Annotated in this window: 51 protein-coding genes, 1 tRNA gene and 1 pseudogene (1 of these 53 only partly in view); 21 read left to right on the forward strand and 32 right to left on the reverse strand. The window is 59.1% G+C overall.

Going from position 1 to position 56259, the window contains the following annotated elements:
* Positions 1–258 precede the first annotated feature (258 nt).
* Together ACIOVF_RS26175 and ACIOVF_RS26180 are read left to right on the forward strand one after the other, a co-directional pair.
* Positions 259–1542 (forward strand): diguanylate cyclase, encoded by a 1284-nt coding sequence (locus ACIOVF_RS26175; protein ID WP_045199217.1) that lies wholly within the window; start codon positions 259–261, stop codon positions 1540–1542.
* Between the two features lie 121 nt (positions 1543–1663).
* Entirely contained in the window at positions 1664–3442 is a 1779-nt protein-coding gene (locus ACIOVF_RS26180) for an acyl-CoA dehydrogenase C-terminal domain-containing protein (RefSeq protein ID WP_045199219.1), read from the forward strand.
* Positions 3443–3671: 229 nt separating this feature from the next.
* Here ACIOVF_RS26180 and ACIOVF_RS26185 read toward each other — a convergent pair whose 3' ends face one another.
* On the reverse strand, positions 3672–4595 hold the full coding sequence (locus ACIOVF_RS26185) for a LysR family transcriptional regulator (protein ID WP_045199221.1): 924 nt from the start codon (positions 4593–4595) through the stop codon (positions 3672–3674).
* Positions 4596–4697: 102 nt separating this feature from the next.
* On the opposite strand from ACIOVF_RS26185, the gene ACIOVF_RS26190 reads away from it, so the two are divergent.
* The 3 genes from ACIOVF_RS26190 (at position 4698) to ACIOVF_RS26200 (ending at position 6996) form a co-directional block, all read left to right on the forward strand.
* On the forward strand, positions 4698–5396 hold the full coding sequence (locus ACIOVF_RS26190) for an MOSC domain-containing protein (protein ID WP_045199223.1): 699 nt from the start codon (positions 4698–4700) through the stop codon (positions 5394–5396).
* Positions 5393–6673, forward strand: coding sequence for an aspartate aminotransferase family protein (locus ACIOVF_RS26195; protein WP_045199225.1), 1281 nt, complete (start codon positions 5393–5395; stop codon positions 6671–6673). The genes ACIOVF_RS26190 and ACIOVF_RS26195 overlap by 4 nt, the downstream gene beginning before the upstream one ends.
* 164 nt (positions 6674–6837) lie before the next feature.
* Positions 6838–6996 carry a YqaE/Pmp3 family membrane protein gene (locus tag ACIOVF_RS26200; RefSeq protein ID WP_003177654.1) on the forward strand — a complete coding sequence of 53 codons (159 nt, stop codon included), beginning with the start codon at positions 6838–6840 and terminating at the stop codon, positions 6994–6996.
* Positions 6997–7032: 36 nt separating this feature from the next.
* Here the strand turns inward: ACIOVF_RS26200 and ACIOVF_RS26205 are convergent, their stop codons facing one another.
* The 13 genes and pseudogenes from ACIOVF_RS26205 to panB all read right to left on the reverse strand — a co-directional run bounded on the left by ACIOVF_RS26205 (position 7033) and on the right by panB (position 19187).
* Positions 7033–8871 carry a S9 family peptidase gene (locus tag ACIOVF_RS26205; protein WP_401293660.1) on the reverse strand — a complete coding sequence of 613 codons (1839 nt, stop codon included), beginning with the start codon at positions 8869–8871 and terminating at the stop codon, positions 7033–7035.
* Positions 8837–9997, reverse strand: coding sequence for a pyrroloquinoline quinone biosynthesis protein PqqE (pqqE, locus tag ACIOVF_RS26210; protein ID WP_045199232.1), 1161 nt, complete (start codon positions 9995–9997; stop codon positions 8837–8839). The genes ACIOVF_RS26205 and pqqE overlap by 35 nt, the downstream gene beginning before the upstream one ends.
* A complete protein-coding gene (gene pqqD, locus ACIOVF_RS26215) occupies positions 9969–10244 on the reverse strand; it encodes a pyrroloquinoline quinone biosynthesis peptide chaperone PqqD (protein WP_045199234.1) in 276 nt (91 codons plus the stop codon). Before pqqD ends, pqqE begins: the two co-directional genes overlap by 29 nt.
* On the reverse strand, positions 10241–10996 hold the full coding sequence (pqqC, locus tag ACIOVF_RS26220) for a pyrroloquinoline-quinone synthase PqqC (protein ID WP_045199236.1): 756 nt from the start codon (positions 10994–10996) through the stop codon (positions 10241–10243). Before pqqC ends, pqqD begins: the two co-directional genes overlap by 4 nt.
* Positions 10997–11004: 8 nt before the next feature.
* The gene (gene pqqB, locus ACIOVF_RS26225) at positions 11005–11916 is read right to left on the reverse strand and encodes a pyrroloquinoline quinone biosynthesis protein PqqB (RefSeq protein WP_045199237.1); all 912 of its coding nucleotides are present in this window, start codon (positions 11914–11916) and stop codon (positions 11005–11007) included.
* Between the two features lie 67 nt (positions 11917–11983).
* A complete protein-coding gene (pqqA, locus tag ACIOVF_RS26230; RefSeq protein WP_008365141.1) occupies positions 11984–12055 on the reverse strand; it encodes a pyrroloquinoline quinone precursor peptide PqqA in 72 nt (23 codons plus the stop codon).
* 167 nt (positions 12056–12222) lie between these two features.
* Positions 12223–14559 carry a pyrroloquinoline quinone biosynthesis protein PqqF gene (pqqF, locus tag ACIOVF_RS26235; protein WP_401293665.1) on the reverse strand — a complete coding sequence of 779 codons (2337 nt, stop codon included), beginning with the start codon at positions 14557–14559 and terminating at the stop codon, positions 12223–12225.
* Between the two features lie 38 nt (positions 14560–14597).
* On the reverse strand, positions 14598–15395 hold the full coding sequence (locus ACIOVF_RS26240; RefSeq protein WP_401293668.1) for a carbon-nitrogen hydrolase family protein: 798 nt from the start codon (positions 15393–15395) through the stop codon (positions 14598–14600).
* A gap of 13 nt (positions 15396–15408) precedes the next feature.
* Entirely contained in the window at positions 15409–17091 is a 1683-nt protein-coding gene (locus ACIOVF_RS26245; RefSeq protein ID WP_045199243.1) for an NAD(P)/FAD-dependent oxidoreductase, read from the reverse strand.
* Positions 17092–17251: 160 nt separating this feature from the next.
* Complete coding sequence (locus ACIOVF_RS26250; RefSeq protein ID WP_045199246.1) at positions 17252–17566, reverse strand: DNA-binding transcriptional regulator; 315 nt, start codon at positions 17564–17566, stop codon at positions 17252–17254.
* A gap of 67 nt (positions 17567–17633) precedes the next feature.
* A pseudogene (locus ACIOVF_RS26255) lies at positions 17634–17747 on the reverse strand (toxin); the annotation flags it as partial.
* Between the two features lie 67 nt (positions 17748–17814).
* Entirely contained in the window at positions 17815–18276 is a 462-nt protein-coding gene (locus ACIOVF_RS26260) for an Lrp/AsnC family transcriptional regulator (protein WP_038998420.1), read from the reverse strand.
* A gap of 92 nt (positions 18277–18368) precedes the next feature.
* On the reverse strand, positions 18369–19187 hold the full coding sequence (gene panB / locus ACIOVF_RS26265) for a 3-methyl-2-oxobutanoate hydroxymethyltransferase (protein ID WP_401293672.1): 819 nt from the start codon (positions 19185–19187) through the stop codon (positions 18369–18371).
* 93 nt (positions 19188–19280) lie between these two features.
* Between panB and ACIOVF_RS26270 the strand changes: the two genes are divergently transcribed.
* Positions 19281–20069 (forward strand): helix-turn-helix domain-containing protein, encoded by a 789-nt coding sequence (locus ACIOVF_RS26270; RefSeq protein WP_045199254.1) that lies wholly within the window; start codon positions 19281–19283, stop codon positions 20067–20069.
* 549 nt (positions 20070–20618) lie between these two features.
* On the opposite strand, the gene ACIOVF_RS26275 is transcribed toward ACIOVF_RS26270, so the two are convergent.
* From ACIOVF_RS26275 to ACIOVF_RS26285, 3 genes are read right to left on the reverse strand one after another with little or no spacing between them, the layout of a single operon-like run.
* The gene (locus ACIOVF_RS26275; protein ID WP_401293675.1) at positions 20619–21491 is read right to left on the reverse strand and encodes a hypothetical protein; all 873 of its coding nucleotides are present in this window, start codon (positions 21489–21491) and stop codon (positions 20619–20621) included.
* An 11-nt stretch (positions 21492–21502) separates the two neighbouring features.
* A complete protein-coding gene (locus tag ACIOVF_RS26280; RefSeq protein ID WP_401293678.1) occupies positions 21503–22576 on the reverse strand; it encodes a DUF3696 domain-containing protein in 1074 nt (357 codons plus the stop codon).
* Positions 22569–23744 carry a DUF262 domain-containing protein gene (locus ACIOVF_RS26285; protein ID WP_401293681.1) on the reverse strand — a complete coding sequence of 392 codons (1176 nt, stop codon included), beginning with the start codon at positions 23742–23744 and terminating at the stop codon, positions 22569–22571. Before ACIOVF_RS26285 ends, ACIOVF_RS26280 begins: the two co-directional genes overlap by 8 nt.
* 699 nt (positions 23745–24443) lie before the next feature.
* Between ACIOVF_RS26285 and ACIOVF_RS26290 the strand changes: the two genes are divergently transcribed.
* The 3 genes from ACIOVF_RS26290 to ACIOVF_RS26300 are packed head-to-tail and all read left to right on the forward strand — an operon-like array spanning position 24444 to position 27639.
* On the forward strand, positions 24444–26240 hold the full coding sequence (locus ACIOVF_RS26290; protein ID WP_401293791.1) for a class I SAM-dependent DNA methyltransferase: 1797 nt from the start codon (positions 24444–24446) through the stop codon (positions 26238–26240).
* Complete coding sequence (locus ACIOVF_RS26295) at positions 26240–27316, forward strand: BsuBI/PstI family type II restriction endonuclease (RefSeq protein ID WP_401293684.1); 1077 nt, start codon at positions 26240–26242, stop codon at positions 27314–27316. Before ACIOVF_RS26290 ends, ACIOVF_RS26295 begins: the two co-directional genes overlap by 1 nt.
* 56 nt (positions 27317–27372) lie before the next feature.
* Positions 27373–27639: a hypothetical protein gene (locus ACIOVF_RS26300; RefSeq protein WP_401293687.1), complete on the forward strand. Its 267-nt coding sequence runs from the start codon at positions 27373–27375 to the stop codon at positions 27637–27639.
* Between the two features lie 433 nt (positions 27640–28072).
* On the opposite strand, the gene ACIOVF_RS26305 is transcribed toward ACIOVF_RS26300, so the two are convergent.
* The 4 genes from ACIOVF_RS26305 to ACIOVF_RS26320 all read right to left on the reverse strand — a co-directional run bounded on the left by ACIOVF_RS26305 (position 28073) and on the right by ACIOVF_RS26320 (position 31223).
* Positions 28073–28243: a plasmid mobilization protein gene (locus ACIOVF_RS26305; protein WP_401293690.1), complete on the reverse strand. Its 171-nt coding sequence runs from the start codon at positions 28241–28243 to the stop codon at positions 28073–28075.
* A gap of 303 nt (positions 28244–28546) precedes the next feature.
* Positions 28547–28789 (reverse strand): TraK family protein, encoded by a 243-nt coding sequence (locus ACIOVF_RS26310; RefSeq protein ID WP_401293693.1) that lies wholly within the window; start codon positions 28787–28789, stop codon positions 28547–28549.
* A 916-nt stretch (positions 28790–29705) separates the two neighbouring features.
* Positions 29706–29924 carry a DNA-binding protein gene (locus tag ACIOVF_RS26315; protein ID WP_401293696.1) on the reverse strand — a complete coding sequence of 73 codons (219 nt, stop codon included), beginning with the start codon at positions 29922–29924 and terminating at the stop codon, positions 29706–29708.
* A 207-nt stretch (positions 29925–30131) separates the two neighbouring features.
* Positions 30132–31223 carry a site-specific integrase gene (locus ACIOVF_RS26320; RefSeq protein WP_401293699.1) on the reverse strand — a complete coding sequence of 364 codons (1092 nt, stop codon included), beginning with the start codon at positions 31221–31223 and terminating at the stop codon, positions 30132–30134.
* 323 nt (positions 31224–31546) lie between these two features.
* On the opposite strand from ACIOVF_RS26320, the gene ACIOVF_RS26325 reads away from it, so the two are divergent.
* The 7 genes from ACIOVF_RS26325 (at position 31547) to ACIOVF_RS26355 (ending at position 38355) form a co-directional block, all read left to right on the forward strand.
* The gene (locus tag ACIOVF_RS26325) at positions 31547–32968 is read left to right on the forward strand and encodes an integrase (protein ID WP_401293701.1); all 1422 of its coding nucleotides are present in this window, start codon (positions 31547–31549) and stop codon (positions 32966–32968) included.
* A 484-nt stretch (positions 32969–33452) separates the two neighbouring features.
* Positions 33453–33668, forward strand: a complete 216-nt coding sequence (locus ACIOVF_RS26330; protein ID WP_401293704.1) for a helix-turn-helix transcriptional regulator — start codon at positions 33453–33455, stop codon at positions 33666–33668.
* A gap of 468 nt (positions 33669–34136) precedes the next feature.
* Entirely contained in the window at positions 34137–34415 is a 279-nt protein-coding gene (locus ACIOVF_RS26335) for a hypothetical protein (RefSeq protein WP_401293707.1), read from the forward strand.
* Positions 34412–34636, forward strand: a complete 225-nt coding sequence (locus tag ACIOVF_RS26340; protein ID WP_401293710.1) for a hypothetical protein — start codon at positions 34412–34414, stop codon at positions 34634–34636. The genes ACIOVF_RS26335 and ACIOVF_RS26340 overlap by 4 nt, the downstream gene beginning before the upstream one ends.
* A gap of 99 nt (positions 34637–34735) precedes the next feature.
* Entirely contained in the window at positions 34736–35356 is a 621-nt protein-coding gene (locus tag ACIOVF_RS26345) for a hypothetical protein (RefSeq protein WP_401293713.1), read from the forward strand.
* Positions 35357–35572: 216 nt separating this feature from the next.
* Complete coding sequence (locus tag ACIOVF_RS26350) at positions 35573–36586, forward strand: toprim domain-containing protein (protein WP_401293716.1); 1014 nt, start codon at positions 35573–35575, stop codon at positions 36584–36586.
* Positions 36583–38355 (forward strand): DUF927 domain-containing protein, encoded by a 1773-nt coding sequence (locus tag ACIOVF_RS26355; protein ID WP_401293719.1) that lies wholly within the window; start codon positions 36583–36585, stop codon positions 38353–38355. The genes ACIOVF_RS26350 and ACIOVF_RS26355 overlap by 4 nt, the downstream gene beginning before the upstream one ends.
* A 430-nt stretch (positions 38356–38785) precedes the next feature.
* Here ACIOVF_RS26355 and ACIOVF_RS26360 read toward each other — a convergent pair whose 3' ends face one another.
* Both ACIOVF_RS26360 and ACIOVF_RS26365 read right to left on the reverse strand, forming a co-directional pair.
* Positions 38786–38998 carry a hypothetical protein gene (locus tag ACIOVF_RS26360; protein ID WP_401293722.1) on the reverse strand — a complete coding sequence of 71 codons (213 nt, stop codon included), beginning with the start codon at positions 38996–38998 and terminating at the stop codon, positions 38786–38788.
* A complete protein-coding gene (locus ACIOVF_RS26365; protein WP_353228873.1) occupies positions 38995–39252 on the reverse strand; it encodes an ogr/Delta-like zinc finger family protein in 258 nt (85 codons plus the stop codon). The genes ACIOVF_RS26360 and ACIOVF_RS26365 overlap by 4 nt, the downstream gene beginning before the upstream one ends.
* 127 nt (positions 39253–39379) lie before the next feature.
* Between ACIOVF_RS26365 and ACIOVF_RS26370 the strand changes: the two genes are divergently transcribed.
* Positions 39380–39958 (forward strand): GPO family capsid scaffolding protein, encoded by a 579-nt coding sequence (locus ACIOVF_RS26370; RefSeq protein ID WP_401293726.1) that lies wholly within the window; start codon positions 39380–39382, stop codon positions 39956–39958.
* Positions 39959–40010: 52 nt separating this feature from the next.
* The gene (locus ACIOVF_RS26375; RefSeq protein WP_401293729.1) at positions 40011–40736 is read left to right on the forward strand and encodes a hypothetical protein; all 726 of its coding nucleotides are present in this window, start codon (positions 40011–40013) and stop codon (positions 40734–40736) included.
* A gap of 1177 nt (positions 40737–41913) precedes the next feature.
* Here ACIOVF_RS26375 and mobV read toward each other — a convergent pair.
* The 6 genes from mobV to rpsU form a co-directional block, all read right to left on the reverse strand.
* Complete coding sequence (gene mobV, locus ACIOVF_RS26380; RefSeq protein WP_401293732.1) at positions 41914–42897, reverse strand: MobV family relaxase; 984 nt, start codon at positions 42895–42897, stop codon at positions 41914–41916.
* Between the two features lie 352 nt (positions 42898–43249).
* Positions 43250–43326 (reverse strand) — tRNA-Ile (locus ACIOVF_RS26385).
* Positions 43327–43339: 13 nt separating this feature from the next.
* Positions 43340–47083 (reverse strand): EAL domain-containing protein, encoded by a 3744-nt coding sequence (locus ACIOVF_RS26390; protein WP_401293734.1) that lies wholly within the window; start codon positions 47081–47083, stop codon positions 43340–43342.
* Between the two features lie 128 nt (positions 47084–47211).
* A complete protein-coding gene (rpoD, locus tag ACIOVF_RS26395; protein WP_045199259.1) occupies positions 47212–49062 on the reverse strand; it encodes an RNA polymerase sigma factor RpoD in 1851 nt (616 codons plus the stop codon).
* 67 nt (positions 49063–49129) lie between these two features.
* Entirely contained in the window at positions 49130–51100 is a 1971-nt protein-coding gene (gene dnaG, locus ACIOVF_RS26400) for a DNA primase (RefSeq protein ID WP_093378936.1), read from the reverse strand.
* A 304-nt stretch (positions 51101–51404) separates the two neighbouring features.
* Entirely contained in the window at positions 51405–51620 is a 216-nt protein-coding gene (rpsU, locus tag ACIOVF_RS26405; protein WP_002551877.1) for a 30S ribosomal protein S21, read from the reverse strand.
* Positions 51621–51821: 201 nt separating this feature from the next.
* Between rpsU and tsaD the strand changes: the two genes are divergently transcribed.
* Positions 51822–52847: a tRNA (adenosine(37)-N6)-threonylcarbamoyltransferase complex transferase subunit TsaD gene (gene tsaD, locus ACIOVF_RS26410; RefSeq protein WP_038998431.1), complete on the forward strand. Its 1026-nt coding sequence runs from the start codon at positions 51822–51824 to the stop codon at positions 52845–52847.
* 26 nt (positions 52848–52873) lie between these two features.
* Here the strand turns inward: tsaD and plsY are convergent, their stop codons facing one another.
* A complete protein-coding gene (gene plsY / locus ACIOVF_RS26415) occupies positions 52874–53443 on the reverse strand; it encodes a glycerol-3-phosphate 1-O-acyltransferase PlsY (RefSeq protein WP_045199269.1) in 570 nt (189 codons plus the stop codon).
* A 74-nt stretch (positions 53444–53517) separates the two neighbouring features.
* Here plsY and folB point away from each other — a divergent pair, with 74 nt between their 5' ends.
* Positions 53518–53871, forward strand: a complete 354-nt coding sequence (gene folB / locus ACIOVF_RS26420; protein WP_045199271.1) for a dihydroneopterin aldolase — start codon at positions 53518–53520, stop codon at positions 53869–53871.
* On the forward strand, positions 53862–54371 hold the full coding sequence (gene folK / locus ACIOVF_RS26425) for a 2-amino-4-hydroxy-6-hydroxymethyldihydropteridine diphosphokinase (RefSeq protein ID WP_045199273.1): 510 nt from the start codon (positions 53862–53864) through the stop codon (positions 54369–54371). The genes folB and folK overlap by 10 nt, the downstream gene beginning before the upstream one ends.
* An 87-nt stretch (positions 54372–54458) precedes the next feature.
* Here folK and ACIOVF_RS26430 read toward each other — a convergent pair whose 3' ends face one another.
* Positions 54459–55688 carry a multifunctional CCA addition/repair protein gene (locus tag ACIOVF_RS26430; protein ID WP_401293741.1) on the reverse strand — a complete coding sequence of 410 codons (1230 nt, stop codon included), beginning with the start codon at positions 55686–55688 and terminating at the stop codon, positions 54459–54461.
* 55 nt (positions 55689–55743) lie between these two features.
* Positions 55744–56259: the 3' portion of a SpoVR family protein gene (locus ACIOVF_RS26435; protein WP_045199277.1), read on the reverse strand. Its footprint extends 1047 nt past the window's final position; 516 of the gene's 1563 nt are visible here — the last part of the coding sequence; its start codon lies beyond the right edge, outside the window — the gene reads right to left on this strand; it ends in the stop codon at positions 55744–55746.

A 56259-nucleotide genomic window follows, 5' to 3' on the forward strand; every position in this document is an offset into this window, starting at 1 on the left:
AGCTCTTATTTTTTAAATGGGTTTATGAAAAACCGCCCCCCATCCCGGGCTGTTTTTTTTTTTTGCTTTTTGCTTCCGGGGGGTGGGGGGTGGCCCCGCTATCGTTTTCTCACACCAAAATGGCAGGGGGGGCAACCCCCGCTCCCACCCAGCCCACCCCATCCAGCCATCCCCACCAAGCGCATTCATCTATTCATGTGCGCTGCCGATACATTAAGGCACAATGCCATTATTGATCTGCCGGGTCGGAGATTACCCTTGTTTCGTTTATCCGCTGTACGCCTGAGCCACTTCCTGCCATCGGTCTGTTTGCTGGTGTCGGGGCTCGCGGCCGCTTATGTGAGAGACCTCAGCGTCTTTTTCACCTCACTGTTCAATGTCCTGCCTACTCTGGTCCTGTTGCTCGGCGGCGCCTATTGCGCCGTGTACCGTCGTCAGCGCGAACTGTTTCTGATGCTCACGGTGTACATCGCCTACTTTCTCCTCGACACCCAGACCGACTTCTACCGCGACAACGGTCGCGTGCGCGAAGACGCAGCGGTGGTGTTCCACCTGGTTTGCCTGCTGTTGCCGCTGATGTTTGCTCTGTATGGCGCCTGGCAGGAGCGTACCCATCTGTTTCAGGACATGGTCGCGCGCTTCGCCGTACTGCTGGCCGTGGGCAGCGTCGCCCTGGGCCTGGAGCAGAGTTTCCCGCAGGCGCTGCTGAGCTGGCTGGCGGAGATCCGCTGGCCATCGCTGCATGGCCAGTGGATGAGCCTGATCCAGCTGGCCTACCCGGTGTTCTTCTGCGCCTTCATCCTGCTGGTGGTGCAGTACCTGCGCCAGCCACGGCCGTTGCATGCCGCGCAGTTGATCGGCCTGATCGGTATCTTCTGGATGCTGCCCAAGACTTTCATCCTGCCGTTCACCCTGAACATCATGTGCAGCCAGGTGATGCTGATGATTGCCGCAGCGGTGTCCCACGAGGCTTATCAGATGGCCTTCCGCGATGAGCTGACCGGCTTGCCCGGCCGCCGCGCGCTCAACGAACGCATGCAGCGCCTGGGGCGCAACTATGTGCTGGCGATGACCGACGTCGACCACTTCAAGAAATTCAACGACACCCATGGCCACGACGTCGGTGACCAGGTGTTGCGCCTGGTGGCCAGCAAGCTGTCCAAAGTTACCGGCGGTGGTCGGGCCTATCGCTATGGCGGTGAGGAATTTGCCGTGGTGTTCGCCGGCAAGAGCATCGAGGAGTGCATGCCGCACCTTGAGGCCGTGCGCGAGGTGATCGCCAACTACAACATCCAATTGCGCAATCAGGACAGCCGCCCCCAGGACGACCAGCAAGGGCGCCAGCGCCGCGGTGCGTCGGCGGCCTCAAGCGTTTCGGTGACCATCAGTATCGGCGTCAGCGAGCGTCTGGCCGATCATCGCTCACCCGACGAAGTGCTCAAGTCCGCCGACCAGGCCTTGTACAGCGCCAAAGGTGCCGGGCGTAACTGTGTCGTCGCCTACGGTGTACAGGCCAAGCGTGGTGCCGTACGCATGGCGTGACCGAAATAGACTATACAGTCGCCAGATGACCCTATGTGTCACAAAAGTTGTTCGGTTACACTGCTTGCATAACAGTGATGCGGCCTACGGGCCGTCCCCGACTCTAGTGTGAGAGGTAGCCATGGCTGACTATAAAGCGCCCCTGCGCGATATGCGCTTCGTCCTCAATGAAGTCTTCGAGGTGTCCAGGCTCTGGGCGCAGTTGCCGGGCCTGGCCGAAGTGGTCGACGAAGAAACCGCGCTGGCGGTGCTCGAAGAAGCCGGCAAGGTCACCAGCAAGAGCATCGCGCCGCTGAGCCGCAGCGCCGATGAAGAAGGCTGCCACTGGGACAACGGTGCGGTGAGCACCCCGGCCGGTTTCATCGAGGCCTACCAGACCTACGCCGAAGGCGGCTGGGTGGGCGTCGGTGGCGACCCGGCCTACGGCGGCATGGGCATGCCCAAGGTGATCTCGGCCCAGGTCGAGGAGATGGTCAACTCGTCCAGCCTGGCGTTCGGCCTGTACCCGATGTTGACTGCCGGTGCCTGCCTGTCGATCAACGCCCACGCCAGTGAAGAGCTCAAGGAAAAGTACCTGCCGAACATGTACGCCGGTATCTGGGCCGGCTCCATGTGCCTGACCGAGCCGCACGCCGGCACCGACCTGGGCATCATCCGCACCAAGGCCGAGCCTCAGGCGGACGGCAGCTACAAGGTCAGCGGCACGAAGATCTTCATCACCGGTGGCGAGCACGACCTCACCGAGAACATCATCCACCTGGTGCTGGCCAAGCTGCCGGACGCCCCTGCCGGGCCGAAGGGCATTTCCCTGTTCCTGGTACCGAAGGTCCTGGTCAATGCCGATGGCAGCCTGGGCGCGCGCAACCCGGCCACTTGCGGCTCGATCGAGCACAAGATGGGCATCCAGGCCTCGGCCACCTGCGTGATGAACTTCGATGAAGCGGTCGGTTACCTGGTCGGCGAGCCGAACAAGGGCCTGGCGGCGATGTTCACCATGATGAACTACGAGCGCCTGGGCGTTGGTATCCAGGGCCTGGCCTCGGCCGAGCGCTCCTACCAGAACGCCATCGAATATGCCCGCGACCGCCTGCAGAGCCGCTCGCCAACCGGCCCGCAAGCCAAGGACAAGGTCGCCGACCCGATCATCGTCCACCCTGATGTGCGGCGCATGCTGCTGACCATGAAGGCCCTCAACGAAGGGGGGCGTGCGTTCTCCACCTATGTGGCGATGCAGCTCGATACCGCCAAGTTCAGCGAAGACGCCCAGACCCGCAAGCGCGGTGAAGACCTGGTGGCCTTGCTGACGCCGGTGGCCAAGGCATTTCTCACCGACCTCGGCCTGGAGTCGGCGGTGCATGGCCAGCAAGTGTTCGGTGGCCACGGTTACATTCGTGAGTGGGGCCAGGAGCAACTGGTGCGCGATGTGCGCATCACCCAGATCTACGAAGGCACCAACGGCATCCAGGCCCTCGACCTGATGGGGCGCAAGGTGGTTGGTAGCGGCGGCGCGCTGTACAAGTTGTTCGCCGACGAGATCCGCCACTTCACCGCCAGTGCTGGCAGCGAGCTGGGCGAATTCGTCAAACCGCTGAATGCCGCCCTCGACAACCTCGACGACCTGACCGCCTGGGTGCTCGACCGGGCCAAGAGCAACCCGAATGAAATCGGCGCGGCGTCTGTTGAATACCTGCAGGCGTTTGGCTATACCGCTTATGCCTACATGTGGGCATTGATGGCCCGTACCGCCCTGGCCAAACAGGGTGAGGACGACTTCTACGCCAGCAAGCTGGGCACCGCACGCTTCTATTTCGCCCGTTTGCTGCCGCGGATTCACTCGCTGAGCGCTTCGGTCAAAGCCGGTAGCGAGTCGCTGTACCTGCTGGATGCGGCGCAGTTTTAAGCGTAATGGTTGTTTGTAAGCATTCTCTTACATGACGTGGTGACTTTTCGCCTCTATCGGAAGATTGGATCCACAGTTAATCTTCTCACATGGACGTAGCGCAGGAAGCGCAAAGTACAGAACACGGACACGAAGGATTCCTGCCAGGATGGCGGGGCGAAAAGGATGTCAGGGAAACAGTCTGCAAAGCCCCGCTTCGGCGGGGTTTTCTTTTGCCTGCGATTTGACCTCAGCCCAGTACATCCAGCGGCGACACGCCGATCTGGCGCGGGTCGGCTTCTTCTTCCAGCAGGTTGCGCAGCAACTCCACCGAGGCTTGCTGGCGCTGCGCATCGCGAAACACCAGGCCGATCTTCAGCGGCACCCGTGGTTCGCTCAATGGCTTCCACAGCAAGTCCTGGTCATCTTCGACCACTTCCTTGGCGCGCCCGGGCAGTACCGTTGCCAGCGAGGTGTGCGCGAGGCTGTCGAGAATCCCGCCCATGTTGTTCATTTCCGCCTGCACTTGCGGGCGCCGGCCGAGGTTGGCCAGTTGCGACTGCCAGATCTGCCGCACCTGAAATTCTTCGCCGAGCAGCAGCATCGGCAATTCGGCGGCCTGCTTGAGCGATACCTTCTTGAATTCGCGCAAGGGGTGGGTGTTGGGGATGACCAGTTGCAGCTCGTCTTCGTACAGTAACAGCCCATGCAGGCCGGGCTGGCGCGGCGGCAGGTAGCTGATGCCGATGTCCAGGCTGCCATTGAGCAGGCGCCGCTCGATCTCCAGCCCCGAGAGCTCATAGATCTGCACCACCAGATGCGGCTGCGCCTTGCGCACCCGGTCTAGCAGTTGCGGCACCAGGCTTGGCCGCACGGTTTGCAGCACGCCGATGGCCAAGGTGCGCAACGACTGGCCCTTGAAATTGCGCAGGGCCTCACGGGCCCGCTGCAGGCCATCGAGCAAGGGCAGGGCGTGGTTGTACAGGGTGTGCGCGGCCAGGGTCGGCAGCAGGCGCTTGTTGCCGCGCTCGAACAGGCTGACATCGAGGTTCTGTTCAAGCTGGCGGATCTGCTGTGACAGCGCCGGTTGCGACAGCGACAAGCGCTCGGCGGCCCGGCCGACGTGGCCCTCTTCATACACCGCGACGAAATAACGCAGTTGGCGAAAATCCATAAGTAATACTTATCAAAAATGCTCGAAAAACCAAATGGCCGTTAGCCGCCAAGAAGCCTAGTCTATCCCGTATTCACAAGGTTTACAGGGCCAGAAGGCGCGATGAATACCGTGTATGTGGATGGCGTTTACATAGGCAAGGCAAAAAACCTCGGGCATGGCTTGTTGACTGATATCGATAAGCAGGAGGTTGCAAGACGCTTGTGGTTATGGCCGCAAGGGTTGGGTAACGACGAACACGGCGACCCACGCTTTCATACCGGCCCCGAACGGGCCTTGCACCACTACCCGGCCGAGCATTACGCCTGGTGGCGGCAACGTTATCCACAGATCGACTGGCGCGCCCCGGGTTTTGGCGAAAACCTCTCGACCCACGGCCTGGATGAACATCAGGTCTGCCTGGGCGACATGTTCCGCTGGGGCGGGGCGCTGCTGCAGATCAGCCAGCCGCGTTCACCGTGCTATCGCCTGAGCCATCGCTGGGGTTTGCCGAACCTGCCGCAACAGGCCCAGGACAGTGGCCGCTGTGGCTGGTTCTACCGGGTGCTCAGGCCTGGTTTCGTCAGCGCCGACGAGCCTTTTGAACTGATTCAACGCAGTTATCCGGGCCTGACCGTGGCCTGGGCGCTACGCACTTTTTACCGTGAACCTCTGGAGCATGCAGGTTTGAAAAAGCTGGTGGATTGTCCGGCCCTCTCGTCTCGCTGGCGCGATATCGCCATCAAACGCATGCGCACCGGTCAGGTCGAAGACTGGACCGCGCGTTTGCTTGGCCTGCCGCTTGAGGGGCTGCGCGCATGAACCTGTTCAACCTGCGCCGCCCGGCTCCGGTCGTGGCCGAGCGCAAGATCGCTCCTGCCGTTAATCAACCTGTAGACGCCCAGTCGCGTGAATACCTGATGCCAGCGGTAGCGCGTGCTCCCCAGGTGTTCGTCCGCGGCCAGGGCTCGTGGTTGTGGGACAGCGAAGGCCATGCGTATCTGGACTTCACCCAGGGCTGTGCAGTCAACAGCCTCGGCCACAGCCCCAGCGTGCTGGTCAAAGCCTTGGGCAGCCAGGCCCAGGCGCTGATCAATCCGGGTGCCGGTTTTCATAACCGCGGCCTGTTGAATCTGGTCAACCAACTGTGCGAAAGCACTGGTAGCGATCAGGCCTATCTGCTCAACAGCGGCGCCGAAGCCTGTGAAGGGGCGATCAAGCTGGCGCGCAAATGGGGCCAGCTGCATCGCAACGGCGCCTTCCACATCATCACCGCCAGCCAGAGCTGCCATGGCCGCAGCCTGGGCGCGTTGTCGGCTTCCGACCCGTCGCCGTGCAATCGCTGCGAGCCGGGGTTGCCGGGCTTCAGCAAGGTGCCGTTCAACGACCTTGAAGCGCTGCACGCGGCGGTCGACTCGCGCACCGTGGCGATCATGCTCGAACCGATCCAGGGCGAAGCCGGGGTGATTCCGGCGACCCAGGCGTACCTGCAGGGCGTCGAGCGGCTGTGCCGCGAGCTGGGCATCCTGCTGATTCTCGATGAAGTGCAGACCGGCGTCGGCCGCTGCGGGGCGATGCTCGCCGAACAGCTGTACGGCGTGCGTGCCGATATTCTCACCCTCGGCAAGGGCCTGGGTGGCGGCGTGCCCTTGGCGGCCCTGCTGGCCCGTGGCAGCGCCTGCTGCGCCGCGCCCGGCGAGCTGGAAGGCAGTCACCATGGCAATGCACTGATGACTGCGGCAGGCCTGGCGGTATTGCAGACCGTGCTGGAGGTGGGCTTCTTCGAGCATGTGCAAGATTCCGGGCGGCACCTGCGCGATGGCCTGAGCCGGTTGGCCGGCCGCTATGGCCAGGTCGAGGTGCGTGGCCAGGGGCTGCTCTGGGCGCTGCAACTGAGCGAAGACAATGCGGGTGAGCTGGTCCAGGCTGCCTTGCACGAAGGCCTGCTGCTCAATGCCCCGCAAGCCGACGTGTTGCGCTTTTCGCCGGCACTGACGGTGAGCAAGGGCAACATCGACGAAATGCTGTTGCGCCTGGCCCGGGCCTTTGCCCGCGTGCATGCCGCGCAGCAGAACCAGCGACGCGAGGCCACGGCCTGATCAATACATCGCGTTAACGAATTTTCCGAACCGTCTCGCGTTCCTGCGCATCGCCCCGGGCCTGTTGTTTTTGGCTTGGGGCGTTTTTTTGTCTGCTGCCAACGAGTGGAACCCTGGTGCCGCGCTAGAGTCAGTTCTAGTACATCTTTGAAGGGAGCTGCCCAATGGATTTTATTCGCATCATCATCGCCATTCTCCTGCCGCCGCTGGGTGTGTTCCTGCAGGTCGGCTTCGGCGGCGCCTTCTGGCTGAACATCCTGCTGACGTTGCTGGGGTACATTCCGGGCATCGTGCATGCGGTGTATATCATCGCCAAGCGGTGAGGCCAATCGCGGGTCAAGTCGGGTCGCGATAGCGATCTAACTGCCCTCCAGCACCCGCCGATAGAACTTCCATTCCTCTTCCAGCGCATGCGCCAGGTTGCTCGCGGTACGAAAACCGTGACGCTCCGATGGGTAGAAATGCCCTTCGGCGCGAATGCCGTTGGCTTTCAATGCATCCAGCATCGAACGGGTCTGTTCCGGCACCACCACGGCATCCAGCTCACCCTGGAAGAAGATCACCGGCACCTTGATGTTGGCGGCGTGCAGCAACGGCGTGCGCTGCTGGTAACGTTCGGCGTCGACTACCGGGTCGCCGATCAGCCAGTCCAGGTAATCGCCTTCGAATTTGTGCGTGGCACGGGCCAGCGCCTGCGGGTCGCTGACGCCGTAGAGGCTGGCACCGGCGCGGAATACATCATGGAACGCCAGGGCACAGAGGGTGGTGTAGCCGCCAGCGCTGCCGCCACGGATGAACGCGCGCTGCGGGTCGATCAGCTTGCGTTCGGCCAGGTGCCTGACCACGGCGCAGGCATCTTCGACGTCAATCTCGCCCCAGCGCAGGTGCAGGGCCTGGCGATAGTCGCGGCCATAGCTGCTGCTGCCTCGGTAATTGAGGTCGGCCACGGCAAAACCGCGCTGGGCCCAGTACTGGATGCGCGGGTCGAGCACCGGGTAGCAGGCCGAGGTCGGCCCGCCATGGATGAACACCAGCAGTGGCGGCTGCGCCTCACCGTTCATGGCCGGGTAGAAGAAACCATGAGCGAAACCATCGCCACTGGGGTAGCGCAGGGCCTGCGGGCGGCTGATGCGTTCGGCCGGCAGCGGCAAGGCACCGCCTGCCAACACCTGCACCTGATGATTCTGGCGGTTGATGGCGATAACCGCAGGTGGGCTGATGGCCGATGCGGCAATGGCATAGATGTGCTGCTCGTCGAGGTCGAGACAGCGGAAGCGGTTGTAGTTCGCGCTGTAGTCTTCTACCGAACCATCGGAATGACAGATGCCTAAGCGGCTGAAGCCGTTGTCGAACCAGCTGGCCAGGTAGCGTTGCTGATCCAGCGCCAGCCAGGTGCTGGCGCCCAGTTGCCAAGGCGCACCGGCATGGTCGGCAGCGGCGGCCGGCAATGCGCTCCAGCCTACGGTGGTTTCGCCCCAGGGCTGCCAATAACCGTTGCGGTCGGACAGGCAATACAAGCGGCCGCCGGCATCAAAATGCGGTTGCTGCAGGGACTGTTGCGGGCCTTGTTCACCGGCGATACAGCGCGGTGTGCTCCAGCGGCCATCGGCCTGGCGCTGGCAACAGAGCAAGCGGGTTGCGGTCCATGGTTGCTCGGGGCGGCTCCATTCTATCCAGGCCAGGCGCGAGCCATTGGCGCTGAGGGTGGGCGCGGCGTAGAAGTCGGCGCCTTCGGCCAGTACTTCACGGCTGCCCTTGGCAATGGCCACCAGGCGATGCTCGACCGCTCCGGGTCCATGGCTTTCTTCCACTGCCAGCACCTGGCCATTGGCCCAGCGCAGATCGCCGTAACGTTTGACGCCCTCAGTCAGAGGTTGCGGCGATCCGCCGTCGAGGTTCTGGGAGTAGAGCTGTTGGTCGGCCTCGTTGACAAACACCAGGCCATCGTCGCTCAGGCAGAAGCTGCCGCCACCGTACTCATACACCCGGCTGCGCACGCTGAAGCCATTGGGCGTCAGGCAGCGGGCCTGGCCATCGCGCCAGTGCCAGATCCGGCAGGCGCCGTCGCTGGGGCGAAACTCATTCCAGAACAGGCCCTGGGTGGCAACCCGAAGCTCGGCAAAATCGGTACCGGCGGCGACCGCCTGTTCGGCGCTGAAACGCTCAGCCGCGGACAATGACACGGGAGTTTCGCTCATTACGGAAGGTCAGCTCATCGATGGTCTGGTGGGCATGCTCGGCGTCTTCACGCGCCTTGAGGATGATGCCGTGTTCAGCCGACTTGGCGCAAACCGGGTCGGCATTGCTGGCATCGCCGGTCAGCATGAAGGCCTGGCAGCGGCAGCCACCGAAGTCTTTCTCTTTTTCGTCGCAGGAGCGGCACGGTTCGGGCATCCAGTCATAACCACGGAAGCGGTTGAAGCCGAACGAGTCGTACCAGATGTGCTGCATGCTGTGCTCGCGCACATTGGGAAACTGCACCGGTAACTGCCGGGCGCCATGGCAGGGCAGGGCGGTGCCGTCCGGGGTGACGGTGAGGAACACGCTGCCCCAGCCGTTCATGCAGGCCTTGGGGCGCTCTTCGTAATAGTCCGGGGTGACGAAGATCAGCTTGCACGGGTTACCGGCGGCCTGCAGTTTGGCCCGGTACTCGTTGGTGATGCGCTCGGCGCGTTCTAGCTGGGCGCGGGTTGGCAGCAGGCCGACGCGGTTCAGGTGCGCCCAGCCATAGAACTGACAAGTGGCCAGTTCAACGAAGTCGGCTTCCAGGGCCACGCACAGCTCGATGATGCGGTCGATCTTGTCGATATTGTGCCGATGGGTGACGAAGTTCAGCACCATCGGGTAGCCATGGGCTTTTACCGCGCGGGCCATTTCCAGCTTTTGCGCGAAGGCCTTCTTCGAGCCGGCCAGCAGGTTGTTCACCTGCTCGTCGCTGGCCTGGAAGCTGATCTGGATATGGTCCAGCCCGGCCTCTTTGAAGGCGGCGATCTTCTGCTCGGTGAGGCCGATGCCGGAGGTGATAAGGTTGGTGTAGTAACCCAGGCGCCGGCCCTCGCCGATCAGTTCGGCAAGGTCCTGGCGCACCAGCGGCTCACCGCCGGAAAAACCCAGTTGCGCGGCGCCCATTTCCCGCGCTTCGGCCATCACCTTGAACCACTGCGCGGTGCTCAGCTCCTGGCCCTGGGCGGCGAAGTCCAGGGGGTTGGAGCAGTACGGGCACTGCAGCGGGCAACGGTAGGTCAGCTCGGCGAGCAGCCACAGCGGCAGGCCGACGTCAGGTTTTGCCGGCAATTCAGGCAAGGCTGATCCAGTGTTCGGCACGGGCCACCTCCATGAACTGCTCGATGTCGTCACCAAGTTCAGGTACGCCAGGGAACTGCTTGTCCAGCTCGGCGATGATCGCGGCGACGTCACGCTGGCCGTCGATCAGCCCGCCGATCAGCGCAGCGCTGTCGTTGAGCTTGATCATTCCTTCCGGGTACAACAGCACATGGCCCTTTTGCGCCGGCTCGTACTGGAAGCGATAGCCCGGGCGCCAGGCCGGAACTTGCGCGCGATTAAAACTCATAGGGCGATTCCTTTGTGCCAGACCCTTTCGCTGGTGACACTGTGATAGGGCGGGCGGTTCAGTTCGTAAGCCATGCTCATGGCATCGAGCATGCTCCAGAGGATGTCCAGCTTGAACTGCAGGATCTCCAGCATGCGCTGCTGGCCTTCAACTGTAGTGTAGTGCTGCAGGGTAATCGCCAGCCCATGCTCGACGTCACGCCGGGCCTGGCCCAGGCGGGTGCGGAAGTACTCGTAGCCGGCCGGGTCGATCCACGGGTAGTGCTGCGGCCAGCTGTCGAGCCGCGACTGATGGATCTGCGGGGCGAACAGCTCGGTCAGCGAGCTGCTGGCGGCCTCTTGCCAGCTGGCGCGGCGGGCGAAGTTGACGTAGGCATCCACGGCAAAACGCACGCCAGGCAGCACCAGTTCCTGGGAGCGCAGCTGCTGCGGATCGAGGCCGACCGCCTGGCCCAGGCGCAGCCAGGCTTCGATGCCGCCGTCTTCGCCAGGGGCGCCGTCATGGTCGAGCAGGCGCTGAATCCACTCGCGGCGGATTTCGCGGTCCGGGCAGTTGGCCAGGATCGCGGCGTCTTTCATCGGGATGTTGACCTGGTAATAGAAACGGTTGGCCACCCAGCCCTGGATCTGCTCGCGGCTCGCGCGGCCTTCATACATCGCCACATGGTAGGGGTGATGAATGTGGTAATAGGCACCCTTGGCGCGCAGGGCCTGTTCGAATTCGGCGGGGGACAGCGGTTTGGCGTCGCTCATGTCGGCTCCTAGAGGGTGATGCTCATGCCGTCGAAGGCCACTTCGACGCCGCGGCGTACGCATTCGGCGCGTTCGGCCGAGTCCTCATCAAGAATCGGGTTGGTGTTGTTGATGTGGATAAGCACCTTGCGCTGGCGCGGGAAGCCTTCCAGCACCTCGAGCATGCCGCCCGGGCCGTTTTGCGCCAGGTGGCCCATCTCGCGGCCGGTGCGGGTACCGACACCGCGGCGCTGCATTTCATCATCCTCCCAGAGGGTGCCGTCGACCAGCAGGCAGTCGGCGTCGCTCATCATCTGCAACAATTTGCCGTCGACCTGGCCCAGGCCCGGGGCGTAGAACAGCTTGCCGCCGGTGCGCAGGTCTTCGACCATCAGCCCGAGGTTGTCACCCGGGTGTGGGTCGAAGCGGTGCGGAGAGTAGGGCGGTGCGGCGCTACGCAGCGGGAAGGGGGTGAAGCGCAGGTTCGGACAGGCATCGATGACGAAGCTGCCTTCGAGCTCGATGCGCTGCCACTGCAGGCCACCGTTCCAGTGGCTGAGCATGGTGAACAGCGGGAAACCAGTGCTCAGGTCCTGATGGACCATGTCGGTGCACCAGACCTGGTGCGGGCAGCCTTCGCGCAGGCTGAGCAGGCCGGTGGTGTGGTCGATCTGGCTGTCGAGCAGGACGATGGCATTGATGCCGGTGTCGCGCAGGGCGCGGGCCGGCTGCATCGGGGCAAAGCTTTGCAGCTGTGCGCGGATGTCCGGCGAGGCGTTGCACAGCACCCAGTGGATGCCGTCGTCAGACAGGGCAATCGATGACTGGGTGCGCGCCGTGGCGCGCAGGCTGCCGTCGCGAAAGCCTTTGCAGTTGGCGCAGTTGCAGTTCCACTGGGGAAAACCGCCACCGGCGGCGGAACCTAGAATCTGGATGTACATGGCCACTCCTGCCGCGTCCTGAAATAAAAACGCCCCGGCGGGCCGAGGCGTTGTACCGCAAGCAGGTTCAGCGGCTTGCGAAATACATGGTCACTTCAAAGCCGATACGCAGGTCAGTGTAAGCAGGTTTGGTCCACATGGGATTACTCCTTCCGGATAGGTCTGGGGGTTGTCAGCTACTTATTTAGTCCACCCTCCAGGTGAGGGGTTCCATAGCCAAGATTGCGCTATCTTACTAAAAAAATACGGACCGAATGGTTAAATCTAAGATAAACGCCGTTACCGGGACGGTAAGAATCGCCTGCATCAGTGCCAGTTTTCGCTGGGCGCCGGGCCGTTGGCCAGGCACAGCCAGCCGTGTTCGGCCTGGCTTACCTGGCGGGCCAGGTGCTGCAGTTGCGACGTTTCGACCGCCAGGATCGCCGCTTGCAGATCGCTCAACTGCGGCTGGCGATGGCCGGCCAGATGCGCCTGCCAGGCCCATTCGGCCACCTCGTTGTTGGTCATCGCCGCTTCGTCGAACTGGGCGGCGAGGGCCTGTTTATCTGCAGGGTTGCCGCTCAGTGTGGCGGGCAGGTTATCGAGCAATGCCTGGATGTGCCCGATGATCTCGGTATGGCTGGCCGATGGCGACTGCACGCCAAGCAACAGGCCGTTGCAGCCCTCGATCTGTCGGAAGGCGCTGAATACCGCGTAGCCCAGGTTCAGTTCGACCCGCAGGCGCTGATAGAAAGGCCCTTGTAGCTGCTGGGCAAACAGCCGGCCTGCGGCTTGGTCCTCGATCGGGCAGAACAGCAGCAAGGCCTGTTCACTGGCCGCTGGCGGTAGCGTTTGCCAGCGCCGCACAGGTTCGATTGTGGTCGGCAGATGCCTGCCATCGCACCCTGGCATTGCGCTTAGGGCCTGGTTCAGCGCCGATTGCTGGCTGGCACTGAAGCCGGTCGAAAGTCCAGTCCAGGTTGAATGCTCCCACAACGCATCCAGATCGCTCTGGCTGATTATGCAGGCTGGCAAGGGCTCGTCGACGCGGCGGCCTAGTAGTTGCTCCGGCAACTGCCTGAGCAGAGCGCGGATCGGCATGGTATCGGGCTGCTCGGCAGCGCCAGTTGTCCAGCTCTGGCTGGTCGGCTGCCGCAGGATGGCCAATGTCTGTTCAATCACTGCGCCCACCACGGTGCCATTGCCGGCGCAGCGCAACTGCCAGTATTTGTCGCAGGCGCTCAATTGCACTTGCACCCCAGCCTGCGCAGCCTGTTCACTCAGGGCCTGCAGCGCCCGATCAAGTACCTGCCACAGGCGCCCACGCAAGGCTGAGGTGAGCTGCCAGCGCAGGTAGACCACACCATGCTCGCGCGACGGCGGTAGCAGGGGAGAGGCAGTCAGGCCTTCGGGCGCGGTGGTTACTGAGAGGGTCTGCTCCTTCACGTTCAGCAACGGATTTACAGTGGGTAACTGCCAGGCATGGCTAGGCGGTTTTACCTGGCCGGCGAGCATTGTTTCGAGCAATTGCTCAAGCGCAGCCAAGCCTTGCGCGTCCAGCGCTTCGAAGCGTTGCCCGGTGCTGTCCCGGCGTGCCAGCTCCAGCGCGCTGGCGGCAAGTTCGCGACAATGCTGCAAGCGGGCGTATTCGTGGTTGATGCTGCTCAGGTCCGCCGTGCGGAAAAACGCCAGCCAGTCAGTCAACAGCGCCTGGACCTGCGTGGCATCAGCCGTGTCGTTGAGCTTGAAGCCCGCATGCAGCAGCGTCTGGCCGGCAAAGCTGTACAGCGAGGAAAACGCGAAGTGCGCCAGCCAGCCCCGCGCGCGCAAGGTCGCCGGCAAGCCGCCGGGCCGGGTGTCGCTCAGCCAGGTAGCGAGAAAATCGACTGCCTGCTCAAAACCTGTGGGGAGTTGCTCGCACGGGTACAGCACATCCAGTTGCCGTTCGTTGTGCATCAACAGCGCAGCCCGGCTATAGAAGCTCGGTGGTAGCGATTGCTGCACTTTTGCCCCGCGACTGAACACCTGGCCGAAGCGATTCGCCAACGCCTGCAGTTCGTCGAGGCTTTGTGGCCCGCTCAGGCTCAAGGTGATTTGCCCGGCCTGGTAGAAGCGCTGGTGAAAGCCGCGCAACGCCGCCTGGAACGCCGGATTTTGAACCTGCAGGCTGTAGCGGTTGCCAGCTTGGAACGCGCTCAGCGGATGTTCGCTGCCCGCAGCCTGAAGCAAGGCAAACTGGTGCTGCGCTTGTGGATTGCGCGACCAGGCAATGAACTCGGCATGGATCACTTCCCGTTCGCGCACTTGCCGCTCAAGGTCGAACTGCGGCTGTGCGAGCATCTGGCACAGTCGCTCAAGCCCCCCGGCAAAAGCCGCGGGCGGTACTTCGAAAAAGAACTCGGTGCTGCGTTCACGGGTGCTGGCGTTGACCTGCCCGCCGTGGTGCTGCACATAGCGCATCAGGCCGTCGTCCAGGGCGAAGCGTTGATTGCCGAGGAAGAACAGATGCTCGAGAAAGTGTGCCAGCCCCGGCCACGCCGGTGGCGCGTCATGGCTGCCGGCCGCTACCCGCACAGCCGCCGCACAGCGTTTTAGCTGTGGTGCATGGCGCAGGGTGACCTGCAGGCCATTGGCGAGGGTCAGGTTGTGCAGGGCGCTGGGCATGACGACTCCGGGTACAGGCGAACCGTCATGCTAGCGGATTATTGCCGCGCCGTGCTGTAGAGCTCGGGGCGCAGGTCGTGCAGGTAAGGGTTGTTGGCCCGCCCTTGCTGCACTCGCTGCAGGTCGAGGTCGGCGCTCAGCAGCGCGCTGTCACGACCGGCCATGGCCAGGATGCTGCCATCCGGGCCAACGATGCTGCTCTGCCCGCAGTAGTGGATTTCGCTTTCGCTGCCGCAGTAGTTGGCGTACGCCAGGTAGCACTGGTTCTCGTAGGCGCGGGCGCGCACGGTGACCTGGGCAATGAAGTCGAAGGGCACCATGTTCGCCGTCGGCACCAGGATCAGCTCGGCACCGGCCAGGGCCAGGCGCCGGGCGTTTTCCGGGAACTCGATGTCGTAGCAGATCAAAAAGCCCAGGCGCCAGCCGTTGAGCTCGACCACCGGAAAGTGATCGGGCCCCGGGCTGAACATCGCCCGGTCGAGGCCACCGAACAGGTGGGTCTTGCGGTAGTTGCACAGGCTGCTGCCGTGGGCGTCGATCAACTGCACGCTGTTGAAGATCTGCCCGTCCTCGGCCAGTTCCGGGTAGCCGTAGGCAATGGCGATGCGGTTGCTCTGGGCGATCTCCACCACGGCCATGGCCGAGGGGCCGTCTTCGGCTTCGGCCAGGCGCGCAACGGCTTCGCTGCCGATGTTGTAGCCGCTCAGGAACATCTCCGGGCATACCAGCAGTTCGGCGCCGCGGGCAGCGGCCAGTTGCGCCTGCTGGTGCAGGCGCTCGAGGTTGCCGGACAGGTCCAGCGGTTGCGGTTCGCCTTGGAACAGGGCGATGCGCATGGCGATTCTCCCGTCAGTCGGCCAGGGCGATCGGGCCGATTTCATTGAATACGTCGCCCGGGCCTGGGTTGTCCGGGTGGGTCTGGCCACCGAAGTGATTGATGATACCCCACACCGCATTGAGCGACGTTTGCACCGCGCCTTCGACCCAGGCCGGGGTCCACGACACATCGTCACCGGCAATGAAGATGCCGCGCTGCTCGGCCGGCATGTCCTGCTGCATGAAGTGCGCGTACATGCGCTGGTTGTAGCGGTAATGGCCGGGCAGGGCGCCCTTGAAGGCGCCGAGGAAGTGCGGGTCGGCTTCCCACGACACGGTGATCGGGTCGCCGATGATGTGCCCGGCGATATCGACTTTCGGGTAGATCTTCTTCAGCGCATCGAGGGCCAGCTTGACGCGCTTTTCCACTGGGTGCGGGAGCATTTTCAGCGCATCGCTCATCCACGAGTACGACAGGCAGATCACCCCCGGCTTGTCGTCGCCGTTGTCGAACAGGTAGGTGCCGCGGGTCAGGCGGTCGGTCAGGGTCATGCTCATCAGGTCGCGGCCAGTATCTGGATCCTTGTCCTTCCAGAACGGCCGGTCGACCATGACGAAGGTCTTCGACGACTGCATGTAGCGGGTGCGGTCCAGGGCCATCCACATCTTCTGCGAGAACAGCGATTCTTCGCACTCGATCTGGGTGGTCAGCAGCCAGCTCTGGCAGGTGGTCAGCACCGCGGCGTAGTGGCGGGTGTCGCCCCAGGTGTCGGTTACCGCCAGGCGCCCGTCGCTGTCGCGGGCAATGCTTTTCACCCCGGCACGTGGCGCGCCGCGGTGTAGCGAGCTGAGGCTGGTGCCGGCCGGCCAGTGCGCGCAACGCTCCGGCACATGGCGCCAGATGCCCAGCGGCACTTGCTCGACGCCGCCAACTACCAGGTGCTGGTGATCGTCGCAGTTGGTCATCACCACGCGGAAGATTTCCAGCATCGAATTGGGGAAGTCCGAGTCCCAGCCACCGGTGCCGAAACCGACCTGGCCGAACACCTCGCGGTGCAGGAAGCTGAGCTTGGCGAAGGCTTTTGAGGTGGCGACGAAGTCGTAGAAGGTGCGGTCGTCCCACAGCGGTACCAGGGTGTTCCACAGCTCCTTGAGGCGCGGCACATCGCGGTCGCGGATGGCTTGCTGGATGTCGCCGAAGCGGGCGCCGTCTTCCAGGGCATCGGCCCAGGCGTCGGCAACCTCCTGGAACAACTTGGGCAAATCGGAGAGTTTTTCCGCGTAGTGGGTCTGGCCTTCGAGGTCGATTACCGTGCTGCCCGACGCAGGGGTCAGCGGGTTGGGAAAGGGCTTGGTTTCAAGGCCGAGCTTGTCGACATAGTGGTAGAACGCCGTCGACGACACCGGAAAGCGCATGCCACCCAACTCGGCGATGATCCCGTCGCTGCCTTCGAAGGCTTGCGAGCGCAGGCGCCCACCCATTTTCGAAGCTTCGTAGACCACAGGCTTGAGGCCCAGCTTCATCAGCTCGTAGGCCGCCACCAGCCCGGCGATACCGGCACCGACAATCGCCACTTCCTCTCCATGGCGCGCCGCCGGGATGCTACCCAAGCCGGCCGGGTGCTCGATCCAGTCGTCAAAGGCAAAAGGAAAATCCGGGCCGAAAATGGTGATGGGTTTCTTGCCGTCGGCGGGGTGACGATTGTTCTTGTTCATAAGTGACCTTGCCAGGCGCTGCGCGGGGTGCGGAGCTTGAGTATAGAAAAAACACTGGCGGTCATTTTAGGGGGTGGGGGTTACGTAATTAAGATGCAGAGTGTCGTCGTTATGATTTGATGTAAGTCATTTTGACGATACTGATTGGCTAAATGACGAGTCAGGCCAGCGCAGCCAGGTGCTCCACGGTTTCAGGGAATTTTTCTACCAGGCGAATCAGCGTCATTGCCTGGGCATTGGGGCGAGCCCGACCCTGTTCCCAGTTTTCCAGGGTGCGGGCATTGGTGCGCAGGTACATGGCAAATACCGCGCGAGACATGTTCAGGTGTTCGCGAATAGCCACAAGCTCCTCCGCCGAGACGTCCATCAACTCGGCGAGCTGTACTTTGTGCGAGCGCAGGGTCAGTTTGCCCTGGCGCTCCTGGGCAAGGGCATCGAAGCCTTCGTTCAGTTCGGAAAAAATATCACGTTTCATTTTATCTCCTCGCTTCGATTTCCAGATCGAGCATCTGTTTGAGCGAATGGCGTTGCGCAGGGATCAGGTCATCCAGGTAGTCACTGCGATAGCGCGCAAAGGCCGGTAATTCGACGAAAAGTGCTTCCATGCTTTGTACGTTACCTGCGTATAGTTTGTGTTTATCAAGCCTTGCCGTCAAGCGACGGGCCTGTAACCAGCCTATACGTGCAGCCGCGATGCATCCGGGGGGATGATTGCCTGGTGTGTCAAACCGGCTGTCCGCGATCCACCTTGCTGCTGAGGATGATCGAGGTGGTGGTTTTTTCCACGCCTTCAACGCTGCCGATCTGGTCGAGCAACTGGTCCAGTTGCTCGGGCGAGTCGCTGCGCAGCCAGGCGACGTAATCGAATTCGCCACTGACCGCGCACAACTGCTGCACCTGGCCCATGGCGCTCAGGCGCCGCACCACGTCCTTGCCCGAACGCGGTTGTACCTTGATCCCGACATAGGCCTGCAGGCCACCATCGATCAGGCGCTGTCCCAGGCGCACGCCGTAGCCGCTGATGACCTTGGTCTTTTCCAGGCGGGCCAGGCGCGAAGTTACCGTGGTGCGCGCGATACCCAGTTGCCGGGCGAGCGTGGCGACGCTTTCACGGGCGTTGATCTGCAGCAGCGAGATCAGTTGGCGATCGATTTCGTCGAGGGCGACGGGGCGGCTGTCGGACATGGGCACTCTCTGGCAAGAGCCGCTTTGCGCGGCTCATGGAATAAGCGCGATAGCCTATCCATTGCCCTCACCCTGGGGCAAGGCGTCTGTGCTCAGCGCGCCTTGAAGCAGTGCTCGGCCTGGGGGAAGCTGCCGTCGCGTACTTCCCGGGCATAGGCGGCCAATGCCTGGGCAATCTGCGGCTGAAGGTCGGCAAAGCGTTTGACGAAGCGCGGTTGGTATTCACCGAACAAACCCAGCAGGTCCTCGGTGACCAGCACCTGGCCATCGCAGGCAGGCGAAGCGCCGATGCCGATGGTGGGGATTGTCAGCTCTTCGCTCACACGGCGTGCCAGGGGTTCGGCGATGCCTTCGAGCACCACCGAAAAGGCACCGGCGGCCTGCATGGCCAGGGCGTCCTGGCGCACTTTGGTGGCGCCCTGGTCGTCGCGGCCCTGGGCCTTGAAACCTCCCAGGCAGTTGACCTGTTGCGGCATCAGGCCGACATGGGCCATGACCGGAATCCCACGGCGGGTGAGGAATTCCACGGTCTCGGCCAGCTCTTCACCGCCCTCAAGCTTGACGCCCTGGGCACCTGTCTCGCGCAGCAGCCGGGCGGCGCTGAGGAAGGCCTGTTCGGGTGAGGCCTGATAGCTGCCAAAGGGCAGGTCGATGACCACGCAAGCGCGCTGGGAGCCGCGCATCACTGCCTGGCCATGGGCAATCATCATCTCCAGGCTGACTCCCAAAGTGCTGGGCAGGCCATACAGCACCATGCCCACCGAGTCGCCGACGATAATCACGTCGGCTTCGGCATCTACCCAACGCGCCATCGGCATGCTGTAGGCGGTCAGCACCACCAGGTTGCCAGCGCCCTTGCGTTGCTGGATGGCGGGCACGCTCAAACGGTTTTCACGCACATGGCTGCTCATCGGTCTCTCCTTGGGTTGTTCAACGAAGCCGGGCGCAGGCTACCATCGGCCTTCGTCGGCTCACTTGAGCAAAGGAGACAGGCATTGCCGCCAATGAGACAAAGCAGTGAAGTACCGCCGTTGCCGGACTTCCAGCAACTGCCGGGGCCGGTTTACCGGCGCATGTTTGCTATTCCGGCCGGCCATCGCGTGCAAATGCACAGACACCCCTGGGTGCAGTTCACCTACGCCAGCGCCGGGATCATGCAAGTGGTCACCGAGCAGCACAGCTACCTACTGCCGCCGCAATGTGCGTTGTGGATACCGGCGGGGGTCGAGCACACCGCCTACAGCGACCAGACCATCGAGTTTCGCGGGCTGTACCTGGATGACTCGCTGCTCAATGGCTACCAGCGTCCTTGCGGTGTGGTGCAAGTCACGCCGCTGGTACGCGAGCTGATCGCCAAGGCCAACAGCTTTGCACCGCAATACCCTGCCCAAGGCGCCCAGGCGCGGCTGTTGCAGGTGCTGGTCGATGAGTTGCGCGAACTGCCCGAAGCGCCGTTCGGCCTGCCGCTGCCCAGTGATCCGCGCCTGCGCCGAATCAGCGAAGCCTTGCAGGCCAACCCGGCCGACAACCGCAGCATTGAAGACTGGGCGCAGCAGGTGGGGGCTTCGCGGCGCACCCTGGTGCGGTTGTTCCAGGCCCAGACGCAGTTGTCGTTCAGGGAATGGCGCCAACGCTTGCGCCTGTTGGCGGCCTTGCCGTTGCTGGCGCAAGGCATGAGCGTCACGGCGCTGGCCAATGAGCTGGGCTACGACTCGGTGTCGGCGTTCATCGCCTTGTTCCAGCGTCACTACGGCAAGACCCCGGGCTTGTGGGCGGCAGAATTGCGCAGCTGACAGCGGGCACAAAAAAACCGCGCCATGCGCGGTTTTTTGTTTGGTGGGCCCAGCAGGACTCGAACCTGCGACCAAGGGATTATGAGTTGCTGGACTAACCGTTATGGCTAACAAAAGCACCCAAAGCTAAGCGAAGCCTAGCACAGCTAGACGCCCTGTATAACGTGGTATTGGGCGTAGTTTGGAGTAGCTAGGTCAAGCTAGCCACTGTACCGTGATTGTACTGATTCCTAGGATAGGTGGACTTCCCAGTATCAACGGAAGTCACGATGCCACACCACATCGCTCCCCTTGGGCATTACTGATAAAGCTAGGCGCCAAAGCATCATCGATGGATTCAAAATCTGAGCTGCTGCGGAAGCTGAAAACTCAGTAGGTCGGAGGCTGCACTTCAGCACCGAGGTCTGTTCCAGAATTGGACAATTCAGTCCATGTTCTGAAAGATCAAGAGTAGAAGCGCATAGCTAGGAGTTTGTGTAGGGGCAGCGCGTAGCACTTCCCCATCGAAGAAACTAGTGCTTTCCAAAGTTTCTATGGGAAAACATGATGTTACGTTGGTAAGTGCTCTGCAATTATTCCAACGATTACTTTGGATTTGCTCACCTTCAATATGTTTTCATGATGTGTGCTTGGCCGAGCATGAAAGTGAATTCTGCCTTTATTGTAAGTTATCTTTGAATGCCACTCGCACACTAGAGGTGTGCCATTGATATCAATTTTTCTTCTGCTCATAGCTTGAGCATTGGCATGGGTATTAGGGCTTTCAGGGGAAATATCTATTCCTTTACTTGCTGCTAACTGGATAATGTGAGCCGGCAGGTCATTGCTAAAATCGATTGTGGCATGATCATTCAGGTAAGATAGGTGGTCGATAATTGTTTCGGTATGGTCTCGATACGAAAGGCCCATTCGTTTCAAGCTGTCAATGTCCGCATGAAAATGAACGTTGGGAAACATAATCGAGCTCAGCCTCTCAAGCTGCTCTGTAAGCAGGTTCATTTTTATGAATAGTCTACGCGTGGCGGAAGTCAAACTTGTCAAGTTGTTGACTAGGCACATAGTTTCTTCCTGCCACCATTCCATGGCTCGATGATCTACAGTAGATACGCATCCCCCGATATTGGCTCTTGCCAATTCTATATTGCCTGTTTCCAGTGGTCGTCCATCTTGCAGGCTAGAAGCCTTCTGAGCAGCGATGTCAAACATCAAGATGGCGTCACGATAATCACCATCAGCATAATGGGCATAAAGGAGGTTGGCGAATGTTTCTCCGTTGTGGTTGAATGAGTGGTAATCATGAATGCAATGAAGGCTGAGTTCTTCGTTAGACGTAATTTCATCCAGCGCTTCAGCGATAGCCTTGAATGCTTGTATATTGCCTGGTAAGTTTTCTAGGCTGCTTGCGATAGCTTGTTCATCCATGAAAAAATCCATCAAGCCTTCCCCGATACTAATGCTCTAAGGTTTTTTGCGTGTTGGTCAAAGAAACCATCCGGCCAACGATCAAGTTTTCCGTCGGGTCTGAGAGTTACCTGCTCGGCGATAGTTGATTGGGATGAATTCTTTGTAAAGAAATAAATCTTTATTTGGTGTGATAAGATGTTCTGCTTTGTTTTGGCCGCTAGTCTAATCCCATCGAGAACGTGATCGCTATGAGTTTCGATAATAACTTGGACGCCGGAAAATGCGGCCATGGCGGCCAGTACGCCTAAACCTGTTTGGCCTCGAGGATGCAAATGGGCTTCAGGATTTTCTAAAATTAGACATGCTCCAGAATCTGATATGCGCCGGAACCAGTGCGATACCCGTGGATCAGAGTCGTCCACCAGGCTCGCAGGCATAGTAAGAAGACCGAGAACTAAAGGAAGCGCATAACTAATGCCGTAACCAGAGTTTGTAGGGCGGAAACCGTCCACTGATAGGTGGGACATATCAAATTTTTCTTGAACGCCATAGTCTAATCGTATCCCTGGAGCGATATCGCTCATCCACCAATTAAGTTGAGCCTTAAGAGTATTCCCTTGCGCATCCGGATGCCTAAGGGCGTCTGGAATGATACATCCTTCCATGAGCGCTGCGAAGTGTGCAGAGTACTCACCGTTCTGTCCTATAGAGAGTGAAGATATATCGTCTCCAATAGTGGGTAATCCGACTCTTGGACCAAACCTATCTGCTGAGATGAACTGTGTTAGCGGGGCCAATTCCTTGCCGATGTGGTCGAAGGAATTTTTTGAAATAGATAGCGAAATTTCTCTGCCGTCTTCGGTAAGCGCCCCAACTTGTATTTCTTCAGTAGTGCCAGCTTGTCGAGAGCGAAGTTCGGCGTAACCACCAAGGCCAGTGATGTACGGGCCGCCGGCGGTGTGTTCTGAAAGGCACATTCTCAATGCTTGGATGGCGGTGCTCTTGCCTGTATTGTTCAATCCTGTAAAAACAGTTAAGTTTCCAAGCTCCAGTTGCTGGAATTCAAAGGATTTAAAGTTTTTTATGGCTAGGTGGCTAAGCATCTTGGTATCCCCTTAGAAGATTTATAATTTTTGTGTATCTGTCCCTGACTCCGGACGGTTCACTCCCGTATTTGCCAATGGCTTCTGAGAAGTCGTCGTCCTTCAATGTTTCATCATATTCTTTGAGGAATGTTGTTTTGAATTGTAGTATGTTTTCATAGGTGCTTGTTTTTAATCGTGCAAGCAGAACCATCCATACTTCAAATAAAGATTTATTGATAGGGGTTTTTCTCGAGGTTCCTGTGGATCTCCTGAATGCATGTTCGCCAAAAAGCTCATGACTTCTAGTTAGTGCTTTTCTGAATGCTTCAGTTAGGTTTGATCTATTATAAGGTGTTCTGACCTCTATTGTGCATTCCTTGTTAATGTGTCTCATTGTGTCGGCGAGAAATTCATCCATGTCGCCAGTGAATTCAGATTTATTCCTCAAGTAGAACGATACAAAACGAAGTACTAGTTCTCTTCCGGCCATTCGGTCGTCTTTGACAGTTTTGCCTAATACCTTTTTGTATATGGGGTCTTGGACAAGATCTCTCAATAGATCGGAGGCCTCGCCTTGGTACAGTGCGTGCCGAATTTCTTGATTAGAAAGGCGCATGCCTCCAGTGTTGATTCGTTTGAATATATTGCGTTTTACTTTTTCTGGTGTGTCTGGATTGATGATTGTGAATGAAAGCTCAGCTTCCATTATGTTATTAATTACTCGTGCTGCTTTAATTTTATTTTCAATTGTGTAGAAGTCTTTTCCGTCGAACGAGGCGCTCCAAAATTCTAGGCCTTTTAGCTTGAAGCCTTTGCCGTCATCATCCTCGCCAAGAATGAAGTCTTTTATAGTGTTTAAACGTTGGAGGCCATCAACAACCTCCCAGCGACCATCTTTATCCTCCGATACATAGAACATCGGAAGTGGAATGCGCAACATCATTGACTCTATGAGCAGGCTTTTACGCTTGATGTCCCACACGAAATTCCTTTGGAAGTCGGGTGCTAGCTGGATGGTTCGGTTACGAATTCGTCTAAGTACTGTGTCTAAGGCAATAATTTTAGACGAAAGAGATATTGAGGCGGGGTCAAAGGGCTCACCGGTCTGGAACTGTTCCTCTTCCGGCTCACTCTCAACTCCTGAACCTACTCCTTCCTCTGCAAGATCTTCTTGAATCACAGCCATTGGTGAATCCTATAATGTTTAATATTGTCCGGCGTTGTACAGTTTACGCTGCCCTTCAGGGTGTTCACACGCATGACCCTCTATTCTAACCAATAACAGGTCTGTCACTACATCGCCTGTATGTATTTGAGCATGCGCCGGGTGGGTAGTTGAAGCCTCCCAGGGCGCCCTCAAGACTCATGGAGCTCGATACGGGCTGTCCCAGGCAGGGGTAGCTTCGGGGGTAGAGATTCCATTCGTAACGCCTTTCGCCTCATATCGCCAAGTTTTTTGAACACTTAGCCGTGGACAGGTGCCGAGCCGCCTGAGCAAGGGGCTAATTTGCAGGGGAAGCGCATATGCTGAAACCCTGACGCAGATCGTTGAGAGGTAGTGGCATGAACCACCACCAGCATCCCCCGATGATACCGAATCGCAACTGTCCCTAAAGGGGATGTGTAAAGAGACTCGATTCAATTTTCCCGTACTGTATATTTGTACAGTTATGATTGAGAGTCATGCTGGCAGGCTCGTTACAAGACTGCCGCCACAAGCTCAAGCAGCTCTCCTGGCTAGGACCTGATCACGTCTGAGCTCCTGAGTGACGTGCGGGTGATTGTCAGGTATCACTTAATTACGCAATATTACGCGGCGCCGATCAGTGGACGATCAGATTCCTGTAGAATCACGGCCCGCAAAAAAGGGGGACATATGGCTCGCATGGCACAGGCAACAGAGGCGCAGAAGGTAACCCAAGAGACAGGGGATGCCTCAATCCAGGCCTTAGGCTCTGCTAGAGCCATGGCCCGAGCTTTGGCCAGTACCTTTCCAGCTGACCGCCAATTGACCCTAGCGCGTGCGTTTGGGGTTCGCCTGGTTGAAGCGTGGTGGTGTGGTCTCACCACCAATGACATTGTCCCTCAAGAGCTGCGGTTGCCGCTGCAGGCGCTCCCCACGGAAATGCTCCCCGATGCCGCAATAGCTCTCGCAGACACTATTGGTCGTGCAGCTGCGGCCTTTGATGCTGAGACAGCTGCTTACCAAATTGGTCTTACTTACACCAGCATGCTCCCGGTCGAGCATCGCGGTGAGTTCGGCATTTTCTATACCCCCCCAGCGTTGACAGCGAGACTGATCGACCAAGTAACAGCTGCGAATGTGGATTGGGCGAAATGTCGTGTGCTCGATCCAGCTTGCGGTGGTGGTGCATTCTTGGCTCCTATTGCTCAGCGAATCATGGCCGAGCAAAAAAATTGCAGTCCTAAGCTGTTGATACAGAGCATCGGCAATCGTTTACGTGGTTACGAAATCGATCCATTTGGGGCCTGGCTCAGTCAGGTTACTTTGGATGCAGTGGTTCTGCCCGTGACTAGGTTGGCCGGACGCAAGCTGCCCGTGATGGTGACGGTCTGTGACTCGCTGCGCCGTAGTCCGCCGAAAGATCGCTTTGATTTGGTGATCGGTAATCCGCCATATGGGCGAGCCAAGCTAGATGCTGAGACCCGCGAGCGCTACAAACGCTCGCTTTATGGGCATGCAAACCTCTACGGGCTATTTACTGACTTGGCACTTCGTCACACAAAGCTTGGCGGTGTCATTGCATACGTTACCCCGACGTCATTCCTGGCAGGCGTGTACTTCAAGAACTTACGCGCTTTGCTGGGACGTTCAGCGCCTCCGCTTAGCATTGACTTCGTCACTGCCCGTAAAGGTGTTTTCGACGATGTGCTGCAAGAAACTGCTTTGGCGACCTATCGACGCGGAGGGGCAAGCTCACTGATTGCGGTTGCCGAAATCGCTCCCTCACCATGTGGTTTGAGGGCGGAACAAACAGGCGAAATCGCCCTTCCAGCCGATCCATCGTTGCCTTGGCTGTTACCGCGTACAACCGAGCAAAGTGCTCTGGTCGATCGTTTGACGCATATGCCTCACCGTTTGGTTGATTGGGGGTATGGGGTTAGCACAGGCCCGCTGGTGTGGAACCGCTTCAAGACCCAGCTTGCGCATCGTCCGAGCAGCAAGCGGCTTCCATTGATCTGGGCAGAAGCGATTACAGCTGATGGACGATTCGTGTTTCGCGCGGATAAGAAAAATCATGCTCCGTACTTCGAGCTGAAACCCGGCGACGATTGGCTTGTAACCACTAAGCCCTGCGTTTTGCTCCAAAGAACCACCGCGAAAGAGCAGAGCCGTCGTCTGATTGCTACCGCGCTCCCTGCTGACTTTCTAGCGACGCATGGTGGTGTAGTGATCGAGAACCATATCAATATGATTCGTCCGATTACCGAAACGCCTCAAGTCTGCGCCGAAGTGTTGGGCGCATTCATAAACAGTGCTGCCGCAGATCGCGCGTTTCGCTGTGTCAGCGGATCAGTAGCTGTATCGGCCTATGAATTAGAGTCACTACCTTTGCCTGCGCCTGAGGATCTTGAGGAAGTTGCTCAGTTGGTTGTCGCGGGTGCCCCTCGTGAAGCTATCGAGGCGGCATGTGATCGTTTATTTGAAGGGAATTTGTAGTGCTGCCACCTTATGTATCAAGGGAACTGGTCGCTGAGAGGCTGCTGCTGATTTTCCCTGAGGGAACCCCGAATCGGGTCTACTGTACCCGTGAGCTGGCTGCCAGCACGGTTTTTGCAATGTTGTACATTGGGGCTGTGGAGCGAAGCAGCACCCGGTTGGGACCTGTACATGTTTACCGCATGACCGACCTTCAGGCTCAGGATGAAAGTGAGGAAGGGCGTCTCAGCTACAGATCCAATTTACGAAAGAAGTCATTCGAGATTCCTGGTAAGCGGTGGTATGCCGACAATACCCGTGAGCCAATCCGTGATGAGACACTTCGTGAGGGATTGGTGGCTGTCGGGGCGGTTATGGAAGACAGAGAGGTTCCTACCACCTCTGGTAAACCGCGCTACGCGCTCAAGTCTGATCTGGCAGCATTGTTTAATCCTGCCCTCCAGGGGAGCGTATTGGAGTCTGCCATTTTGAAATGGCAAGAGGAGCATCTAAACAAAGGAGCGCTGGCAAGGGTTTCTTTGATGCGTCTTGGTGCTGTCGACAAAGAAGGTGTGATGGTCCACTTCCCAAATGGAGAGACTCGTACACTTTCCTACGGCCCTAGCTCGATGATTTCGCGAGCAGTTGTAGAAGTTTTCGCTAAGAGTTTCCTAGAGCGGCCAGCGGTGCTGTGGCTTAGCGAATCGAGTAATAAAGTTGCCATGCAGGATCTGCGTATGGCATCCACCATCGGGTTAGACATTGAAGCGCAAAAGAATTTGCCAGATCTAATTTTAGTGGACCTGGGGCCAACTGATCCCCTGATTGTCTTTGTTGAGGTGGTTGCCACTGATGGAGCGGTCACCGCGCGTCGACAAGACGCCCTTTTCGAATTGACTGATAAAGGCGGTTTTAAGCGGTCGCAAGTAGCCTTTGTCACTGCGTATGCAGATCGGGAGTCAGCTGGCTTCAAGAAGACTGTAACCGGTCTGGCCTGGGGCTCTTTCGCATGGTTTATGAGTGAGCCCGACAAGATATTCATGCTGCGGGATGGGGTTGGTAGGCTATCGGGATTAAGCCAGCTCCTTGCTGATTAGCAGTAGTCGCGCGACGCTGCTAGCAAGTTATTTTCATAAAAAGCATTGGAGGCGATGTGGCAGATAACGTTTGGAAGGAACTAGCCTATCAAGCTGTGCGTCAGGTGGCTGAGCGGCAGCAAGAGCTCACCCCAGATGATATCTGGGCGACAGGTCTTGAGAAGCCGCTTGAGGCGCGCGCCTTGGGGGGCATTATGCGCCGGGCTCGTGCGGACGGTTTAATTGAAAAAACAGGGCGAGTTCAGCCCACTACGCAGCGCGAGAGTCATAGTGCTGATATAACAGTATGGCGCTCATTGATTTATCTCGCTCCTGATAACTAATTGAATGGTCTTCGCGCTTGGTTGCAGGAGCGCTAACATATCGGTCTTAACTGAGCATATGCCGTGCTCACGTCTAGGGGCTGAAGCGGTCAACCCGGGATTCTTTTGGCCGCTTCGTTTTTTAGTAGATTTTAGCGTATGGCAGGGCGCTGAATAGCGCGAAAATTTACTGCTGTTTCTTCCATTTTTTCATAGGGACTCCAGAAGCGAAGGCTCGACTTCTTTAGCCGCTAAAATTTCAGTACCTGAACTAACCGAAGCACTTCGGCTTGATTGGCCTCAATGCGCTTCAGCAGCGCTCCTACCATGCCTGAGGTTAGCGGAATACCGCAGGCCGTCAATTTGGCGTCATCGGTTAGCCATAGCTTCAGAAGCCCCCCGAGGCGGCCTTGGTCAGCGTTGATCTTTACGATCTGGGCTACATACTGGGAGTTCAGCGTGCTTGTAATCTCATGCCGACTCTCAGGCGCCGCAGGTACTCAGCGACCGTCAGGCTCGCCTTGGATGCGTTTTCTTTAATGGTTGGCTCCTCACTCGGTAATACCGGCACACGTAAATGCTTTCCGTGTTTACGTGTGCCTCTCTCAGCTTCATTGCGGTTCATAGTCTGACCTCTCTTTGGTGTTCACAGAGTCGCGGCAGCGACTGCCTCGCAGAGCAAGACAGCATTGAGCGCCGAAGGCGCGAATACGCGAGAGTGAAATTAGATAGCCGACTTGTCGGTTAGCTAACTTCACCTGTCTTGCCCTGAATATTCGTATGGCTGGCATGAGTGTCAGCAGTGATCTCGGGTAAACAATAGGGTTGCTACAGCGTTAAGTTATGAGTTGAACGCTGAAACAACGGCAGTGATCGACTATTGAACGCCTGGGCAACGATTGTTCGGTTCAGCAACAGTGTGCAATAGCTATTGAGCATCGCAGTGTACGGGTAGCAATTTCTTGGCGTAGCGACGAAACGCTTGATAGCCAAAGTCGATAGATCCCTCATCATGCAAGGTCGTCCATATTCCTAACAAAGACCAACCACCTTCAATCGCTTGCAGAATATCCTCGCGTAGCAGGATGAACTTGGCCAAGTTGGTAACAGGGCTTGAGGGCGGATAGGTTGCAGCTACTCGTTCCGCGATCCGTACTGTAAGTGGCTTCATTTCAATCTCCTGGACGACTATGTCTCAGAGCTAGGGTCTGGCCCCTCAATTGTCAAAATCCGAACTGGTGATAAGCCAGAGCTAGGCCTGTTTATCTTTAACTTCTTTAAATATTCCTTTCCTACGGTAGATCGATTCTCGTTCTTGACAGTTGAGGGGCTTTCTTTCGGACTTGCTGTCGGGGTCCTGGGAGGCGCGTTATCGGCACTCGCTGGCTCCCATGAAGATGATTGGTCCTTGAAGTTGTAACTGCCGTCTCGGTAGCGCTTGATCACTCCGTGGAACCACCTGATCGCTGTGGTTTTGATCGATCCTGCTTTGATTGCAGCTGACAGCTCGTTCAGCATCCGCTGCTGGTCAACGGGCGCAACCTGCTCCAGCGCCTTGAAAATTTGGCTCCTGGTTTCCGCGGAGACCAATGCCGTCAACCGTAGCGGAGGATCCCCGACAGCCGGGGCTGGGTCGGGTGACGTAGTAGTTTTTTTATTTTTTAGTTTTATTGTTTGTTTAGTATTTATATGTGCTTGTTTGTCCGGCTGCGGCTGATCCGTCTTCGGTTTATCCACGTTTGGGTTTTCACAATATGGTGCAGAGTCGGCCCTTTCAGACGGTTCGTCAGAGATATGCCACACCGTCTTTGCGAATCGACCTCGGGAGTCGTGGGTGCGCTCGATTCTCAAATAGCCTGCGGTCTCAAGCTCTTGCAGTCCGCTCCTGGTTGCGGCTGCACCAGTGCCATTTTTCTTGGATAGCGATTCCATTGTCAGATACGGATAGCCTGGGGGTAGAGAAAGCAATTTCACCAATAGCCCTAACGATTTCCAACTCAGGTTTTGGTCACTTATTACATCGTTAGGAATAATTGTGAAATGACTGGATACCTTCCTTTTTACAATTAGGGATATAGACATCTTTGTCAGCCCTGCTCGAGAACCTTTGCTACATCTGCGGTTCTAAAGTAAATCCTCCTGCCAATTCTGACCTTGCAAGGAAGAAATTTTCTCGATACCTCATTGTCGCCACTCAGGCTGATCCTCAGGCCGTCCTTGCTTCTATGTAATACCTCTGCAAGCTGCTCAAGGGACAAAAGTGGAGCCCCAGAGAATAAGTTGCGTATGTATTCTTCCGTGGTCATGTTAGGTGTCCTCCGCTTAATTTCGGATATCCTATGACACCTAACGCAATTTTTAAAAGGGTTTTTTCAAACTCCGCTTGACAGTGAAAAAGTTTAGCTATAGTGCCTTTTGGTTGTTTGGTTAATTTTTTCCAGAGTTGTGTTTTTTTTAGCGGCTAAATTTTATTGTCAGTTGTCGGGTCGCGATACAAAGATCTAGTAGTTTAGCTAAACTGCCTTTGGGGGTTTAGCTAAACTTTTCTTTCTTTTTGACATGCTATCTAGCCTGGCAACTAGATCCTCGGACCGTAAGTGCGTATATCTCTTCAACATTTGCATTGATTTGTGGCCGCTGATGCTCGATACCTCTTGGTCGGAGAGACCGCCCTCCACAAGGCGGCTTACCGCCTCATGCCTCAAGTCGTGAAATCTGAAGTCGGATAGCTGTAGCTTCTTGATCAGTAGCCCCCAGATTTTTGTGAATGCGTAGGGGCGACGTTTCCCATCCTTCCCAGGTTCACCAAAGAACACCAGGTTGCAATCGCTAGGGCGAGCGGGATTCATCATCGCGGCTCTGAAAAGCGCAGTCGCTCGTTTGCTCAGTGGCACAGTTCGTTGACCATCATTTTTTGTGTCAACGAGTCTTACGATGCGTCGCTCTGTATCCACCTGAGGTCTGCGTAGCGACGCGATTTCACCTGAGCGCATACCAGTTTCCAGAGCGATGCCAACGATCCACCCAAGCATTGGATTGCTGTGCCGATTCACCTCTGCGAACAGCCGTCGTTCTTCATCCGGCGAGAGCCTACGATTGCGACCCTCCCCGGGGCTTGGCTTGCGTATATTCAACACGGGGTTAAACGTCAGGCCGAGCCCCCACTCCTGGATAGCGACCGTGAAAACGTGGCTCAGTAGAGCCAGCTCCAGGCGAACGGTGTTGTTGCTGGTCGTGCCTGCGCGGCCTGGCTCGTTAAGGCGCTTGTCGCGATAGTTGGCAATGGTTTCAGCGGAAAGGGCTGCGAGAGAATACTTGCCCAGATGCTCCGTTAGCTTTTTAGCCTTGGAGATCTCGCCGCGTTGAGTCGTAGGCTTCTTTGTGGGTGTAATGTCGGTCAAGTAGCGCTTGAGCGCTATTTCCAGCGTCATGCGCTCAGAGCCGCTGCGCTGGATGTAAACACCGCGCACCATCTCGTCTTCGGTGCGTCGTGACCAATCCTCAGCGTCGCGTTTAGTGCGGAAGGTTTTGGCGTTGGTCGGCCATCCGGTCTTGCGGATAACGGCCTTCCAGGTGCCAGCAGGGGTTTTGACGATTGTGGCCATCTGAAGGACTCCAAAGGCGTGCAAGCGAAGCCGCACTGTACCTAATTTGTACCTTTAGACCATAGGACTGTATCTGAGGTGGTTCCGCCAAAAACACGAAAGCCGCGCAGTGCGCGGCTTTGAGTATGGTGGGCCCACACGGACTCGAACCGTGGACCAAAGGATTATGAGCGAGCTAAGGTGGGGTTTCTCGTTGTCTCCGACCATTCGCGGTGTGCCGAAAAATCCAGGTAAAACAGTGTTCTTCGGGGTTCCTTTGTTTTCCGGCGTTTCAGTCAGTACCCTAGTTTTTCGTCCGAAACGGGGAAGGAACGGGGAAGGCAATGGCAAAACGTGCAAGGTTGACCGACCTGGAGGCTCATGCGGTTAAGACCAGGAAATCAGAGCCAGTCGGCTCAAGGGGCAAAGGAACGTTGCTCCTGGAGCGCAAGGCATCCGGTGCCATTAACGCCTACTACCGGGAGAGAACACCCACCAGCGATCAGCGCCTGCCGCTCGGCACGCTGGCCCGCAAGCCCCGAACAGGAACAGGCGAGCGCACGTTAGATGAGCTGAGGTCTGATGCCATGCGCCTTGCTGGGGAGGTGGGAGCCGCAGGCGGTATTGGGAAGTACCTGGAGCAGCTTGCAGAGCATAGCGCAGCCATGGAGATGGAGAGGCTTCGGCTACAGCGCCAGGCGGAGGCTTTGGCGCGGCGCGGCACCTTTGGTGAGCTGCTGGATAGCTACGTGAGCAAAATGGTGGCAGAGGGCAGGGTAAGCGCCAAGGAAATCGACAACATGTTTCGGCTGCATGTGAAGGCCTACCATTCGGAACTGGTAGGCCGTGCAGCTGCCGACATCGAGCCAGAGGACATACAGCTCATCCTGGCAGGCGTACTGGGTCGTAAACCCAAGGGGCGGGGGATTGGCCATAGGGCAGCGGGGACATCGGCCAACGGCATGCGCACGACGTGTGACAAGCTCCGCCGCTACCTGCAGGCCGCCTTCAGCCATGCTGCAAAAGCTCACCTTGCTCCTGAGCGGATAGCCAATGAGGGCAAGGTTTTTTCGATCCGGTCCAACCCAGTAAGGGACATTCCTGTCACTCAAGGCACTGGGGCCGGTGATACCGAGTCGCTCACACCTGATGAGTTGGGAGCGCTTCTGAGGCACCTCGACACACTGCCCGTCAGACACGCGGCGATTGCCAAGGCAGCCATTTATCTGGGTGGTCAACGCCTCACCCAACTATGCACCGTGCCGTGGGAGGCCGTCACAGCCGACACGCTGTGCCTCATGGATGGGAAGGGCCGCAAGCTCCAGGCTTGGGAGCATTTGCTACCGATCACCGAGCGCGTCGGCCAGATCCTTGAGCCGCTGCTAGATGACCGCATTGGCCCTGGGCCTTTCTCGCTGACGCTCGGGAAGTCTGCGAATCCGAATACCGTCTCGGCCATGTTTATCGACGCAGGTCGATCACTTTCGGCAGCCGGTAAGTCCCGTGCCTTCACCTGGAAGAATGTCCGCGTGACGGCTGAATCACTCCTAGCGCACCTGGGCGTCGGCGCCGAGGTGCGGGCTTGGCTGCTGTCCCACGGTCGGAGTGGAGTCCAAGCGAAGCACTATGACCGGTATAGCTACCTGCCAGAGAAACGTGCCGCCTTGGAGCAATGGGGGCGGTACCTGGACGGCCTGGCCCAAGGCAATTCAACTGCCAATGTGGTGTTGCTAACCAAACGTCGGAAAAAATCCGACGAACGGTAGGTTTTTCTATTTTAGGGACATTGGGTACCAATGAGTCTCGGTGAGCATCAGTGACACTCTGTGAGACATAAAAAACTTATAAATCAGACAGTTGCGCATCATGAGTGCGCAATTCGTTGGCTTGTATAAGTCGAGAATCTGTAGCTACCATGCGGCCACTGGATGAACATCACGAACTGCTCTGAAACACCCGATAGAGGCGGGTTTCGGCTGCAAAAAAATCGTGCATGTTGGTGAATTGCAGGCAAGAAAAAGCCCCGGTATTTGCCGTACCGGGGCTCATTGGACAAGGACGTTTCCGCGTCCTTCTGCGTACCAGAACAAACCAGTACACGTTCCGAGAGGTGAAGCGGTTACAGAGATTTCGACATGGGGTTGTAGGCCCAGCCGGAACTGTATTGCGAGTGATAGGGCTATGCAACATTCTGCCTTCAAACCGTCGCTCAACCTCTCGGTTTTTCCCTAGCGCTTAGAGAAATCGACGATGACGCCCACCACTGACAATGCACCTGCTCCGAATGTTCCGCGTGCTGGTATCCGTGCCACCACCGAACAGCTCTGCACCCTGTACCAGATCAGCCGCACCACCTTTTGGCGCTGGACGAAAGCTGACAACTTCCCCGTGCCGATCCGTGCAGGTCGCGTCCTGCGCTGGGATGCTGAGGCCGTAGACGCCTTCCTGACCAACAGGAAGGGGTGAGCCATGCCGATTCACACCGCGACCCAATCCAGGGTTGCAAAGTCACGCGTGCGCCGCTATCGTTCGTCTGTCGCTGCCAATTCAGCGACCGGGTTTGACGGCCCGATCAGTAAACGGCGCACAGGCGCCCCCATATCGATTGCAGGCGCTTTTTTTTGTGCCCGCATATCCTGTTTATGGTGGCTGTGCGTGGGAGGCCTCGCGGCCTGCCGGGTTCCGTTTGCCCCGGTCCGTCAACCTGCGCACAGCTGCCACCATTATTCGTTTGACGGCGAACTGTGGCAGCTCCAACGACGCAAACGGAGCACCACCGATGACCGCCCTTATTTCGCCCGCAATTCGCGCACTCGCTCACCGTCGAATGGCCTTGAGCGCCCTCCGCGCAAACTCATCTCTCTCTGTACGCCTCAAACGCTACAACGCTCACATGGACATTGTTCGCGCCCTGGAAGCCCAAGGGGGTGCGCAATGAACAAGCCGCAAATCCTCAACGCTATTGCCGTAGAGGCCATCAGCGAGCTGGAGACCGCCTCCACTTACCTGGACTGGCTCGACTCCCTGAGCTGGGTCATCAAGCGCACACTTGCCGATGGGAATGACCATCACGCCGAGCGCCTGGCCGACATTGCCCAGTACCTGGCAGGCGACTACCGCGAAACGCTCACAACCCATACCAAGCGTTTGAATGAGCGCTTCGATGCGCACCAGGACAACGTCCGCGTCCTGAAAGCTGGGGGTGTCCAATGAACCGTCCCTACAGCCTGTCTGAAGACGAGTTTTACAATCTCCGCCGTGCCCAAGAATCCATCAATCTACTGAGCATCTTGTTCGGTGAGGTGCGGGGGTCTTCCACCTATACCCCTGAAATGATCGCCTCGTTCCTGGAGCGGATCGGTGAGGATATTTCGCTGGTAATTGAGTCTGCCGTCGAAGCGCTACCGCCGCCGCGGTTGCAGCAGGCTGGCTGATGACCAGAGGCACCGGCCACCACTGATGTGAGCCGATGCGAAGGGGTGACAGGCGTATCCGCCCTGTGACCTTCCTCCCCTCATTACGGGACGATTGAGATGAACACTTTTCAAGAGCGCAGTGATGCGCTTACGGGTTCGGCTTGCCTAAAAAAAGCTTCTGATGTGCTGCACCTGGACAAGCAAGGCGCTCAAGACGGGTATGTGAAGCCCGTTCGGACATACCGCCAAGTTGGCGACCAGGAAAGCGTCCAGGCGGGCGATTACGGCACCGCAATTGCCGGGGAAAGTGGCACTGCCGCGACAGGCGAAAGCGGAACGGCAATGGTCGGGGACAGGGGCTCCGCGTTGGCTGGAATGTTCGGGACTGCCAGTGCTGGAGAGTGGGGGCGTGCCACCGTTGGGGATTGTGGCGTGGCCTCTGTCCTGACTTGCGGCATTGCCACTGCTGGGCGTTTGGGGTTGGCTACTGCCGGTGATTACGGTGCTGCCTCTGTCGGTGCGCAGGGCACGGCGAGTGCTGGAGTCGGGGGCACGGTTTGTGCCGGTGAGCAGGGTGAAATCCGCCTGAGGTACTGGGATAGCCAGGCGCAGCGCTATCGCACCGCGACAGGCTATATCGGTGAAAACGGTCTTGAGCCGAACACCCATTACATGCTGAACGACAGGCAAGCATTCGCGCGCACCGACCATGTGGGAGGGCTGCGCCATGACCAATAAAGCGCCCGTCAAACCCCGCGCTCGCCCTGAGCCTGTTTTCGCTTCGGCCAAGCAACTGTGGACGCGATACCAAATCAGCCGTTCTACCTGGTGGCGTTGGACAAAAGCCCCATCTTTCCCTGCCCCCGTTCGCCTCGGGCACACGGTGCGCTGGAACGTGAAAGAGGTGGATCGCTACTTGACCCGACGCAAAGCCAAGCAGGGAGCACGGAAATCATGAAGAAGCCAAGCCCTGTTGACTTGATCCGCCATGCAGCCCGATTCGCCCTGAATGCAGCGGAAACGCTGCTGCCGGAGTGGCTGCCGGAAGGCAAGCGCAAAGGCCGCGAATGGGTGGCCGCAAACATCGCTCGCGGGGATCGGCAAGCCGGTTCCTTCGGCGTGTCGCTAGACAATGGCCGGTGGAATGACTTTGCTGACAGCGGTGCCCATGGCGGCGACCTGGTATCGCTGCTGGCCTATCTGCGCGGATGTGGCCAGCTGGACGCGGCCAAGGAAGTGGATGAGCGCCTGGGCCTTGGTCTGTTCAAGCTGTCGGCTGCCGATGCGCGGCAGCTCCAGGAACGCCACCAGGAGGCCGAACGTGAACGCGTTTCCTGGCGTCTGCGTGAGCAACAGCTCCAGGAGGAAAAACAGCTCCAGGCAGCCCGTGAAGCCGCACAGCTCTGGAAAGTGGCCAAGCCTGCTGACCCCATGCACACCTACCTGTTGGGCAAGGGGGTAAAGCCGTACCTGGTACGTCAGTTGGGGCAGGGGCGGTTGGTGGTACCGCTCTGTGACAACGGGCGCTTAGTGAACCTGCAAATCATCACGCCGGACGGCAGCAAGCGCTTTCTGATGGGAGGGCGTGTCCAGGGCTGCTATTCGCCCCTGGGCAAGCTCTCCGAGGGGTGCCGCCTGTATGTGTGCGAGGGCTGGGCCACAGGTGCCACGCTGCACCAAACCACCGGGTGTCCGGTGGTCTGTGCGATGAACGCCGGAAACCTCAAGGCAGTAGCCGTGGCCATGCGTGAGCGCTACGGCGCCACGCTTGACCTAGTGGTGGCCGGTGATGATGACCGCAGTACGCCGGGCAATCCGGGCAAGCGTGCTGCCAACCAAGCCGCCCGCGCTGCTGATGCGCGGGTGGTCTTCCCCGAGTGGCCTGCTGAAGCCCCGTCCGACCTATCCGATTTCAACGACCTGCACCTCTGGCTGGCAGGTCAACCCAAGAAGAGCGGTAAACCATGAGCACATACGAAAAACCTCCGGCCTTGAGCCTGGTGGGTGAGCTACAAGCACCTGCATCCGAAAAGCTGGAACGGCCCCGCTACGCCGTTTACGAGCATCCTTGCACCGTGGAGGGCAAATTCTACAAGGCTGGCACCTGGTATCACGGCTTGAAGCAAAGCGGGCCTGATGAGAAGGCCATTCCGGTCGATCACTGGATCTGTGCGCCCTTAAATGTGGAAGCTGAAACGATTAATTCAGAGGATGGAGCCATTGGCCGCTTGCTGTCGTTCACTCACCGGGGGCGGCGTATCGAATGGGTCATGCCGATGGAGGCACTGGGCGGGAAGGGTGATGAGGTATTGAAGGTGTTGCTGAGTCGCGGCCTGGTCATCGAGCACCACCAGCGCCGCCAGATCGTGCCCTACTTGGCCAGCCACCAGTCACCTGAGCTGGTGATCGCTACCACCAGCAAGCCGGGTTGGCACGAGTCGGGGGCGTTTGTGCTGCCGTCTCGCGTCATTGGCGGCGACAACGTGCGTTTCCAGGATTCTGGCAGGGCGGCCAACATCTTCAACAGCAAGGGCACGATAGACGGCTGGAAGACCGAAATTGCCGCCCGGTGCGTGGGCAACCCCGTGTTGATCCTGTCGGTCTGCTGTGCCCTGGCGGGCCCTTTGCTCGCCAAGGTGGGGGTGAATGGAGGCGGTGTGCACCTGGTGGGTGATTCGTCGAGTGGTAAATCGCTTGCCCAGCTCCTCGCAGCGTCCGTGTGGGGCAATCCTGGGGCGTTCGCGGCGTCCTGGGACGTATCGAAGGGCGGCATTGAGATCGAGGCAGCATCGCGCAATGACACCGTCCTGATCCTGGACGAAATCAAGCGAGCTGACCCCAAGCGGGTTCAGGAAATGGCGTATGCCATCGCCAACGGCATGGGCAAAGGCACCATGACCAGGGAGCGGGAGGGGCGCGCCAAGCTGACGTGGCGCGTCCTGGCGTTGTCCAGCGGGGAGCGCTCATTGTCGGATCACGCGGCCATCGGTGGCAGCAATGCCCACGCTGGGGCCGAGCTGCGCATGGTGGATGTCAATGCAGGCACTCGCACACACCGCGCCTTTGATGACGTACAGGGGCTGACGGGGCAAGAGTTTCACCGGGTCGTGAGCGATGCCGTCACCCAGCACTACGGGCACGTTGGTCCGGCGTTTGTGGAGTCGCTGATCCAGCACCCTGAAGACCTGCATAGCGCATTCCGGCAAGTGCGGGAAGCCTTTGCCACCGAAAGTTCGCAGGCTGGCCGGGTGGCGGATCGGTTCGCAATCATGGCGCTTGCTGGTGAGTCGGCTATTCGTCGCAAGCTGCTGAACTGGCCGAAAGGGACTGCCATCAAGGGTTGCCAAACGTTGTTCAACGAATGGCTGCAAACGATGGGTGACGGTAGTGCAGAGGATCGTCAGATACTTAGTGGTATTAGCGAATTTATCGCCCTGCACAGTGACAGCCGTTTCTCAGACATTTACGCCGAACATGCCAATGTAACTGTTCGTGAACGTGCTGGTTATTACCAAGTTGATTCCGACAAGCGTCTTTATTTGTTCAATCCACCTGGTCTTAAAGAGGCAGCGTCAGGATTTAGCCAGGCTCGAATAGTACGCGCCTTGATCGGCGTGGAAGCCTTGGTGCAAATGGATAGTGAAGACAATCGGTGGACGAAAAAGCGCCGCACGCCAGGTGGCGGGAATTCCCGTTTTTACGTGATTGACCCCGATAGGCTAGAGAAAGAGGGGTAAGCCGGCCGAGCCCCCCCGTCAGGCATGAGCGCAGAGCCGTTTTTGATCGGGAACACCGGGAACACCGGGAACGGCCAGAGAATACGGGGCTTCTGGCGTTCCCATTTAAAACACAAGAGTGGGAACATGGGAACACAACTCTGTTTAATAGGGTACGTCCCATCCATTTTGTTCCCGGTCAAAAAAGTGCGGGAACAGAAAAGTGCTCTGGAGGCCGCATTCTAGAAGGGGTTTCCCGAAAATCCCGTGTTCCCCGTTTTTTTGAAATCAGACGCGGTAAATAGGGGGTGTCGGTGGTTTTTGTTGACGGAAATCTAGAATGTTGATCTAGGCGAGTGTTTTGCGCGCCAGGTGGTGGGGTTGAGGCAAGCCGCCGACCTCGACCCCCCGCCCCCTTGGCGAGCCGCTTTTGAGCCGTTGCCGTCTGGCCTCAAATGATGTCTGCCCCATACTTATCATCGCTGTCCGGTTTGATACCTCCCGCCCGATTAATTAAGTCGATGGTTGTCCAGGGTCCACAGCGACCACGAAATATCCGCACGCCCTGGTCTATTAATGAGCGCTCCACATCAGAGCGCCGTTGATAACCTGTAACGTGCTGTAGGTCCTGGAAGGTCAGCACACCTGGTACAGCGCTGCTCATGTCAATAAATCCAACTGCTGCAAGACCTGTCTTTGCTGTTCTTCGGTGAGCCGCAAAATTCGATCAAGTGTTGTCTTTTCTACTGGATTGAATTTTGAAGGCTTTAGTGTATGCGAGAAACTGAACTCCGATACAAAACTATGCCCGCAGAGCGGCTCAAGGCAGATGCAATAAAGTTTTGTATAGGTTGGTGACACTTCTTCAGTTCTAGAGATACGTGCCTTTTTTCCACAGGCCCCACAATAAACCCGCATTGGTTGCGCCTCAAAAGGACGGATAGTTGTCTGGTTGTGGTAATATTAACATGCTGGTGCGGCATGTTGCGCATCTTCGCGGCAGTTGCACTTTTTATATTTTCACCTTCGCTTAGTGAGGCTCTTAATGCCCCGATCACTTGTAACTTCCTGGAAGCGTGTCGCCACCAGTGGGCCGACTGCTGACGGGCGAGAAATCAAAGCGCAGGACTTGCGTGACTGTGCGGAAACTTATACGCCATCAAAATACACCGCCGTTATTTGGGTGGATCACCAACGAGGCAATGGTGCGCATGGCACGGTTTATTCAGTGCGCTTAATTGATAATGATCCTGAGCTTGCAAAAGGCCAGGTAGCATTAGAGGTGCAGATTAAGCCAAACGCCCGTTTGCTCCAGTTGAATAGCGATGGAGAGAAATTGTTTTCCAGCGTCGAGATAACGCCAAACTTTGCTGGGTCTGGTCGGGCGTATATGACTGGCCTCGCTGTCACTGATGAGCCCGCGAGTCTCGGAACTCAGGAACTCTTTTTCTCCAGGAAAGCCAATACAGCCACGTATCACACCAAGGCCGTGCCGATGCGTCCCGCTCCCATGAGCAAGGCGTTGGCTACAAGCTTGAAGCGCGTTAGGCAGGAAGTGAGCGTTCAGGTGAGGGCCTTCAAACAGCGTAAGTACCAAGCCAAGCCCGCCAAGCGACTGCTCTAGCCACGGCCGCACCTGGGGGCTTCAAATCTCCAAATAATTTAGGAAAAATCATATGAATACCCAAACCATTGACATCGGGAATCTTACACCTGAGTTGCAACATCGCTTAACTTGCTTTGAGGCTGATAAAGCTGTGTATGTCGATTTGCAAAATAAGCTTGCGGAAGTAACACAAGAAACCCAACGTCTGCTACAAAAGGCTGCTGAGCTTGAGGGGCAAGCTAGCCGTACTGATGCGTCCTGGAAAAGGCTCGCAGCAACGGGTGATATTGATCAGCCAAAAGTTAATGAAGAAATTGAACGGGCCGAGAAACTCAGGAAAGAAGCGAAAACCATGCGTGCCACTGTTGAGGCGCGTGCCGAGCTTGAAAACAATTTGATCTTGCGTGCAGCAAAGGCGCGCATGGCGATTGTCAGAGAGCCGGGAGCTATCAATAAAGATTACTGGCAAGGCCAGCTTGAACAAATCCTCGCTCGCGATGGTCTGCGCGATGAGTTGTTGAACGCTTTCATTTTGTCCAGGGCGTTATGTCTCCGCGATCTTGAGGCGAACGAAATTGTTTTGAGTTCCTGTAATGGCCAGCGCGAGAGAAAGGCAAAGACAGATGAGCTTATCTGGAGGTATTTCAGGAAAGAACTGGAAAGTATCTTTGATGGGGCAGAGGTTGATGCGGTACCGCCAGCCTTGGCCACTATTCCTACTGCCTTAGCGAAAGAGGCAGTGGTGAAATCACCTTCTGCGCTGCACAAACTGCAATTCCAGCACGCGAAATCCTGACCCTACCCCCCGCTTGGCGAGCAAAGCGGCTCACGCGGTAGCTGCCGGGGCCGCGCAATTGGCCTCGGTGGGTTTTGCGGATTTTTCGCAGCGTCCTTTGATCCACATTCAGCGGCCCCGCAATCAGCCCTGCCGTGCAGGTGAGTGAAACCGCCAAAGCCCTTCTATTAAGCCGGAAAGCCTTGCGGTTGCTGGGGGACAGGCTTTTCCCCTGCGTCCAATACAGCAGAAATAGCACCGCCAAAATTGAGCGGTGCATTCTGGAAAAATCCGGGCGCACCCCTATTGCCATTGGGTCTAATGCCGTAGAGCGCGGCCACGAGCGGGCATTTTCTCGTGCAATGGCTTTGCATTCCTTTGCAAAACTTTGCACTCAGTGCAATGGCCGATCAGCTGCCAGAGCCCGCAGCGGGCCTGGGCCGGGCATTCGATTGCACTACCCACGGCCATTGCACTTTTTTGCGACGGGAAGCGCGTCGGCGGGAGGGGGATAAGTGATTTTCTGCCCCGATTTTTTTTCGCGGCGGATTTTTCAGATAGAGCTGATGTGGGCGGGAAATCAGCAGTTGGGCGGTGCCCCTGGACGGCCTGTCACTTTCCTACAGGCGAAAAAAAACCGCCTTAGTAGGGGCGGTTTTTTCCGCAAGCTCAGTTAGTGGCTGGCTTGCTGACCTCACAGGGCGCTTCAACGTTTTCTGAGTTTACGCCCGATAGCTGTTGCCTGCAAACCGGGCGGATCAGCTGCAAACAGGTGGGCTTGGCAGTTGCTGATACGGTACCATGGTCGCGCTCGTGTCCTGTGAGGACCGGATGACATCCATTGGGGGGGTGACCCTTTTCCCCCTCAACGCGGCCTAGTAACCCGCGCCGGATCTGATTGAGGGGCCATCAACCGGCCTCCTCACAGGGCGCTTCAACGAGCAGGCCCGAAGGCGTATGTGTTCCGGAAAAAACGCTGGAGGCAGGCCATTCAGAGGCCTTTAGGTATGAAGAAATTCTTTCGTACTCTGAGTGGTTTGATGAGCCTGTACCGGTGCTATCGCCTGTATGAATTCATCCGCGACAACTGGGATGAACTGTAACTAATAGTTCGCCCGGGGGAGCCCGTCCTAGCTTCGGCTCGGACGGGTTTTTTATGGGCCGGTGGTCGTCCTGCCCCCGGACTCTCCGCAAGGTGCTAGCGAGGCTCAGGGTATTTCTCATTGCTCAGCTTGTGTTCCAGCTGCGCGATCCGCCGCTTGAGGGCAACCCTTTCAGCAGTAAGCACCGCCACCTTGTTCTCTGTTTCACTGAGCTGCGTCACCAGGCCTTCGATGCTCCTGGTGCGGCGATCCACTACCTGCACTCTGCCGCGCAGCTGCTGCTCCTGTCGTTCAACCGCTCGCTGCCGATCAGACACTAGATCAGCTGCTTTCTTCACTGCCCTGGAGCGTGATAGCGCTGCCCGTTTTGAGCGTGCATGGCGAGCTGCACCTTGAGCGTTGGCGCTGGCCACGGCTTCGGCTCGCCGCCAAGCTTCAGTCTTCACTCCGATAGCCGCTGCCGCATAGTCGCGGGCCTTCAGCATTGGCGCTTCGCCCGCAGCAGCCATCGTCGAGTAGAAGGCCGATACCGCCTCATGTTTTGCCTTGGAGCCCTCCACGCCGCGCTCCAGGCCGCGCTGCGCACCAACCTTTGCATGGAAGTCGGTTTGCATCGCCTTCAGCTTTTGGGGGCCACCGAGGAAGTCACGGCACGATAGCCGCTTGTCTGCCGTAATCGGCACAACGTAAACGACCAGGTGCGGCGTTGATTCATCCAGGTGGACGGTCGCGCTTAGGACATGTTCAGCACCGTGGCGCCTCCTGAGCCACTTTAGGGCCTCGGCAAAGTATCCGTCCCCCATGTCGCCCAAATGCCCCCCGTGACGCTTGAACGCTCCAGGGGATGCTGTGACCAGGTATTCAATCGCTAGCACAGCATCCTTGCGTCTTTTGGTCGGCAGCGTGCGCACCAGGGCGGCGAGTAGCTGGTCTGCTCCTTTGGCGCCTACTGTTCGGTTTCGTCCAGTGAGTGATGGGTCAGCATTGGGGGTGGGCTGCATCCTGAATGTATGCATCGCCGACCTCGACACTGCTCCCATGGATTTGAGTTTCTTTGCCCTGATGATTGCGTATGCCATAGCGCTTCTCCGTCGCTTTTAACTGTCTTATCAGTCAGTTAAGCGCTTGGAGCAGCACCCAATGCAACCCCCAGTTTGAAAAAACTGGAGGCCGCAATGTGTAACCCACTACACATCGCTGCGCGATGGTGGGCCTGCTGCGCAGGGGTGAAGCAATGCACAAGCGGGTACCGTGCTCGGCGCAGACGGGGAGCACGACGCTACGTGAAATCTGAGCTGATACCAGGCCTTGGCCCCTGTACTTTGCGCCAGGGAGCGCGGTGGTGTGGACGAAACGGGGACAAAACGGGGAAAATTTATGCCCAAAAACACAAATGGCCTACGCCAGTTAAGCGTAAGCCATTGATTTTGTTGGTGGGCCCACACGGACTTGAACCGTGGACCAAAGGATTATGAGTCCCCTGCTCTAACCAACTGAGCTATAGGCCCCAGTGGACGCGGATTATAACGAGGGATTCCAGGCTGTGCCATCCGAAAGATCTGAAAGAGCTATGCGAAGGAAGGTCCTGGCGAATTCCTCGGCCGGTAGCGGCAGGCTGACGATGTAGCCCTGGATCTGCTCGCAGCCTTCGGCAGCAAGAAACTGCTGCTGAGCCTGGCTTTCCACCCCTTCGGCGATGATGGTCAGTTGCATGCTGCGGCCCAGGGCGATGATGGCGCGGGCAATAGCCGCATCATGAGGATCGTCGGGCAGGCCGCGGATGAACGACTGGTCGATCTTGAGGATATCCAGCGGCAGGCGTTTGAGGTAGCTCAGCGACGAGTAGCCGGTGCCGAAGTCGTCGATCGCCAGTTGCACGCCCAGGTGCTTGAGTTGATGGAGGATGGCCAGGGCTTCTTCGGCCTGGCTCATGATGAAGTTCTCGGTGATTTCCAACTGCAGGTCACCGGCCTTGAGCTGGTGGGTCTTGAGCAGTTGTTCGATGCGTTTGACCAGGCTTGGCTGGCGCAACTGAGCGCCGGCGAGGTTGACCGACAGCGGGCCGAACGCCAGGTAGTTGTGTTTCCAGACCTGCATTTGCCGGCAGGCTTGTTCCAGTACCCAGTCGCCCAGTTGCAGGATCATGCCGTTCTCTTCGGCCAGTGCAATGAAGTGCTCCGGCGGGACGTCGCCGAACGTCGGGTTGGTCCAGCGGATCAGCGCTTCGGCGCCGACCAGGCTCTGGGTCTTGAGGCTGAACTTGGGCTGGTAGCACAGGCTCAGTTCATTGCGCTCGATGGCCCGGCGCAGTTCGTGCTCCAGAGCGATGCGCTCGCTGGCCTGGGCGGTGAGGTCGCGGGTGTAGGACTCGACCCGGTTGCGCCCCTTGGCCTTGGAGCGGTACATGGCGGCGTCGGCGTTGCGGATCAGCGAGGCGACGTCGGTGCCGTCCTGTGGATAAAGGCTGGTGCCGATGCTGGCGCTGGTGAAGAACTCATGTTCGCCAGCCTGGAACGGTGCGCCAAAGCAGGCCAGCAGTTTGTGCGCGATGTGCTCGGCATCACTAGGCTGGTGCAGGCCGGGCAGGAGGATGATGAACTCGTCGCCGCCCAGGCGTGCGACGGTATCGATGTCGCGCACCTGTTCCTTGAGCCGCTGGGCGATGCCTTTAAGCAACAGGTCGCCGACCGGATGGCCGAGGCTGTCGTTGATGTGCTTGAAGCGATCGAGATCGAGAAACAGCACCGCGCCTTGGCGCTTGGAGGCCTGGGAACAGTTGAGCGCGGCCTGCAGGCGGCTTTCGAACAGGGTGCGATTGGGCAGGCCGGTCAGCGGGTCGTGATGGGCCTGGTAATCGAGCTTGGCCTGGGCGTGCTTGAGGCTGGAGATATCGGCGAACACCGCGACAAAGTGGGTGATGGCGCGCTCGCTGTTGCGCACCGCGCTGATGGTCAGCCAACTGGGGTAGATCTCGCCGTTCTTGCGCCGGTTGTGGATCTCACCCTGCCAATGGCCCTCGGCCGTCAGTTGATGCCACATAGCTACGTAGAAGGCGCTGTCGTGCTGGCCGGAGGCAAGCAGCCGCGGGGTCTGACCCAGCGCTTCAAACTCGCTGTAGCCGGTGATTTCGCTGAAGGCGCGGTTGACCGCACTGATGCGCTGGTCGATGTCGGTGATCAACACGCCTTCGGCGGTGTTCTCGAATACGGTGGCGGCCAGTTGCAGTTTTTCCTGCATCAGATGGCGCTCGGTGATGTCGCGGGCGATGGTCAGCATGCAATCGACCCCGGCAATCGGCAGCGGCCTGGCTGACAGTTCGCAGAGACGGATCTGGCCGTCGCTGCGGCGGATATGGCAGCTGAAATCACGCACGAAGCCGTCGCGCTGGAGCATGTCCAGCAGCCGCCGGCGCTCGTTGAGGTCGACCCAGATACCCAGGTCCAGCGAGGTGTGGTCCAGCGACATGTGGGTGTCGTAGCCGGTCAGGCGGCAGAAGCCTTCGTTCACTTCAATCAGCAAACCGTCGCTCTGGCGCGACAGCAGCAGGCCGTCGGGGGAGGCGTGGAAGGCCTTGGCGAACTTCTCTTCGGAGGTTTGCAGCTGCTCCTGGGTTTCTTTCAGCTGGCTGATGTCGCGTACTGCCACTACCAGCGCCGGCGTGCTGTCGAGCTGGAAGGTCTCGGCGGAAGTCAGGCCGGTGAACAGCTGGCCGTTGCTGCGCCGGAAGAGCATTTCCAGGTTGCGGATGCTGCCTGCCTGCAAGCGCTTGAGCAGGTCCGGGCCAACGCCGTCGATGCCCCAGATGTTCAGCTCGGTGGCGGTGCGGCCCAGCACTTGCGCCGGGCTCAGGCCGATCTGTTCTTCAAAGGCCTCGTTGACTTCCAGCAGGCAGCCGTCGCTCATCCGGGCGATCACCAGGATATCCGGGCACTGCTGAAACACCGAGGCGAACTTCTGCTCCGACAGGCGCAGGGCTTCTTCGGCGTTCTTGGTTTCGCTGATGTCGATCATCAGCCCACGCATCACTGGTTTGTGCCCGTGTTCGATGAGGCTGACGATATCGCGCACCCACAGGCTGCGGCCGTCGGCGCGGATTACGCGGTAATCAAGGCTGTGATCGCGGCCGGCGGCGGTTTCGCTGTCGCAATAGGCCTGGGCCCAGAGGGCGTCGTCGGGGTGGATGATGCTGCGCCAGAAGCCCGGGCGCAGCCACTGGTTCAACGGGTAGCCGAGCAGGTCTTCGGCATGGGGCGAGACGTAGCTGTAGGTGAAGTCGTTGGCGTCGGCTTCCCAGGCAATGGCCGAAAGGCTTTCGACCAGGCCGCGGTAGTGGTATTCGCTGCTGCGCAGTTCCTGCTCAAGGGCGATGCGCCGGGAAATCTCCGAGCTCAGGCGGCGGTTGACGCGGATCACCGCAGCAAGGATGGCGATCATCAGCAGCAGGGCGGGCAGGCCGTAGATCAGCAGGTCGTACCACAGCGTGCGGTGGTCAAGCACTTTGCCGACCCAGCGCTCCTGGATATTGCTGATTTCGCCGGGGCTCATGTCGGCCATGACCTTGTCGAGAATGCCGACGAGGATCTTCTGTTCCCGTGGCACTGCCATGGCCAGCTGATAGCGGTAGGGCGTTTCGCCGCTGACGTACAGGCCTTCGAGCTTGAGCTGACGCAGGCTCCATATGCTCGAGGCAAGGTCGCCCACCACGGCGTCCACTTCATCGGTGGCCAGGGCCTGCAGCGCCGAGCTGACATTGGGCAGGGCCACCAGGTTGAGGTCCGGGTGGTGGGTGCGCAACAGCTCGTGGGGCGCGTAGTTTTCCACCACGGCGATCTTCAGGCCGTAGAGGTCCTTGATGGTCCGTGGTTGCGGCCCGCCATCATGGGCGAGGATGACGATCGGAAAATCCAGGTACGGGCGGGTGAAGGCCAGAAAGCTCTGGCGCTCTGGGGTCGACATGATGCCGGGCAGCAGGTCGAGCTTGTTCTGCCGGGCCTGCTCGAGCACGGCAGTCCAGCTGATCGGCTCGATCGGCTTGAACTGCACGTCCAGGCGGTCCTGGATAAGGGCAATGTAGTCGGCGGCCAATCCCTGGTAGCGACCGTCCTGGTCCCGGTATTCAAAAGGTGGCCAGGATGCATCGACGCCCAGGCGCAGCTGCGGGTGTGCGCTGAGCCAGGCTTGTTCTTCCTCAGTCAGGGTCAAGGCGCCGGCAGTTGCACTCCAGACGAGCAGGAGAGCCAACAGAAGGGCCGGCATTCGGGGCATAACGGCCTCGTCACACAGGTGGATTGATTCGAGTGTAGACGGGCATTTCAGCGGCGGGGTAGTGGGCAAAGGCTGAAAAGCGCCGTTCGCCGGAAAAGAAAAACCCCGGCCTGGGCCGGGGTTTGTCATCACTCGTCGAGGAAGGAGCGCAGATGCTCGCTTCGCGTCGGATGGCGCAGCTTGCGCAGCGCCTTGGCTTCAATCTGACGGATCCGCTCGCGGGTCACGTCGAATTGTTTGCCGACCTCTTCGAGGGTGTGATCGGTGTTCATGTCGATACCGAAACGCATGCGCAGCACCTTGGCTTCGCGTGCGGTCAGACCGGAGAGCACGTCACGGGTCGCTTCCTTGAGGCTTTCGACCGTGGCCACATCGATTGGCGACTGCATGGTCGAGTCTTCGATGAAGTCACCCAGATGCGAATCTTCGTCGTCACCGATCGGGGTTTCCATGGAGATCGGCTCTTTGGCGATCTTCAATACCTTGCGGATCTTGTCCTCAGGCATTTCCATGCGCTCACCCAGCTCTTCCGGGGTCGGTTCGCGACCCATTTCCTGCAACATCTGCCGGGAAATACGGTTGAGCTTGTTGATCGTCTCGATCATGTGCACCGGAATACGGATGGTGCGGGCCTGGTCGGCGATCGAACGGGTGATCGCCTGGCGAATCCACCAGGTGGCATAGGTCGAGAACTTGTAACCACGACGGTATTCGAACTTGTCCACCGCCTTCATCAGGCCGATGTTGCCTTCCTGGATCAGGTCGAGGAACTGCAGGCCGCGGTTGGTGTACTTCTTGGCGATCGAGATAACCAGACGCAGGTTGGCCTCGACCATTTCTTTCTTGGCGCGACGAGCCTTGGCTTCACCGATCGACATGCGACGGTTGATGTCCTTGATCTCGGCGATGGTCAGGCCGGTTTCGCTTTCGAGGTCGATCAGCTTCTGCTGGCAGGCCACGATGGCGTCGCTTTTCTCACCCAGGGCAGCCGCCCATTTGGTGCTGCGCTTGGCCAGGTCGCTGGCCCAGGTCTGGTCGATTTCGTTGCTCGGGAACAGGCGCAGGAAGTCGGCACGTGGCATGCGCGCGTCACGGACGCACAGTTGCATGATGGCGCGTTCTTGCTGACGCAGGCGGTCCAGGGCGCTACGAACGCGCTCAACCAGGGCTTCGAACTGCTTCGGTACCAGCTTGATCGGCATGAACAGCTCGGCCAGATCAAGCATCGCCTTGAGGCTGTCCTTGTGGCTGCGGCCGTTCTTCTTCAGTACCTTGAGGGTAGCGTTGAGCTGATCCTGGACGGCACCGAAGCGCTGTTGCGCGACGACCGGATCCGGACCGCTTTCGACTTCTTCCTCTTCGTCGCTGCTTTCCTCTTTCTCTTCCTCGTCGTCGTCAGCATCGGCCTTGGCCGGGGCTTTCGGGTCGATCGGCGGCGGCACCTCGGCCGGCGGCGCGATGCCGTCGTCCGGGTCGATGTAACCGCTGAGAACGTCGGACAGGCGGCCACCTTCGGTAGTGACGCGATCGTACTCGGAGAGGATGTGCTCGACAGTACCCGGGAAGTGGGCGATAGCACCCATGACTTCACGAATACCTTCTTCGATCCGCTTGGCGATTTCGATTTCGCCTTCGCGGGTCAGAAGCTCGACGGTACCCATTTCACGCATGTACATGCGCACCGGGTCAGTCGTGCGACCAATATCGGTTTCCACAGCCGCCAACGCTGCGGCGGCTTCTTCAGCTGCGGCTTCGTCGGTGTCGGCTTCGGCCAACAAAAGGGCATCCGCATCCGGAGCACTCTCGAATACGTTGATCCCCATGTCGTTGATCATGCGGATGATGTCTTCCACCTGCTCCGGATCTGAAATATCCTCTGGCAGGTGGTCGTTGACCTCCGCGTAAGTCAGGTAGCCCTGCTCACGACCGCGGGTGATCAACTCTTTGATGCGAGACTGCTGTTGCGCTTTTCCGGACATAACACCCTATCCACTGAAGGTCTTGGCGGGCAAAAAACAAGCCGAGGATTATACCCGAGCTAGGACCTCACGCGCCAGTTGAGGTCGGGGTTTGTGCGGGAACATTACGGCTTAACAGGTCACGCAGCTGATTTTTTTCCTCTGCGCTCAAGTCACTTTGACGTGCTTTCCTGAGCAGATGTTCCAGGCTGCGCTCGCGTTGGCGAGCGGACAAGCTAGTTATGGTGTCGAAAAACTGTTGTTCAAGGTTATCGGCATCGATCAGCCATTCCTTTTCTGCCAATGCCCTTAGCAGGCGGCCCTGTTCGGTGCCATGCCAGCGGGCGATCAGCTGTAGTGAGCGTAGCTCAGGATTCTTTTGCAACGCCTCGAGCAGGGCTACCAGCAGCTGGGCATAGACGTGTTCTTCGGCCGCCAGCTGGCTGGCATCTTCGACCTTTTTCGCCAGTTGCGGGTGATGCAGCAAGGTGCGCAGGGCGCTCAAGGTCGGCGGTTCTACCGAGGTCGGCACCCGTGGTGGCGCATCCTGGCGCTGGCCATTGCGCTCCCAGGGCTTGCCCTTCTTGTCCCAGGGTTTGCCGTCCCACTTTTTCTTGCCGCCCTTGTTCGGTGTCCACTGCTGTTGTGGCGCGGCGTACTCGGGCTGGTGAAAATCAGCGTAATCCGGTGTGTAGTCGGGAATCGCGTCGTAATCGATGCCCGGGTCGTAACTGGGTGGAGCTTCAGCCGGTGCAGTGTGCGCCAGTTGTTCGACCTGCTGGTTGTCCAGGCCGGTAATTTCCTTGAGGCGGTTGCGCATCAAGGCGCGAAGATTCGCCCCGGGCACTTTTTCGATCAACGGTGCAGCGAGGGTGGCCATGTGTGCCTTGCCCTCGAGCGAGCGCGGGTCAGCTTCCTCGGTCAACTGCTGGAAAAAATAATCGGCCAGCGGCTGCGCATGCTGGTTGATGCGCGCGCGGAAGGCATCAGTGCCTTCGGCGCGTACCAGGGTGTCGGGGTCTTCGCCTTCGGGCAAAAACAGAAAGCGCGCCTTGCGCCCGTCCTGCAGGCTCGAAAGCGTTGCTTCCAGGGCGCGCCAGGCAGCATTGCGGCCGGCCTGGTCGCCGTCAAAACAGAACAGCACGCTCGGCACCACGCGAAACAGACGCTTGAGGTGCTCTTCGCTGGTGGCCGTGCCCAGGGTTGCCACCGCGTTGCGCAAGCCTTGCTGCGCGAGGGCGATGACGTCCATGTAGCCTTCGACCACGATGATCTCGTCGAGGTTGCGGTTGAACTTGCGCGCCTCGTACAGCCCGTACAGCTCCTGACCCTTGTGGAACACCGGGGTTTCCGGGGAATTGAGGTACTTGGGCTTGTCGTCGCCCAGAACCCGGCCGCCGAAGGCGATGACCCGGCCACGGCTGTCGCGGATCGGAAACATCACCCGGTCACGGAAGCGGTCGTAGCGCTTGCCTGACTCGGCGTTCTCGATCAGCAGGCCGGCATCGATCATGGCCTTTTGCTGCAAGGTATCGCTGCTCAAATGTTTGAACAGGTTGTCCCAGCCGGGCGGGGCAAAGCCCAGGCCGAAGTCGCGGGCGATCTCGCCGGACAGGCCGCGGCCCTTGAGGTAGTCGACCGCGGATTTGCGTGTCGGATGGCTGCGCAGCGCCTGGCGATAAAATTCGGCGGCGGCTTCAAGCAGCGGGTACAGCGGTGAATCGACTGGTTGCCGGGGTTTGTGACCACGCCCGCTTTCTTCGCGGGGGATCTCCATGCCGGCGGCCTTGGCCAGTTCCTCGACGGCCTGGGGGAAATCCAGGTTGTCGTGGTCCATGATGAAGCCAAGGGCGTTGCCGCCCGCGCCGCAGCCAAAGCAGTAATAGAACTGTTTGTCGGGGCTGACGCTGAAGGACGGGGTCTTTTCTTTGTGGAACGGGCAGCAGGCCGTGAGGTTCTTGCCAGCTTTTTTCAGCTGCACGCGCGAACTCACCACATCGACGATGTCGGTACGGTTGAGCAGGTCGTCGATAAAACTCTGGGGAATCAGCCCGGCCATGGCACTCTCATCATCAGGCGATAAGCAAGTGTAATCGCTAATGCGGCGGGAACGGCTGCGCGTTCGAGCGATGTCGAATGGCGTAACACAAAATACGGAAAGACGTGCTCGTCTGCAGCCGGTGAAGGCTCGTCAGGAAGGACGTGCACAGCTGGCGTTGCGGCCAGTTCTGACGATTCAGGCAGGTTGTCCATGCTGCAGGGCAACAGGACGCCTTGGGCCCGAAGGCCAAAGGATCAAGCAACAACTGCCGGCAGCCCGGCTGTGGGCCGGGCGAGGCAGAAGCTTGCGACGGACGTCTGTATTAGTACAGACGAACGGCGCGGCGCTGTTCGCGCTGAACTTTCTTGGCGTGACGTTTAACAGCGGCTGCTGCTTTGCGCTTACGCTCAGAAGTCGGCTTCTCGTAAAATTCGCGGCTACGAACTTCAGCCAGAACACCGGCTTTTTCGCAGGAGCGCTTGAAACGACGCAGAGCTACGTCGAAGGGTTCATTCTCTTTAACTTTGACGGCTGGCATCCAGAGCTACCTTCATTCATTACCGGGGTCAACGAACTCGTGGCAAAAATGTGCGCTGGAGAACGTCGGTTTTTAAGGGTTGCGGATGTTAACCCTTAGCCGACCGGAATGCAAAGCCTCTGATCGAAAACCGCTGGTCGGCGTCGGGAGCGGGGACTATCATGCGCGCCTTCGAATTCAGCCTCAACAAGGCACGGACCCATGCTAGTACTGGGATTGGAAACATCCTGCGACGAAACCGGCGTCGCATTATACGACAGTGAACGCGGCCTTTTGGCCGATGCATTGTTCAGTCAGATCGACCTGCACCGCGTCTATGGCGGGGTAGTGCCGGAGCTGGCCTCGCGTGATCACGTCAAGCGCATGCTGCCGTTGATCCGCCAGGTGCTGGCCGAAGCCGACTGCGTCGCCACCGAGATCGACGCCATCGCCTATACCGCAGGCCCCGGCCTGGTCGGCGCGCTCCTGGTGGGCGCTTCCTGCGCCCAGGCCCTGGCCTTTGCCTGGGGGATTCCGGCGCTTGGCGTGCATCACATGGAAGGTCACCTGCTGGCGCCGATGCTCGAAGAGCAGCCACCCGAGTTCCCGTTCGTCGCCTTGCTGGTGTCGGGCGGGCATACCCAGTTGGTGCGCGTCGACGGTATCGGTCAGTACGAGTTGCTCGGCGAGACCCTCGATGACGCCGCCGGCGAAGCCTTCGACAAGACCGCCAAGCTGATCGGCCTGCCGTACCCGGGTGGCCCGGAGATCGCTCGCCTGGCAACCCAGGGCGTGCCCGGGCGCTTTGTCTTCCCGCGGCCGATGACCGACCGCCCGGGGCTGGATTTCAGCTTCAGCGGCCTGAAAACCTTTGCCCTCAATACCTGGCAGCAGTGCCAGAGTGCTGGGGACGACGGTGAGCAAACCCGTTGCGACGTGTCGCTGGCCTTCCAGCAGGCGGTGGTGGAGACTTTGACCATCAAGTGCAAGCGAGCCCTCAAGCAGACCGGCCTCAAGCGCCTGGTGATCGCTGGCGGCGTCAGTGCCAACAAGGCCTTGCGCGCTTCGCTGGAAGACATGCTGGCTGGCATCAAGGGTAATGTGTACTACGCCCGGCCGCAGTTTTGCACCGATAACGGCGCCATGATTGCCTACGCCGGCTGCCAGCGTCTGGCCGCCGGGCAGCAGGAAAGCCTGGCGATCAGCGTGCAGGCGCGCTGGCCAATGGAGCAACTGGCGCCGCTGTGAAGCTGAGCGTTGCTCATGCGCTGGATTCAGAAATGCCGTTCGCGTCCGGCGAAAAGGTCGCGTAGATTGCCGCGGTGACGCCAGACAATCAGCACGGTCAGCACGCTGATTGGCAGCAACGCTTCCGGCTCGCGCCAGGCCAGTAGTGGCAGGGTCAGTGGCGTTGCCACCAGCGCCGCCAGCGAGCTGGTACGGGTCAGGTAGAAGGTCAGCAGCCAGGCGCTGATGGCCAGCAAGGCGGCTGGCGGGTAAAGCCCCAGCAGCATGCCGGCGGCGGTGGCGACACCTTTGCCGCCGCGAAAGCGGAAGTACACCGGAAACAGATGGCCAATCACCGCGCACACGCCGATCCAGGCCTGTTGCTGCAGGTCGAGGCCAGCAAGATTGGCGACCAGCACGGGCAGCAGGCCCTTGCACAGGTCGCCAAGCAGGGTCAGGACCGCCAGTTTGCGGCCGGCCAGGCGCAGCATGTTGGTTGCACCGGCATTGCCTGAACCGCTCATGCGCGGGTCCGGGCTGCCATTGAGGCGGCTGAGGACGATGGCAAAGGACAGAGAGCCAAGCAGGTAGGCGCACAGCGCCAGTAACCAAAACATGCTAACCATTCCGGGCGAGGACGCCCTGATTCTAACGGCGCAACGCGCCCTTGTCGTGCTGTGGAGAGAAGTGCTTGGACAGAGTGTTCATCGAGGGGCTGGAAGTCGATACCGTGATCGGCGCCTATGACTGGGAGCGCGGAATCCGCCAGTGCCTGCGCCTGGACCTGAGCTTTGCCTGGGATAACCGCCCGGCCGCAGCCGGAGACGACCTGACCAAGGCCCTGGACTACGCCAGCGTGTCGGCGCGCATCCAGGCGTTTGCCGAGCAGTCCGAGTTCCAGTTGGTGGAAACTTTCGCCGAGCGCCTGGCGGCGGTGCTGATGAGCGAGTTCCAGATTCCCTGGTTGCGCCTGAAACTGACCAAGCCTGGCGCGGTACCGGCCGCCACTGGGGTCGGCGTGGAGATCGAGCGCGGATGTCTCTGAACAGGGTTTACCTCGGGCTGGGCAGCAATATCGAGCGCGAGCGGCACTTGACCGCCGGGCTCGATGCCTTGGCCGAAATGCTCACTGACATGCACTGTTCGGCGGTGTTCGAAAGCCAGGCGGTGGGCATCAAGAGCGGACCGTTCTTCAACCTGGTGGTCAGCGGTTTGACCGAGCTGCCGCTGATGGAACTGGATCGCCGGCTCAAGTTCATCGAGGCCGACAATGGCCGCTACGCCCCCGAGCGCAAAGGCCTGCCGCTGGATATCGACGTGCTGATGTACAACGACCTGCATGGCAGCTTCGACGGGCTGGTATTGCCGCGGGCAGAGATTCTCAAGAACGCATTCGTGTTGTGGCCGCTGGCGTTGATTGCGCCAGCGCTTAAGCACCCGGGTGCCGGCAAAACCATGAGCCAGCTGTGGGCCGAGGCGCAAATCGAGCAAGTGCTGGCGCCGGTACCGTTCGAGTGGCGTGGGCAACAACTAACCAGGATTTGACCCCATCGCTGGCAAGCCAGCTCCCACAAGGTCCGGTGTAGGCAGGCCCTGTGGGAGCTGGCTTGCCAGCGATGAAGGCGACACGCATTACCGCTTGGCGTCGTCCTTGTACGCCTTCAACGCCTTCAGCCGCTCGCCCTTGAGCGCCTCGCCCAGCGCCTGCCCGGTCAGCCCTCGTTGCACCAGCGGTTGCACCTGCACTGCACGCGCCGCCGCCGCTGCGCCGCGCAGGTAATCAGCCTGTGGATAATCACGTTGCTCCAGGCCCTTGCGGCCCCGGGCGTCCATCTCGCAGGCGACGATAAACTCCTCGAAACGCTGCGGCCGGCGGTACACATCGAAGCTTTGCAGTAGCTCCAGCAAGGTCGAGGCGCGCAGTTCCAGGGCCCGGTGGCAGTGGGTGTGATATTCCCCGACCAGCAAGGCCAGTTCCTGGCATTCACGGGGCGCCTTGAAGCGCTGGTTCACCGCCTTGATCAACTTCAGCCCGCGTTGCTCGTGAGCGATGTGCCGTGGCCATTCTTCCTCTGGGGTAAGGCCCTTGCCCAGGTCGTGCAGCAAACAGGCCCAGCGCACGCTCAGGGGCTGCTGGTGCAGGGCGGCTTGCTCGAGCACCGAGAGGGTATGGATGCCGCTGTCGATCTCTGGGTGATGGGCCTCAGGCTGCGGCACACCGAACAGCGCATCGAGCTCGGGCATCAGTTGCTTGAGGGCGCCGCAATCGCGCAATACCTGGATGAATACCTGGGGTTGGTCCTCCATCAGCGCCCGGGCGATTTCCTTCCAGCTGCGCTCGGCGGTCAGGGCTTGCAGTTCGCCTGAATCTCCCAGTTCGCGCATCAGCTCGATGGTTTCCGGGGCCACGCTAAAGCCCATGCCGGCATAGCGCGCGGCAAAGCGGGCGACGCGCAGCACGCGCAAGGGATCTTCGGCGAATGCCGGGGAAACATGGCGCAAAATTCGGGCTTCTAGGTCTTTCTGGCCGTTATACGGGTCGCAGATATTACCCTGGTCGTCCTCGGCCATGGCATTGATGGTCAGGTCGCGGCGGATCAGGTCCTGCTCGAGGGTAACCTCGGGGCTGGCGTGGAAGGTGAAGCCGCCATAGCCGCGTCCGCTCTTGCGCTCGGTGCGCGCCAAGGCGTATTCCTCACCGCTTTTGGGGTGCAGGAACACCGGGAAATCCGCCCCGACCGGGCGATAGCCCAGGGCTTGCATTTGTTCCGCCGTGGCGCCGACCACGACCCAGTCGATATCACTGACCGGCCTGCCGAGCAGGCGGTCGCGTACGGCGCCGCCGACTTTGTAGATCTGCATGTAGAACCTCCGTTGATGCCACAGGATAACCTGTCTGGCAGCAACGGAGGGCGTGCTAGAGGTGCACTACCGCCAGGTCCAGGCGACCATAGTCAGCTTCGCCGTGCTCGCCTTTGGGCGGCACATGGTGGGTTTTCATCACCTGCTCGCCCTGCAGGGTCTCCAGGTGGATGTCAAAGCCCCAGAGGCGGTGCAGGTGCTTGAGAACCTCCTCGGTTGAGTCGCCCAGGGGTTTGCGGTCGTGTTGCTGGTGGCGCAGGGTCAGCGAGCGGTCGCCGCGACGGTCGATGCTCCAGATCTGCACGTTGGGTTCACGGTTGCCGAGGTTGTACTGGGCGGCCAGGGTCTCGCGGATAATCCGATAGCCACTTTCGTCGTGGATGGCCGGTACCAGCAGGTCTTCGCGCTGATCGTCATCGAGGATGCTGAACAGCTTTAGGTCGCGGATTACCGTCGGCGACAGGTACTGGAGAATGAAGCTTTCGTCCTTGAAGCTGCTCATGGCGAACTTGATGGTCGACAGCCAGTCACTGCCGGCGATGTCGGGGAACCAGCGGCGGTCCTCTTCGGT

The organism is Pseudomonas sp. NPDC087612 (assembly GCF_044743505.1).
Classification (GTDB): domain Bacteria; phylum Pseudomonadota; class Gammaproteobacteria; order Pseudomonadales; family Pseudomonadaceae; genus Aquipseudomonas.

Coding starts and splice junctions, on each gene's coding strand:
- ACIOVF_RS26180 (WP_045199219.1), top strand. CDS start 1,664: ATGGCTGACTATAAAGCGCCCCTGCGCGATATGCGCTTCGTCCTCAAT.
- ACIOVF_RS26185 (WP_045199221.1), bottom strand. CDS start 4,595: ATGGATTTTCGCCAACTGCGTTATTTCGTCGCGGTGTATGAAGAGGGC.
- ACIOVF_RS26190 (WP_045199223.1), top strand. CDS start 4,698: ATGAATACCGTGTATGTGGATGGCGTTTACATAGGCAAGGCAAAAAAC.
- ACIOVF_RS26195 (WP_045199225.1), top strand. CDS start 5,393: ATGAACCTGTTCAACCTGCGCCGCCCGGCTCCGGTCGTGGCCGAGCGC.
- ACIOVF_RS26200 (WP_003177654.1), top strand. CDS start 6,838: ATGGATTTTATTCGCATCATCATCGCCATTCTCCTGCCGCCGCTGGGT.
- ACIOVF_RS26205 (WP_401293660.1), bottom strand. CDS start 8,871: ATGAGCGAAACTCCCGTGTCATTGTCCGCGGCTGAGCGTTTCAGCGCC.
- pqqD (WP_045199234.1), bottom strand. CDS start 10,244: ATGAGTTTTAATCGCGCGCAAGTTCCGGCCTGGCGCCCGGGCTATCGC.
- pqqC (WP_045199236.1), bottom strand. CDS start 10,996: ATGAGCGACGCCAAACCGCTGTCCCCCGCCGAATTCGAACAGGCCCTG.
- pqqB (WP_045199237.1), bottom strand. CDS start 11,916: ATGTACATCCAGATTCTAGGTTCCGCCGCCGGTGGCGGTTTTCCCCAG.
- pqqF (WP_401293665.1), bottom strand. CDS start 14,559: ATGCCCAGCGCCCTGCACAACCTGACCCTCGCCAATGGCCTGCAGGTC.
- ACIOVF_RS26240 (WP_401293668.1), bottom strand. CDS start 15,395: ATGCGCATCGCCCTGTTCCAAGGCGAACCGCAACCGCTGGACCTGTCC.
- ACIOVF_RS26245 (WP_045199243.1), bottom strand. CDS start 17,091: ATGAACAAGAACAATCGTCACCCCGCCGACGGCAAGAAACCCATCACC.
- ACIOVF_RS26250 (WP_045199246.1), bottom strand. CDS start 17,566: ATGAAACGTGATATTTTTTCCGAACTGAACGAAGGCTTCGATGCCCTT.
- ACIOVF_RS26260 (WP_038998420.1), bottom strand. CDS start 18,276: ATGTCCGACAGCCGCCCCGTCGCCCTCGACGAAATCGATCGCCAACTG.
- panB (WP_401293672.1), bottom strand. CDS start 19,187: ATGAGCAGCCATGTGCGTGAAAACCGTTTGAGCGTGCCCGCCATCCAG.
- ACIOVF_RS26270 (WP_045199254.1), top strand. CDS start 19,281: ATGAGACAAAGCAGTGAAGTACCGCCGTTGCCGGACTTCCAGCAACTG.
- ACIOVF_RS26275 (WP_401293675.1), bottom strand. CDS start 21,491: ATGGATGAACAAGCTATCGCAAGCAGCCTAGAAAACTTACCAGGCAAT.
- ACIOVF_RS26280 (WP_401293678.1), bottom strand. CDS start 22,576: ATGCTTAGCCACCTAGCCATAAAAAACTTTAAATCCTTTGAATTCCAG.
- ACIOVF_RS26285 (WP_401293681.1), bottom strand. CDS start 23,744: ATGGCTGTGATTCAAGAAGATCTTGCAGAGGAAGGAGTAGGTTCAGGA.
- ACIOVF_RS26290 (WP_401293791.1), top strand. CDS start 24,444: ATGGCACAGGCAACAGAGGCGCAGAAGGTAACCCAAGAGACAGGGGAT.
- ACIOVF_RS26305 (WP_401293690.1), bottom strand. CDS start 28,243: ATGAACCGCAATGAAGCTGAGAGAGGCACACGTAAACACGGAAAGCAT.
- ACIOVF_RS26310 (WP_401293693.1), bottom strand. CDS start 28,789: ATGAAGCCACTTACAGTACGGATCGCGGAACGAGTAGCTGCAACCTAT.
- ACIOVF_RS26315 (WP_401293696.1), bottom strand. CDS start 29,924: ATGACCACGGAAGAATACATACGCAACTTATTCTCTGGGGCTCCACTT.
- ACIOVF_RS26320 (WP_401293699.1), bottom strand. CDS start 31,223: ATGGCCACAATCGTCAAAACCCCTGCTGGCACCTGGAAGGCCGTTATC.
- ACIOVF_RS26325 (WP_401293701.1), top strand. CDS start 31,547: ATGGCAAAACGTGCAAGGTTGACCGACCTGGAGGCTCATGCGGTTAAG.
- ACIOVF_RS26330 (WP_401293704.1), top strand. CDS start 33,453: ATGACGCCCACCACTGACAATGCACCTGCTCCGAATGTTCCGCGTGCT.
- ACIOVF_RS26335 (WP_401293707.1), top strand. CDS start 34,137: ATGAACAAGCCGCAAATCCTCAACGCTATTGCCGTAGAGGCCATCAGC.
- ACIOVF_RS26340 (WP_401293710.1), top strand. CDS start 34,412: ATGAACCGTCCCTACAGCCTGTCTGAAGACGAGTTTTACAATCTCCGC.
- ACIOVF_RS26345 (WP_401293713.1), top strand. CDS start 34,736: ATGAACACTTTTCAAGAGCGCAGTGATGCGCTTACGGGTTCGGCTTGC.
- ACIOVF_RS26350 (WP_401293716.1), top strand. CDS start 35,573: ATGAAGAAGCCAAGCCCTGTTGACTTGATCCGCCATGCAGCCCGATTC.
- ACIOVF_RS26355 (WP_401293719.1), top strand. CDS start 36,583: ATGAGCACATACGAAAAACCTCCGGCCTTGAGCCTGGTGGGTGAGCTA.
- ACIOVF_RS26360 (WP_401293722.1), bottom strand. CDS start 38,998: ATGAGCAGCGCTGTACCAGGTGTGCTGACCTTCCAGGACCTACAGCAC.
- ACIOVF_RS26365 (WP_353228873.1), bottom strand. CDS start 39,252: ATGCGGGTTTATTGTGGGGCCTGTGGAAAAAAGGCACGTATCTCTAGA.
- ACIOVF_RS26370 (WP_401293726.1), top strand. CDS start 39,380: ATGCCCCGATCACTTGTAACTTCCTGGAAGCGTGTCGCCACCAGTGGG.
- ACIOVF_RS26375 (WP_401293729.1), top strand. CDS start 40,011: ATGAATACCCAAACCATTGACATCGGGAATCTTACACCTGAGTTGCAA.
- mobV (WP_401293732.1), bottom strand. CDS start 42,897: ATGGCATACGCAATCATCAGGGCAAAGAAACTCAAATCCATGGGAGCA.
- ACIOVF_RS26390 (WP_401293734.1), bottom strand. CDS start 47,083: ATGCCCCGAATGCCGGCCCTTCTGTTGGCTCTCCTGCTCGTCTGGAGT.
- rpoD (WP_045199259.1), bottom strand. CDS start 49,062: ATGTCCGGAAAAGCGCAACAGCAGTCTCGCATCAAAGAGTTGATCACC.
- dnaG (WP_093378936.1), bottom strand. CDS start 51,100: ATGGCCGGGCTGATTCCCCAGAGTTTTATCGACGACCTGCTCAACCGT.
- rpsU (WP_002551877.1), bottom strand. CDS start 51,620: ATGCCAGCCGTCAAAGTTAAAGAGAATGAACCCTTCGACGTAGCTCTG.
- tsaD (WP_038998431.1), top strand. CDS start 51,822: ATGCTAGTACTGGGATTGGAAACATCCTGCGACGAAACCGGCGTCGCA.
- plsY (WP_045199269.1), bottom strand. CDS start 53,443: ATGTTTTGGTTACTGGCGCTGTGCGCCTACCTGCTTGGCTCTCTGTCC.
- folK (WP_045199273.1), top strand. CDS start 53,862: ATGTCTCTGAACAGGGTTTACCTCGGGCTGGGCAGCAATATCGAGCGC.
- ACIOVF_RS26430 (WP_401293741.1), bottom strand. CDS start 55,688: ATGCAGATCTACAAAGTCGGCGGCGCCGTACGCGACCGCCTGCTCGGC.